Origin of the sequence: Acinetobacter sp. ANC 5600 (assembly GCF_002018395.1) — a bacterium.
In the GTDB taxonomy this organism is placed as follows: Bacteria; Pseudomonadota; Gammaproteobacteria; order Pseudomonadales; family Moraxellaceae; genus Acinetobacter; species Acinetobacter amyesii.
This window is the reverse complement of the sequence record NZ_MVKW01000004.1, coordinates 401,883-459,553: the sequence shown is the minus strand read 5'-3', so window position 1 is coordinate 459,553 and position 57,671 is coordinate 401,883. Positions and strand designations below refer to the sequence as shown.

At 40.4% G+C, this 57,671-nt stretch carries 59 protein-coding genes (2 of these 59 cut by a window edge); 46 read left to right on the top strand and 13 right to left on the bottom strand.

The genetic code is table 11. From position 1 onward, the window contains the following. On the top strand, window positions 1-722 hold the 3' portion of the coding sequence (locus B1201_RS11855) for a sensor domain-containing diguanylate cyclase (RefSeq protein WP_078193686.1). Its footprint begins 289 nt before the window's first position; only the last 722 of its 1,011 coding nucleotides appear in the window; the start codon falls outside the window, past its left edge; its stop codon occupies window positions 720-722. A 309-nt stretch (window positions 723-1,031) separates the two neighbouring features. Continuing rightward, window positions 1,032-2,207 (top strand): CynX/NimT family MFS transporter, encoded by a 1,176-nt coding sequence (locus tag B1201_RS11850; protein ID WP_143221696.1) that lies wholly within the window; start codon window positions 1,032-1,034, stop codon window positions 2,205-2,207. A 26-nt stretch (window positions 2,208-2,233) separates the two neighbouring features. On the opposite strand, the gene B1201_RS11845 is transcribed toward B1201_RS11850, so the two are convergent. Beyond that, window positions 2,234-2,689, bottom strand: coding sequence for a DUF441 domain-containing protein (locus tag B1201_RS11845; protein ID WP_078189017.1), 456 nt, complete (start codon window positions 2,687-2,689; stop codon window positions 2,234-2,236). Between the two features lie 151 nt (window positions 2,690-2,840). Between B1201_RS11845 and B1201_RS11840 the strand changes: the two genes are divergently transcribed. Continuing rightward, the gene (locus B1201_RS11840; RefSeq protein ID WP_078193685.1) at window positions 2,841-3,560 is read left to right on the top strand and encodes a pseudouridine synthase; all 720 of its coding nucleotides are present in this window, start codon (window positions 2,841-2,843) and stop codon (window positions 3,558-3,560) included. Window positions 3,561-3,720: 160 nt separating this feature from the next. On the opposite strand, the gene B1201_RS11835 is transcribed toward B1201_RS11840, so the two are convergent. The 3 genes from B1201_RS11835 to B1201_RS11825 all read right to left on the bottom strand — a co-directional run bounded on the left by B1201_RS11835 (window position 3,721) and on the right by B1201_RS11825 (window position 5,628). Next, a complete protein-coding gene (locus B1201_RS11835; protein WP_078193684.1) occupies window positions 3,721-4,164 on the bottom strand; it encodes a GNAT family N-acetyltransferase in 444 nt (147 codons plus the stop codon). A gap of 98 nt (window positions 4,165-4,262) precedes the next feature. Further along, entirely contained in the window at window positions 4,263-4,610 is a 348-nt protein-coding gene (locus B1201_RS11830; protein WP_078193683.1) for a type II toxin-antitoxin system RelB/DinJ family antitoxin, read from the bottom strand. Window positions 4,611-4,722: 112 nt separating this feature from the next. Next, window positions 4,723-5,628: a pseudouridine synthase gene (locus B1201_RS11825; RefSeq protein ID WP_078193682.1), complete on the bottom strand. Its 906-nt coding sequence runs from the start codon at window positions 5,626-5,628 to the stop codon at window positions 4,723-4,725. 135 nt (window positions 5,629-5,763) lie between these two features. Between B1201_RS11825 and tsaE the strand changes: the two genes are divergently transcribed. From tsaE to hfq, 4 genes are all read left to right on the top strand, one after another. Further along, window positions 5,764-6,243 carry a tRNA (adenosine(37)-N6)-threonylcarbamoyltransferase complex ATPase subunit type 1 TsaE gene (gene tsaE / locus B1201_RS11820; RefSeq protein ID WP_078193681.1) on the top strand — a complete coding sequence of 160 codons (480 nt, stop codon included), beginning with the start codon at window positions 5,764-5,766 and terminating at the stop codon, window positions 6,241-6,243. After that, complete coding sequence (mutL, locus tag B1201_RS11815) at window positions 6,233-8,245, top strand: DNA mismatch repair endonuclease MutL (protein ID WP_078193680.1); 2,013 nt, start codon at window positions 6,233-6,235, stop codon at window positions 8,243-8,245. The genes tsaE and mutL overlap by 11 nt, the downstream gene beginning before the upstream one ends. A gap of 6 nt (window positions 8,246-8,251) precedes the next feature. Then, entirely contained in the window at window positions 8,252-9,196 is a 945-nt protein-coding gene (gene miaA, locus B1201_RS11810) for a tRNA (adenosine(37)-N6)-dimethylallyltransferase MiaA (RefSeq protein ID WP_078193679.1), read from the top strand. 92 nt (window positions 9,197-9,288) lie between these two features. Further along, window positions 9,289-9,798 (top strand): RNA chaperone Hfq, encoded by a 510-nt coding sequence (gene hfq / locus B1201_RS11805; RefSeq protein WP_078193678.1) that lies wholly within the window; start codon window positions 9,289-9,291, stop codon window positions 9,796-9,798. A gap of 154 nt (window positions 9,799-9,952) precedes the next feature. On the opposite strand, the gene B1201_RS11800 is transcribed toward hfq, so the two are convergent. Further along, window positions 9,953-11,260: a peptidylprolyl isomerase gene (locus tag B1201_RS11800; RefSeq protein WP_078193677.1), complete on the bottom strand. Its 1,308-nt coding sequence runs from the start codon at window positions 11,258-11,260 to the stop codon at window positions 9,953-9,955. After that, the gene (locus tag B1201_RS11795) at window positions 11,260-13,731 is read right to left on the bottom strand and encodes an LPS-assembly protein LptD (RefSeq protein WP_078193726.1); all 2,472 of its coding nucleotides are present in this window, start codon (window positions 13,729-13,731) and stop codon (window positions 11,260-11,262) included. Before B1201_RS11795 ends, B1201_RS11800 begins: the two co-directional genes overlap by 1 nt. Window positions 13,732-13,851: 120 nt before the next feature. Here B1201_RS11795 and B1201_RS11790 point away from each other — a divergent pair, with 120 nt between their 5' ends. The 28 genes from B1201_RS11790 (at window position 13,852) to pyrF (ending at window position 35,882) form a co-directional block, all read left to right on the top strand. Further along, the gene (locus B1201_RS11790; RefSeq protein WP_078193676.1) at window positions 13,852-14,865 is read left to right on the top strand and encodes an aminoglycoside phosphotransferase family protein; all 1,014 of its coding nucleotides are present in this window, start codon (window positions 13,852-13,854) and stop codon (window positions 14,863-14,865) included. Next, the gene (gene murU / locus B1201_RS11785; RefSeq protein WP_078193675.1) at window positions 14,865-15,554 is read left to right on the top strand and encodes an N-acetylmuramate alpha-1-phosphate uridylyltransferase MurU; all 690 of its coding nucleotides are present in this window, start codon (window positions 14,865-14,867) and stop codon (window positions 15,552-15,554) included. Before B1201_RS11790 ends, murU begins: the two co-directional genes overlap by 1 nt. 84 nt (window positions 15,555-15,638) lie before the next feature. Continuing rightward, the gene (gene rsmG, locus B1201_RS11780; RefSeq protein ID WP_078193674.1) at window positions 15,639-16,271 is read left to right on the top strand and encodes a 16S rRNA (guanine(527)-N(7))-methyltransferase RsmG; all 633 of its coding nucleotides are present in this window, start codon (window positions 15,639-15,641) and stop codon (window positions 16,269-16,271) included. 24 nt (window positions 16,272-16,295) lie between these two features. Continuing rightward, window positions 16,296-17,078 (top strand): ParA family protein, encoded by a 783-nt coding sequence (locus tag B1201_RS11775; RefSeq protein ID WP_078193673.1) that lies wholly within the window; start codon window positions 16,296-16,298, stop codon window positions 17,076-17,078. Then, entirely contained in the window at window positions 17,075-17,962 is an 888-nt protein-coding gene (locus B1201_RS11770) for a ParB/RepB/Spo0J family partition protein (RefSeq protein ID WP_078193672.1), read from the top strand. Before B1201_RS11775 ends, B1201_RS11770 begins: the two co-directional genes overlap by 4 nt. Before the next feature lie 31 nt (window positions 17,963-17,993). Then, entirely contained in the window at window positions 17,994-18,635 is a 642-nt protein-coding gene (locus tag B1201_RS11765) for a MotA/TolQ/ExbB proton channel family protein (RefSeq protein ID WP_078188956.1), read from the top strand. A 13-nt stretch (window positions 18,636-18,648) separates the two neighbouring features. After that, complete coding sequence (locus tag B1201_RS11760; protein WP_078193671.1) at window positions 18,649-19,071, top strand: ExbD/TolR family protein; 423 nt, start codon at window positions 18,649-18,651, stop codon at window positions 19,069-19,071. Next, a complete protein-coding gene (gene msbA / locus B1201_RS11755; RefSeq protein ID WP_078193670.1) occupies window positions 19,071-20,798 on the top strand; it encodes a lipid A export permease/ATP-binding protein MsbA in 1,728 nt (575 codons plus the stop codon). The genes B1201_RS11760 and msbA overlap by 1 nt, the downstream gene beginning before the upstream one ends. Before the next feature lie 3 nt (window positions 20,799-20,801). Beyond that, entirely contained in the window at window positions 20,802-21,815 is a 1,014-nt protein-coding gene (lpxK, locus tag B1201_RS11750; protein ID WP_078193669.1) for a tetraacyldisaccharide 4'-kinase, read from the top strand. Window positions 21,816-21,818: 3 nt separating this feature from the next. Next, a complete protein-coding gene (gene kdsB, locus B1201_RS11745; protein ID WP_078193668.1) occupies window positions 21,819-22,580 on the top strand; it encodes a 3-deoxy-manno-octulosonate cytidylyltransferase in 762 nt (253 codons plus the stop codon). A 13-nt stretch (window positions 22,581-22,593) separates the two neighbouring features. Further along, window positions 22,594-23,577 carry a DNA polymerase III subunit delta' gene (locus B1201_RS11740; protein ID WP_078193725.1) on the top strand — a complete coding sequence of 328 codons (984 nt, stop codon included), beginning with the start codon at window positions 22,594-22,596 and terminating at the stop codon, window positions 23,575-23,577. Window positions 23,578-23,592: 15 nt separating this feature from the next. Continuing rightward, a complete protein-coding gene (locus B1201_RS11735; protein ID WP_078193667.1) occupies window positions 23,593-23,934 on the top strand; it encodes a PilZ domain-containing protein in 342 nt (113 codons plus the stop codon). A gap of 31 nt (window positions 23,935-23,965) precedes the next feature. Further along, entirely contained in the window at window positions 23,966-24,739 is a 774-nt protein-coding gene (locus B1201_RS11730) for a TatD family hydrolase (RefSeq protein ID WP_078193666.1), read from the top strand. 42 nt (window positions 24,740-24,781) lie between these two features. Continuing rightward, window positions 24,782-25,396, top strand: a complete 615-nt coding sequence (locus B1201_RS11725; RefSeq protein WP_078193665.1) for a TetR/AcrR family transcriptional regulator — start codon at window positions 24,782-24,784, stop codon at window positions 25,394-25,396. A gap of 9 nt (window positions 25,397-25,405) precedes the next feature. Next, entirely contained in the window at window positions 25,406-25,963 is a 558-nt protein-coding gene (locus tag B1201_RS11720) for a type II secretion system protein (RefSeq protein WP_078193664.1), read from the top strand. Next, on the top strand, window positions 25,953-26,345 hold the full coding sequence (gene gspI, locus B1201_RS11715) for a type II secretion system minor pseudopilin GspI (protein ID WP_078193663.1): 393 nt from the start codon (window positions 25,953-25,955) through the stop codon (window positions 26,343-26,345). Before B1201_RS11720 ends, gspI begins: the two co-directional genes overlap by 11 nt. A gap of 46 nt (window positions 26,346-26,391) precedes the next feature. Then, entirely contained in the window at window positions 26,392-27,021 is a 630-nt protein-coding gene (gspJ, locus tag B1201_RS11710; RefSeq protein ID WP_078193724.1) for a type II secretion system minor pseudopilin GspJ, read from the top strand. Window positions 27,022-27,060: 39 nt separating this feature from the next. After that, window positions 27,061-28,008, top strand: a complete 948-nt coding sequence (gene gspK, locus B1201_RS11705; RefSeq protein WP_078193662.1) for a type II secretion system minor pseudopilin GspK — start codon at window positions 27,061-27,063, stop codon at window positions 28,006-28,008. Between the two features lie 130 nt (window positions 28,009-28,138). After that, window positions 28,139-28,735, top strand: coding sequence for a 6-pyruvoyl trahydropterin synthase family protein (locus B1201_RS11700; RefSeq protein ID WP_078193661.1), 597 nt, complete (start codon window positions 28,139-28,141; stop codon window positions 28,733-28,735). A 36-nt stretch (window positions 28,736-28,771) separates the two neighbouring features. Further along, on the top strand, window positions 28,772-29,485 hold the full coding sequence (ung, locus tag B1201_RS11695; protein ID WP_078193660.1) for a uracil-DNA glycosylase: 714 nt from the start codon (window positions 28,772-28,774) through the stop codon (window positions 29,483-29,485). Continuing rightward, on the top strand, window positions 29,482-30,603 hold the full coding sequence (locus tag B1201_RS11690) for an enoyl-CoA hydratase/isomerase family protein (protein ID WP_078193659.1): 1,122 nt from the start codon (window positions 29,482-29,484) through the stop codon (window positions 30,601-30,603). The genes ung and B1201_RS11690 overlap by 4 nt, the downstream gene beginning before the upstream one ends. A gap of 7 nt (window positions 30,604-30,610) precedes the next feature. Then, window positions 30,611-31,162, top strand: a complete 552-nt coding sequence (gene tadA, locus B1201_RS11685) for a tRNA adenosine(34) deaminase TadA (RefSeq protein ID WP_078193658.1) — start codon at window positions 30,611-30,613, stop codon at window positions 31,160-31,162. Between the two features lie 26 nt (window positions 31,163-31,188). Further along, window positions 31,189-31,620 (top strand): SRPBCC family protein, encoded by a 432-nt coding sequence (locus B1201_RS11680; RefSeq protein ID WP_078193657.1) that lies wholly within the window; start codon window positions 31,189-31,191, stop codon window positions 31,618-31,620. A gap of 17 nt (window positions 31,621-31,637) precedes the next feature. Beyond that, a complete protein-coding gene (cmk, locus tag B1201_RS11675; RefSeq protein ID WP_078193656.1) occupies window positions 31,638-32,321 on the top strand; it encodes a (d)CMP kinase in 684 nt (227 codons plus the stop codon). 107 nt (window positions 32,322-32,428) lie between these two features. Next, the gene (gene rpsA / locus B1201_RS11670) at window positions 32,429-34,108 is read left to right on the top strand and encodes a 30S ribosomal protein S1 (RefSeq protein ID WP_078193655.1); all 1,680 of its coding nucleotides are present in this window, start codon (window positions 32,429-32,431) and stop codon (window positions 34,106-34,108) included. 162 nt (window positions 34,109-34,270) lie between these two features. Beyond that, window positions 34,271-34,573, top strand: coding sequence for an integration host factor subunit beta (locus B1201_RS11665; protein ID WP_067767464.1), 303 nt, complete (start codon window positions 34,271-34,273; stop codon window positions 34,571-34,573). A 24-nt stretch (window positions 34,574-34,597) separates the two neighbouring features. Further along, the gene (locus B1201_RS11660; protein ID WP_078193654.1) at window positions 34,598-34,960 is read left to right on the top strand and encodes a lipopolysaccharide assembly protein LapA domain-containing protein; all 363 of its coding nucleotides are present in this window, start codon (window positions 34,598-34,600) and stop codon (window positions 34,958-34,960) included. 241 nt (window positions 34,961-35,201) lie between these two features. Continuing rightward, the gene (gene pyrF, locus B1201_RS11655) at window positions 35,202-35,882 is read left to right on the top strand and encodes an orotidine-5'-phosphate decarboxylase (protein ID WP_078193653.1); all 681 of its coding nucleotides are present in this window, start codon (window positions 35,202-35,204) and stop codon (window positions 35,880-35,882) included. Window positions 35,883-35,960: 78 nt separating this feature from the next. Here pyrF and B1201_RS11650 read toward each other — a convergent pair whose 3' ends face one another. Both B1201_RS11650 and B1201_RS11645 read right to left on the bottom strand, forming a co-directional pair. Then, entirely contained in the window at window positions 35,961-36,869 is a 909-nt protein-coding gene (locus B1201_RS11650; RefSeq protein WP_078193652.1) for a lysine exporter LysO family protein, read from the bottom strand. A gap of 49 nt (window positions 36,870-36,918) precedes the next feature. Then, window positions 36,919-38,448 carry a flavin-containing monooxygenase gene (locus B1201_RS11645; RefSeq protein ID WP_078193723.1) on the bottom strand — a complete coding sequence of 510 codons (1,530 nt, stop codon included), beginning with the start codon at window positions 38,446-38,448 and terminating at the stop codon, window positions 36,919-36,921. 157 nt (window positions 38,449-38,605) lie between these two features. Here B1201_RS11645 and B1201_RS11640 point away from each other — a divergent pair, with 157 nt between their 5' ends. The 5 genes from B1201_RS11640 (at window position 38,606) to B1201_RS11620 (ending at window position 45,657) form a co-directional block, all read left to right on the top strand. Next, window positions 38,606-39,613, top strand: a complete 1,008-nt coding sequence (locus B1201_RS11640) for an AraC family transcriptional regulator (RefSeq protein ID WP_078193651.1) — start codon at window positions 38,606-38,608, stop codon at window positions 39,611-39,613. Between the two features lie 84 nt (window positions 39,614-39,697). Further along, window positions 39,698-40,849 carry a cell division protein ZapE gene (gene zapE / locus B1201_RS11635; RefSeq protein WP_078193650.1) on the top strand — a complete coding sequence of 384 codons (1,152 nt, stop codon included), beginning with the start codon at window positions 39,698-39,700 and terminating at the stop codon, window positions 40,847-40,849. Between the two features lie 526 nt (window positions 40,850-41,375). Continuing rightward, window positions 41,376-43,538 carry a malate synthase G gene (locus B1201_RS11630; protein ID WP_078193649.1) on the top strand — a complete coding sequence of 721 codons (2,163 nt, stop codon included), beginning with the start codon at window positions 41,376-41,378 and terminating at the stop codon, window positions 43,536-43,538. Window positions 43,539-43,626: 88 nt separating this feature from the next. Continuing rightward, on the top strand, window positions 43,627-44,103 hold the full coding sequence (locus B1201_RS11625; protein ID WP_078193648.1) for a hypothetical protein: 477 nt from the start codon (window positions 43,627-43,629) through the stop codon (window positions 44,101-44,103). Window positions 44,104-44,214: 111 nt separating this feature from the next. Then, on the top strand, window positions 44,215-45,657 hold the full coding sequence (locus tag B1201_RS11620; RefSeq protein WP_078193722.1) for an aldehyde dehydrogenase family protein: 1,443 nt from the start codon (window positions 44,215-44,217) through the stop codon (window positions 45,655-45,657). A 76-nt stretch (window positions 45,658-45,733) separates the two neighbouring features. Here B1201_RS11620 and B1201_RS17000 read toward each other — a convergent pair whose 3' ends face one another. Further along, complete coding sequence (locus tag B1201_RS17000) at window positions 45,734-46,720, bottom strand: hypothetical protein (protein WP_078193647.1); 987 nt, start codon at window positions 46,718-46,720, stop codon at window positions 45,734-45,736. 38 nt (window positions 46,721-46,758) lie between these two features. Between B1201_RS17000 and B1201_RS11610 the strand changes: the two genes are divergently transcribed. Next, window positions 46,759-47,418 carry an SOS response-associated peptidase family protein gene (locus B1201_RS11610; RefSeq protein WP_078193721.1) on the top strand — a complete coding sequence of 220 codons (660 nt, stop codon included), beginning with the start codon at window positions 46,759-46,761 and terminating at the stop codon, window positions 47,416-47,418. A gap of 20 nt (window positions 47,419-47,438) precedes the next feature. Here B1201_RS11610 and B1201_RS11605 read toward each other — a convergent pair whose 3' ends face one another. After that, window positions 47,439-47,903, bottom strand: coding sequence for a MarR family winged helix-turn-helix transcriptional regulator (locus tag B1201_RS11605; RefSeq protein WP_078193646.1), 465 nt, complete (start codon window positions 47,901-47,903; stop codon window positions 47,439-47,441). Between the two features lie 615 nt (window positions 47,904-48,518). Between B1201_RS11605 and B1201_RS11600 the strand changes: the two genes are divergently transcribed. From B1201_RS11600 to B1201_RS11590, 3 genes are all read left to right on the top strand, one after another. After that, window positions 48,519-50,039 (top strand): TerC family protein, encoded by a 1,521-nt coding sequence (locus B1201_RS11600; protein WP_078193645.1) that lies wholly within the window; start codon window positions 48,519-48,521, stop codon window positions 50,037-50,039. Between the two features lie 379 nt (window positions 50,040-50,418). After that, window positions 50,419-51,147: a hypothetical protein gene (locus B1201_RS11595; protein ID WP_078193720.1), complete on the top strand. Its 729-nt coding sequence runs from the start codon at window positions 50,419-50,421 to the stop codon at window positions 51,145-51,147. A 19-nt stretch (window positions 51,148-51,166) separates the two neighbouring features. Next, window positions 51,167-51,718 carry a hypothetical protein gene (locus B1201_RS11590; protein WP_078193644.1) on the top strand — a complete coding sequence of 184 codons (552 nt, stop codon included), beginning with the start codon at window positions 51,167-51,169 and terminating at the stop codon, window positions 51,716-51,718. 99 nt (window positions 51,719-51,817) lie between these two features. Here the strand turns inward: B1201_RS11590 and thiM are convergent, their stop codons facing one another. From thiM to B1201_RS11575, 3 genes are all read right to left on the bottom strand, one after another. Beyond that, window positions 51,818-52,687, bottom strand: coding sequence for a hydroxyethylthiazole kinase (gene thiM / locus B1201_RS11585; RefSeq protein WP_078193643.1), 870 nt, complete (start codon window positions 52,685-52,687; stop codon window positions 51,818-51,820). Window positions 52,688-52,698: 11 nt separating this feature from the next. Beyond that, window positions 52,699-53,856: a hypothetical protein gene (locus tag B1201_RS11580; RefSeq protein ID WP_078193642.1), complete on the bottom strand. Its 1,158-nt coding sequence runs from the start codon at window positions 53,854-53,856 to the stop codon at window positions 52,699-52,701. A 149-nt stretch (window positions 53,857-54,005) separates the two neighbouring features. Continuing rightward, window positions 54,006-54,269: a hypothetical protein gene (locus B1201_RS11575; protein ID WP_078193641.1), complete on the bottom strand. Its 264-nt coding sequence runs from the start codon at window positions 54,267-54,269 to the stop codon at window positions 54,006-54,008. 494 nt (window positions 54,270-54,763) lie between these two features. On the opposite strand from B1201_RS11575, the gene B1201_RS11570 reads away from it, so the two are divergent. Next, complete coding sequence (locus tag B1201_RS11570) at window positions 54,764-55,039, top strand: hypothetical protein (RefSeq protein WP_078193640.1); 276 nt, start codon at window positions 54,764-54,766, stop codon at window positions 55,037-55,039. Between the two features lie 351 nt (window positions 55,040-55,390). Next, window positions 55,391-57,671: the 5' portion of an aminopeptidase N gene (gene pepN, locus B1201_RS11565; protein ID WP_078193639.1), read on the top strand. Its footprint extends 329 nt past the window's final position; only the first 2,281 of its 2,610 coding nucleotides appear in the window; its start codon is at window positions 55,391-55,393; its stop codon lies beyond the right edge, outside the window.

Here is a 57,671-nt window from a genome sequence, read left to right as displayed (position 1 = left end):
ATTCGGAAACAGATGCGCGGGTAGATCGCGTGGCATGTCGACGTGTCGGGTTGCGTTCGATGGCTGTGGTGCCATTGATTCATTGTGATGAAGGTGTCGGTGTTTTAAAGATTTACTCTGACCAAGTCGATGCCTTTCAGGAAGCTGATTTACATATATTGAGTTTGATGTCTGAGTTGATCGCTGCGGCGATGTACCATGCGACACGTTTCGGTGCGACAGAGTTATATAAATTGGCGACTCAAGATAGCTTAACAGGCTTAGCCAATCGGGCTTTGTTTGTCGACTTTTTACGCCAAGGGATAGAAAAAGCACGTGCGCAGAAAAAAGTACTGGGTATCTTGATGATTGATATGGATGGTCTGAAACCGATTAATGATCAGTTTGGACATCGCATTGGGGATGCTGCACTGAAAGAAATTGCACAGCGCATTTTGCGTGAAACACGTCAAGATGACTTGGTTGCACGCTTGGGCGGTGATGAATTTGCTGTGATTTTAACCAATATTGCCAACTTAGAGCGTGCGCAAACGGCGATGAATCGAATCGCAGAAAGTTGCGGACTGCCATTTGCATTCGAGCAAATGAGTTTGAAAATTGGTGCCAGTATTGGCATGGCTTTATTTCCAGAGGATGCCCAATCCATCGATCAATTGGTCGAAATGGCTGATTTAAAAATGTACGCCAATAAGCGTGAACGGAAACAAATCAATCCTGAATAAATCACTGCCTAAATATCTCACTGCTTAAATAATTCACTCATAGTTATGCAGGTAAATTCGTTCACTACCTTCATATTATCTAAAGTATCGCAAAACGTTTTGATGAAAACTTGTCCTGTCTCAAACAAATGCAGATGACATGACTAAGTATCGTTGTTTAATTTAAATCAAAGTGCGCTTAGCATGTGACGGTGCAAGATGATTAAATAATTGAAAAATCATCTAAGGTCATTTGTTTTTTGACTGATTTGAATATTTTGAATTGTTAAGCTGTGCACTATTGCATGGCGAAAAGAGCATGACAATTCAATGAAAGGGATGTCAAAAGATTTATTCATTATTGCGGCAGGTTTTATTGCTGCAATGCATATCGGGAAATTACCGCCCGCGATACCTGTATTACAGCAGCAACTTGGTATTAGCTTTATTCAGTCTGGTTTATTGCTTTCATTGGTACAGGGCGCAGGAATGTGCTTTGCATTGTTGATTGGTAGTTATATCCAAAAAATTGGATTTAAACTGTGTATCTTATTGGGCTTAAGTCTATTGACGATAGCAAGTGCATGGGGGAGCTTTGCACAAAGCTTTGATGTCTTGTTGCTACTGCGTGTCATAGAAGGATTTGGCTTCTTATTGGTGACACTCACAGGGCCTGCATTTATCCGTCAGCTTGTACCGCTACAGCACATCAGCGCAAAGATGGGACTGTGGAGTGCTTATATGGGCGGAGGTATGGGTATAGCCTTATTGGTTGCGCCATTTCTAATTGCTCAATATGGTTGGAGTGTGGTTTGGCTCAGTTTCGCTATGATTACTGCAGCATTACTACTCTGTATCGCTATGTTTATTCCTCAGCCTAATGTGGCGCTGAATACAACACCTATTATTGGTCTCATTCGGGATACTCTGAAACATCCTGCAGCATGGCTTTTGGCGCTCATTTTTGGGACATATGCAGGGCAGTGGTTTGCATTGGTGGGCTTCTTACCGATGATTTATGCCCAAAACCAAATTTCAGCAGAGCTGGCGGGTGCTTTAACAGCCAGTGTTGCCGTTGCGAATGCTGTGGGCACATGGGGTTGCGGACTGTTATTACAGCGTGGTTTTCAAGCTAAAACTTTAGTCCAACTGGGTTTTGCTGTTTTGATCATTTGCTCCTTAGGGTTTTATCTTTCTAAAGACGCGTTACCGTTTTTACTGCAATATTTAACGGTGTTTAGTTTTTCGCTTTTTGGGGGCTTGATTGCTGCGACGGTCTTTGCACAAGCACTGCATTTTGTACCTTATCCTGCGGCAATCAGTACGACGGTCGGCATGATTTTACAATGCTCTGCCATATCACAATTTGTTCTGCCTCCGTTGATTGCCACCGTAGTTTCACAGACTGGAGCGTGGTTTTGGGCGGGTATCTTGATGTCAGCGTTGTCATTCGTTGGAATCATGCTTAGTCGACGTTTATTTCAAATGCAGCATGGCTCAATTTAAAATTTTATTTTATGTAAGTAACAGCCTTATTGCTTAATCCCAATCAGTAGCGACAAGATGCCTGCTGCAATGAGTGGGCCGACGGGTACACCACGCAGCATCGCAACACCTGCGACTGTCCCAATCAATAGTCCGGCAACCACATCAGGCTGATTGGACATCAGTTTGACACCGCGACCGCCTAACCATGCGACAAAGACGCCAATGGCGATTGCGACGAGGGATTTCCAACTTAAAAAGGATTTTAAAATCGAATCACCAGGAATTTTTCCGCTAGCGATCGGCGTGAGTACGCCAATGGTTAAAATAATAATGCCAATGTTTAAGCCATATTGTTGCAGATAGGGGAAAAATTCACTTAAAGGAGTGATGCGGAAAACAATCAAGACACCTGCTGCTATGGTGATCGCTGTATTGTGACTAAAGATGCCACAAGCCAATAACACCAATAACACGATCAGATTTAAATCCAACTGAGACATAGGATATTCGTGAGAAACTTCAATAAATAATTAATAGTGTAGCGCAGAAACATTAATAACTGGCGTTCAAGATCATTTCCGCTATTTTTCCTGCAAGTTGAGTCACTGTTCAGTATAAAATAGTAATATATGGTGTTTATTAGGTTGTTCTATGTTTTTGGAAAAAATGCTGCAATCACAAGGTTTTGGTTCGCGTAAATATTGCCAACAGTTGATTAAAAATGGTGCGGTCGAAATACACGGTGAGATTGTAGATAATCCAAAGCAAAAGCTGGACTTGAATGATTTAACTTACAGTGTGCATGGACAGGACTATACCTATCGTGAGCATGTTTATATCGCGTTAAATAAACCTCAAGGTTATGAATGTTCGCATCAGGCAACCCATCATTTCAGTGTTTTTGAATTATTTGATGATGTGCTGTTAAATCGTGGTCTGCAATGCGTCGGGCGACTGGATCAAGACACCACTGGACTGTTGCTGCTCACGGATGATGGTCAATATCTACAAGCGCTTACACACCCTAAAAAGCATGTTGCCAAAGTGTATTCGATGCATACCGCAGATCCTGTGACACCTGAGCAAATACAACAATTAGAACAAGGAGTGGAGCTTCGAAACGAAAAAGGCATCTTCGCTGCAACCGATGTACAGCTATTGGCTTCACATCAATTGCAAATGACTGTCCATCAAGGGGTATATCATCAAGTGAAGCGGATGTTGGCGGCTGTCGGCAATAAAGTTGAAACTTTACATCGTGCTCAAATAGGACAATTAAAGCTTGAAGATCTCGCTGAGGGTGAGTGGATCTATTTGAATGCAGCGCAAATTGAACAATCGAAATTTCGTGAAAATTTTAATCCACAGTAATAGGTACAGGGCTTTGATACTTCATCATTTGAAGGATAAATATGCGATATTAAAGCCCCTTAATATGTCTGCTGTCTGCTGTCTGCTGTCTGCTGTCTGCTGATCTAAAGATGCGTTTTTCAACATGCTTTGTTGATGTATTTTAAAGCTGAGCAATGCATTAGCGAATAAAGTAATGATAGGTTTGAAATTCATCATCTTTAATGAAGCCCATCGATTCATAGAGTTGATGTGAGTGATAGTTATTTTTTTGAGTTTCGAGGCTGATTCGAAGCGCACCTTCATGTTGAGCAAAGAGAACCGCAGTATCGATCAATTGTTTGGCTGAACCTTGACGACGATATACAGGGCTGACATAGACATCATCTAAAATATAGTAGGTTGAACAAGCCACAGATGAAAAGCCTAAATACAGTAAGATAAACCCAGTAATCACTTCATCTTTTAGACAAATAAAAATTACGCTTTCATTATTTTCAAAACGTTGTCTTAGAAATTTATATGAGATATCAAGATTAGAAGAGGTACCATAAAATTGGCGATATTCATCAAATAAAACAGCAAGTGGATGAAGGTCTGCTTCTGTTGCGCGTCGAACGATCATTTTTTTCTATACTCCATGCTATTTTTATCAGTCTTGCATGAAGCATATCGAAATTTCGAAATTGGTTGATTTATAAATTGTTTATAAATGCGACAGTGTTAAGTTTTGTCACCTTCACCCAAAATTGCATTGAGTTCTTCAAACAAGTCGAGATGATCATCATCTAATAATGGATCATTATTTAAAATTTCTAATTCAGCAGGGCTAATTTCAATGGTTGAAATAGCTTGGGCTTCTTGTTGTTTTAATTTGCGTAACTTAATCAATTGTTCAATATTGATATTTTGGTTTTCAATAGAGAAGGGGATCGATTTGGTTAAAACAACTTGTTTAAAGAATAGACGTACAGCCTGTGCAGGTGTAATGCCTAATTGTTTAAAAACGGCAAAGGCCTGTTTCTTTTCCTGTGAATCGAGACGGATTTGGTAGACTTCAGTTTTTCTCATATTCTTAGAAAGCTTTTAAATACTTAACTTTTCGCATTTATTCTAATCAAAACTGTTATAAATTCAAGAAAGTTTGGCAGTATTTTATCAATTTAATGTAATGACAATCGATTTACAGTGTCAATTCATAGGCAGAACTGAATTGAAAAGCCTGCTCTGTCACAGGATCGATAAACTCAAGCTGTTTCGCAAGTAGTTGTAAAGGTTGGCTGAAATCGTCATCTGCCTTATGTTCTACTACTGGATAAAAGGGATCATTTTGAATTGGAATGCCTAAAGCATTTAAATGCACACGAAGTTGGTGTTGCTTGCCGGTATAGGGTTTTAATTCATACTTTGCATGGTTTCCATGCTGCTGGAGGAGCTTAATGTATGTTTCACTATTTGGCTCACCATCTACCAGTTGCATTGTATAAAAAGGCTGACCTTTTTCCATACGATAGCGAGTTGTGATAGGGAAATTTAATTCATCTCGATAAGCTGCAATGGCATGATAGGTTTTTTGAACTTGCCGCTTGGCAAACATCTGTTGATATAGCCCACGGCTTTCGACACATTTGGAGAAGAGCACCACGCCAGCAGTTTCACGATCTAAACGATGAATCGGTGTTAGGTGTTCAAGCTGCGTTTGTTTTTTGAGTCGAACCAACAAGGTTTCTTGTACATACTGACCGGTCGGACTCATGGTGAGAAAATGCGGTTTATCGACCACGATGAAATGATCATTTTCAAATAAAATCTGATGCTCAAAGGGAACATGAATTTCATGCGCCAAGAATCGATAATAATAAACATGACGATTTGCTTCAAAAGGACTGTCTATCGTTAAAGCGTCACCATCTGCAGCATAGACTAGACCATCCTTAAATCGTTGTTGCCACTCTGCTGCTTGGATATGAGGAAATTGCTCACACAAATATGCATAGACCGTTGTGGCTTGTGTGTGTTGACCGTCAAGGAAGACTTTACTGGCACTAACACCATTGATCATTGGGGGAGTAAATTCAAAACTATGCATGAAGAAAGATCTAAAAACTGAGCAAATAAAGCAGAGAACACATCATGAAAAATGCTCAATCTATAGTGTGAACATATCCATTTTAGCCAGTGCGATGCTATCATATTTAATTCTTATGTACATGTTGTGAGTAATATGCAGTATTCATTCAGTCTGGAACTTAATAGTGAAGTCGATACCCAAAACTTAGCTACCGTACTGGCGACGCATTTTACGACGGGTGTAGCGTATTTAATTGGTGACTTGGGTGCAGGAAAGACCACGTTAACACGTTATTTTTTACAACACTTGGGTCATCAAGATGCGGTAAAAAGTCCAACCTATACATTGGTTGAACCTTACAATATTCAAGGACAATATATTTTTCATTTTGATTTATATCGTCTGAATGACCCCTATGAGCTTGAACTTATGGGTATCCGTGATTATTTAGAAACGCCGAACGCCCTATTTTTATTTGAATGGCCATCTAAAGGGGGCGATGAAATCCCTGCGGCTGATTTAATTATTAATATTGAAAAGTCTGCGGATGAAAGTACCCGTACAGCGACTTTAAGCTTTTCTTCAGAAACTTTGCAAAACGCTTTGGAGCAAAAATTTAACCATGCTGAATGAAATCAGTGCCCGCCGCATTCGAACGCTTGATCCTGCCTTAGCCAACCAAATTGCCGCAGGGGAAGTAATTGAACGTCCCGCTTCTGTGGTCAAAGAATTACTGGAAAATGCCATTGATGCAGGGGCGACTGAGCTGATTGTTCGTATTGAACAAGGCGGCAGTACACTGATTGAAATTATAGACAATGGTCGAGGCATCCACCCTGAAGATCTACCTTTGGCGGTCATGCGCCATGCCACAAGTAAAATCCAAACTGCTGAAGATTTGCATGCCATTGTAAGTTTAGGTTTTCGTGGGGAAGCCTTGGCTTCGATCGCTGCGGTGTCTCGTTTGACATTGACCAGTAGCCAAAATGATGACGGTGTAGGCTATCAGGTCGAAGTAAATGGCACCGCATTTGATTCACAAGAAATTCAGCCTGTGGCAGCGACGCAAGGCACCACCATTCGTGTGCAAGATTTATTTTTTAATGTGCCTGCACGGCGTAAGTTTCTCAAAAAACCGGGGACTGAGTTTGGACATATCGAAGAAATTGTCCGTCGTTTGGCACTGACCCATTTTGATATTCGTTTTGTCCTTGAACATAACAATAGTATTAAGCTGAACTTGCCAATTGCAGACAGTGGCGCGCTCCGTTTTCAGCGGGTGCAACAATTATTAGGCCGTCAATTCACTGAAAATGCGTACTGGATAGATGCTGATAGCGTCAATATGCGTCTCAGTGGTTGGTTAGGTCATCCTTCAGATGCACGTGCGCAGGCCGATATGCAATACGTCTATGTGAATGGACGTATCGTAAAAGACAAGACAGTTTCACATGCACTTCGCATGGCTTATGACGGTATTTTGCATGGGCATCAACATGCCGCTTATTTGTTGTTTATGGAAGTCGATCCTGAAAATATAGATGTGAATGTGCATCCGACCAAGCATGAAATTCGGTTTCTAAATCAACGTGAAGTACATGAGTTTGTTCGTCATTTTGCCAAATCGACATTAGCGCAATTTCAAACCGCGACCGCCGAATTGTCATCTGCAATGAAACTTGATGGGCAGGCACACGAAAATATTATTCCGCAGCCGCGTCATCAGGAACAATTTTCATTACATCAACCTCAGCCAGTTGCAGAGCAAGGCACAAATTTTGTCAGTCCAGAGATCGCAGGTGGACTTACTGAGTTTAGTTCGCCAGCAACGGTGCAATATGCGTCAAATCATGCGCCAACAGGTCAGGAAGCTTATACACAGCAATATTCAAATGCGTCGAACAATAGCACTGGATATCAGTCAAATATAGCGGGTTCTAGACAGCTCAATAATGCATTGCAAAGTTATTTAGCGCCTTTACGTCAAACTGAGTCGTTAAATGATCCGGATACCGCTTTAGCTGAACATATTCAAAAGAAAGTTGATGAGCATCCTTTGGGGATTGCCATTGCGCAATTGCATGGTATTTATATTTTGGCCCAAAACACCGAAGGTTTAATCATTGTTGATATGCATGCTGCGCATGAGCGCATTGTTTTACAACAAATGAAAACGGCTTGGGATAAACCTGAGTTTTGGACATCACAGCAATTGCTGATTCCTAAAGTCGTCAGTATCAGTCGGATGCAAGCGATGCGCGTCGATGAGCTCAAAGAACAATTGGCACGCCTAGGTTTAGAAATAGACCAATATGGCGATGAGCAAGTCATTGTTCGTGGTGTTCCTGCCATTTTGCATAAAGCAGACTTTGATGCGTTGATTCCAGATTTATTAAATGATTTAGACCCAAGTGATCAGGTTGCAGGGTTGCTACAAAAGCGGGATCAAATATTGGCAGGCATGGCCTGTCATGGCGCTGTACGCGCACACCGTATTTTAAGTCTATCTGAAATGAATGCATTACTGCGTCAGATGGAACAAACTGAATTTGCCAGCCAATGTAACCATGGACGTCCGACGTGGCGTGCGTTTCCATTGGCACAGCTAGATAAACTTTTTGCTCGGGGAGAGTAGTTTTACATGTCAAATCAATTGCCGGTCATCAACTTAATGGGACCAACTGCAAGCGGTAAAACCGCCTTGGCATGTGAGTTATACGAGCAAGGTGGATTCGAATTAATTTCAGTCGATTCTGCTTTGGTTTTTCAGGATATGGATATTGGTACGGCCAAGCCGAGTAAAGTTGAGCTGGAAAAATATCCACATCATTTGATTGATATTATCAGTCCGCTAGAAGTGTATTCGGCAGCGAACTTTGTGGAAGATGCGTGTGTACTGATTGATGATATGCATGTACGAGGTAAAACACCGATTTTAGTCGGTGGTACAATGTTGTATTACAAGGCTTTATTGGAAGGGTTGTCTTCAAACTTACCAAGTGCAGACTATGCTGTACGTGCTGAAATTGAAGCCAAAGCTGAGTCGCAAGGTTGGGATGCTGTATATGCAGAACTGTGCAATGTAGACCCATTGGCAGGTGAAAAATTTAAACCGAGTGATAAGCAACGAATTATCCGTGCGCTCGAAGTTTTTAAATTAACAGGTAAACCCATTACGCAGTTACAAGCTGAGCAACCTAAAAACGTACCATACCGTTACAATTTTCATAATTACGCATTATTGCCCGACCGATTAGAATTACATGAGCGTATAGCTCAACGTCTAAAAACAATGTGGGAAATTGGATTTTTAAATGAAGTGAAAGCTCTCATTGAAAAATACGATTTAAATGAAAATTTACCCTCTATGCGCTCAGTTGGATATCGTCAAGCTTTAGATTTTTTGAAAAATAGTGATCAAAGTAGCGAAAAACAGCGTGAAATGGAGGATAAGGCACTTTTTGCAACACGACAACTTGCAAAACGTCAATATACTTGGTTAAGATCTTTGCAAGAAACGCATAAATTTACTACATATTTAACTGCGCAGCAGGCTCAAGAAGACTTGCGAAAGTGCTACGGATAAAGCAAAATTTACAGACTACCTTTTTGATAATTTTTAATTGAAAAGTAAAGGTAGCTTTTGCGCTGATTTTTATTATTTTTTGGAGTTATAACATGTCTAAAGGTCAAACTTTACAAGATCCGTTCTTAAATTCTCTCCGTAAAGAACGTATTCCTGTGTCGATCTTCCTTGTCAACGGTATTAAATTACAAGGTCATATTGAATCTTTCGACCAATACGTTGTTTTATTAAAAAATACTGTAAGCCAAATGGTTTACAAACACGCTATTTCAACTGTTGTTCCAGCACGTAACCCACGTCCTGCTGGTGCTCCTGCTGGTGCTCAAGGCGCTGCCGGCTTCGGTGGTCAACAAGGCGGCTTCGGCGGTCAACAAGGTGGCTTCGGTGGCCAAGGTGGCTTTGGTGGTCAAGGTGGCTTCGGTGGTCAAGGTGGCTTCGGTGGTCAAGGTGGCTTCGGTGGTCAAGGTGGCTTTGGCGCTCAAGGTGGCTTTGGTGGTCAAGGTGGCTTTGGCGGTCAAAGTAGCTTCGGCGGTCAAAATGCTGGTTTTGATGGCGAAACTAAATTTGAAGATGCTCAAGACGACGAAAACAACAATCGTTAATTGAGTTAAAAAAACCTCCCAAATGGGAGGTTTTTTTTGCCTATAAAAGAGTAGATTGTTTTCATAACGGGTATGTAATAATTACTAAAGTGCTGAATGATGATAAGAATCGACATAAAAAAACCAGCCGAAGCTGGTTTTTTTATTTATTCACTTATTTCTTTTTACGATCTAGAGTAGGATCTTTAATTTCAACATAAGCATTGTTGCGAATTTCACGTAACCAGCTGTCCAGTTCAGTGTCGAATTGACGCTCACCTAAAATCTGACGGGCCATACGTTCTTGTACTTCATGTGTCATATCTTGTTGACGTGTATCGGTTACTTGAAGGATGTGCCAACCAAACTGTGACTGAAAAGGCTTGCTGATTTCACCTTTCGCTGTTGATTTCATCATTGCTTCAAATTCTGGAACCATAACACCTGGGCTAACCCAACCTAAACTACCACCATTGGCAGCAGAACCAGTGTCATTCGAGAACGTTGAAGCCAAGACCGCAAAATCTTCACCCTTTTGCAGGCGATTATACAAGTTGTCGATCATTTGCTTGGCATTTTCAGGACTCACAACCTCAGATGGTTGAATTAGGATATGGCGAGTTTGGTATTGAGGAACAATGGCTTTTTGTTCTCCACTTTTACGGTCGACCAATTTTAAAACATGAACGCCATCACGTACTGAAATTAGTTCAGTGGTTTGACCAACTTGCAAAGGAGCTACACGTGCAGCAAGTTCATCTGGAATATCAGATAAGTTGCGGAAGCCCATATCGGCACCGTCAACTTTAATGTCTTTGGTACTGTATTTGCTAGTAATCGCTTTTACATCGTTGCTTGCTGCAAGTTCTTTACGAATGTCTTCCGCGATTTTAACGGCATTATCACTGCTAGCTACACGTACATGTAAGACATGAACTTGATTACCTAACGCAGCTTGACCTTGTGGTGAGCTTAAGAAGTTTTTCACATCTTGGTCACTGATTTGAATGCGAGAAGTGACCAACTGTTGGCGTAGACGTTGTAAAGCGATGTCTTCAGCGATGCGTGCACGTAAACCTGCATAAGTATTTGGTGCAACAGCATCTAATTTTTGCTGAAACGCTTCTAAGCTTGGAGAGCCGGCATCTTTCGCAACTTTAAGTACGGCTTCATTGAGTGATTTTTCATCCGCTTTGACGTTATAGCGTTTCACTTGTTCAAGCTGTGCTTGGCGCGAAATCAGCTGTTCTAAAGCTTGTTGCTGCAAGTATTCAGTCGGTGGGACGGTTTGTTTTTTTGCTTGAAATTGGTGAGTGATCTCGGCAATGCTTTGATCAAGATCACTACGTAGAATCACGCTATTGTCAACGACAGCTACAATTTCATCTTTAGGTTGCGCAGCAGCAAATACAGATACAGAAGTTGATAGGCAAAGTGCCAAGGCTGACGCTTTAAAAATTTGTTTTAACTGTTTTGTCTTCATTAACGTTCTGTCCAAGATTGATTAATATTGTTAAAACCCAACACTCGGTTTTCAAGCAAAGAGGTTAATTTATTGTTGAAGCCACCTAAACCTTTTAGAGTGAACTCCGCCATAATGGCACGTTTTGGTTTAACATCTGAAGATGTTACATCATCTAAATCGTTATAGTACGAACGACCATAAACTGAAACACCCCAGCAGCATGACTCGTAGTTCACACCCAGTAAATATTCACGCGCAATACTGTTGTCGAGGTCATATTGTGCATGACCAATAATACGCCAGTTATTGTGTATAGGTTGAATAAACGATGCTACTGCTTGGTCATAGCTGTCTTGGCGATTAGGAATGTCTTTACGATAGAAATAACCGACATTGTATAAATTGCCTTTATTTCCTGTGTAATACATTTGAATATCGCGCTGAGCATTATCACCATTCGCCATCCATGCTGAATTGGCATTCACACTGATGCTGTCAGATAATTGGCTAGAAATACTCACGACAGGGCCGGTATGGCGTTCGGTATCAAATTTATCAGAGACGTTGTTCAGTGTGACACGACGGTCTTCAAAATAGAAACTTTGACCAACGCTAGCTTTTAAACGCTCAAGACCAACATCATCAAATAAACTATAGCTCAAGCCTAGAGATGCGAAGTTGTTGTCTTCTAAACGGTCATTACCATAGAACCGACGCGGACTAAATAACTGGTCATAATTAATTGACGCTGTGGTTGAGTCAAAGTTCGGGTTGGTGTCTTGTTTTTTGTATGGAGAATACGCATAGAAAAAGCGAGGCGTTAAGGTTTGTAGATAACGACCTTCGCGCTCCATCACAAGACCCGCATCTAAAGTGAATTGCGGTACAACGACCGATTTACTTTCATTTGATGAACTAATGTTTTGTGCATTAACAGTGTCTTGATCGTAAATCGTGTTGACGTTACGAATAGACACTTCTGGTATTACAAAAGACCATGGGTTACGATAGTTATAACGTACACTAAAGTCGTTATAAATACGTGCACCACTTGGCTCATACATTGGTGAATCGCCAGTATTGCTTGGAATATTATTACTACGTAAGTTCTTTTTGAAGTAAGCCGTATCATTGTTAAATTCGTACTGTAAGCCGAGCGGATTACCAGTCTTGTAGTTCAGTAGGAATTGCGGCAAGCGCGCATATGGACGGTCTTCATCACTGACAGTTTTATCCAGTGTTTGGAAGTCTTCCACTTTAAGCTGTGCTTTTAGGCCAGGGATACCATTTTTATAATTGAGTTCCCATGCACGGCGTAAGTTCAGGTCAGTTTTTGAGTTTGGATTATTATTGAGATCTGAGAAATAGTCTTTATCAGATGCATAATTGTATTCTAAATTGGTTGTAAATTGATCGTTAATTTTCCAGTTGTGGAGGAAATGTAAGTCTTTACGATCCTGATCATCATACTTTTGGTCGGATGGTAAATAACCACCCCACACCATCCCTGAACCAAAGTTTTCAGTGAGATAGCGGAATTCGCCTTCCATCATTGGACCGCGGTCTGCAATATAACGTGGTGTGACCGTTGCATCATAGTTTGGTGCAAGGTTGAGATAGACGGGAACGGCAAGTTCAACACCACCATCATTGGTAAAACCAAAGCTTGGGGTCAAAATACCTGTGGTACGACGGTCATCAATCGGGAAGTTGAAATAGGGCACAGCCATCACAGGTACGTTTTTTACATATAATGTTGTACCTTTGGTTTCACCACGACCAGTTTCTTGATTCAGCTTAATTTTGTCTGCTTGAATTTTCCACGTTGGTTTTTCATCAGGTGGACAAGTGGTATAAACAGCGTTTTCTAATTCGAGTGTTTCGGTTGAAGTACGTGAAATTTTCTCAGCGCGACCGTGTGCATGCTGCTGTTCAGCAATAAAGAAACTGTTATTTAAATCACCCTGTTGGGTTTTTAAATTGTAATCAATCGAATCACTTTGCGAAATCAGCCCAGACTGTGCCATTTGCACGCGGCCAGAAGCATTGGCATAGGTTTGGGTTTTATCAATTTTGATTTGATCGGCACGAATTTGACGACCTTCTTGGTCAATCAGAACATTACCTTCAAGAATGGAGTCGCCATTCGGGTCAAAATGACCATAGTCTGCGGTAATGGTAGAGGTTGCATCTTCAGGTGCGACTGCTTTCGTTGTTGGAGCAACTGGGGTAATCCAGGTGCCTGTACAAAACGCAGAACTTAATTGATTGGTGTTACGAATCTGTGCTTCAGGTGCAGATTTATCGACATAATATTGTTCGAAGAACTGCTGCCCCGGATAAGCTTCTGAAATGCTTTGTTTGAGTTGTTCTGTATCGTCATCCGTGGACGGGTTTGAAACAGGTGCTGCATAGCTTGGTAACGAGCTACCACATAGAAGGGTTAAGATCGCAGTCGCTAAAGGATTAAATTTAAACTGATGCTTCATTTGTCTCATTAACCAGGTATGCTTAATCGCAATTAATTATTGTCGCATCATAGAGAAAAAGTTGATAAGTAGCTACACTTAGCACTTTAAAAACTCAGCCTGTATTAGAATTTATCGCAAATGAATACACAACGTGAACAATTGATACAAACTTGGATTTCATCTGTACTCGGTTCAGATCAATTTGAAATTAACTTCTTAGCAGGCGATGCAAGCTTCCGTCGTTATGCACGAATCAAATTGAATAATAAAACATTTATGCTCATGGATGCACCACCAGAAAAAGAAGATTGTGGTCCTTTTGTGTCGATTGATGAATTTTTTGATGCACATGGCGTGCGTGTACCACATATCGTGGCCAAAGACCTCGATCAAGGCTTCTTATTGTTAGAAGATTTTGGTGATGTTTTATTGTCTACGTTGTTGAATGATCAAACCGTAGACGCACATTATGCTCAAAGTTTTAAACAGTTGATTCAATTGCAGTCAATTGATGGTACTGCGCATTTTCCTGCATATACCTATGAAAAGCTGATTTCTGAAATGGAGCTGTTAACCGATTGGTTATTGCCATCTCTACAAGTGCAGCCTACTGAAGAAGAATCGGCACTGATTAAACGAACCTTTGCTATCTTAGCCAATGCTGCATTGGCTCAGCCTCAAGTGATTGTGCATCGTGATTTTCATAGCCGTAATTTGATGGTACTTGATGGTGAGCAAGATCAGGGCGTGATTGATTTCCAAGATGCTGTGATTGGTGCAGATACTTATGATTTGATCTCAATCACACGTGATGCCTATGTGCAGTGGAATGCAGATCGTGTTTATGCATGGTTTAAGACGTTCTATGATTTGCTACCTGCATCGGCTAAAGAAGGTCGTAACTTTGAGCAATTCAAACAAGATGCCGACCTGATGGCAATTCAACGCCATATTAAAATCCTAGGTATTTTTGTACGTTTGTTTGAACGTGATGGAAAATCGGGTTACCTCAAAGATTTACCACGCGTGATGTGGTATTTACTTGAAGAAAGTAAACCGTATGCAGAACTACAACCCTTTATGCAATTTATTCACGCTAAAGTATTGCCGAAATTTGAAGCCAAATACGGTACTTATGAGGTTGTTGCATAATGAAAGCCATGATTTTAGCGGCGGGTCTCGGAAATCGGATGCGCCCTTTAACTTTATATAAGCCAAAGCCATTGCTTGAAGTCGGAGGGAAACCTCTGATTGTTTGGCATATTGAAAAGCTAAAAGACATTGGTGTCACTGAAATTATCATCAATTCTGCATGGCTCGCAGATATTCTAATTGGTGCACTAGGTAATGGCTCACAGTTTGGGGTGAATATTCGCTGGACACGCGAAGATGAAGGTTTGGAAACGGCAGGTGGGATTATTAATGCCTTACCACTTTTAGGTACAGAACCCTTTATTTTGGTCAATGGTGATGTTTGGACCACTTTTGATTTTTCATCTTTACTCAATGTTGAATTGAATGACGATCTTGCCCATTTGGTATATGTAACTAATCCGCCGCAACATCCCAAAGGGGACTTTATTCTCGATCAGGGACGGAGTTATATCTTTGAGCAAGAACATGCAGGTGAAGCGCTGACCTATAGTGGTATTGCAGTGATTCATCCAAGAATGTTCGATGGCTTAGAAGCAGGAAAACGTCCTTTAGCACCATTGCTGAAAGCAGCGATGCTCGGTGGGAAAATTTCCGCAGAGAAAATGCAAGCTGCATGGGTTGATGTTGGCACACCTGAGCGATTAAGTGATCTAGATCTAAAGATTCGTCAGGGCATGTACGCTTAAGTGCATATTCGCTAAGCGTTAGCTACTGTTCCACGGCTTAGAAATCGGTATACTTCAGTTAATTTTTATTGAGATGTCTTCTTTATGCATCCTTTTTTTCAAGACTTAAAGCAAGGTAGTCAGAAGCTTGGCTTAGATTTGAGTGAAGAAGCATTAAATCTATTGCTGAAATACCAAGATGCCTTAGTGCTGTGGAACAAAGCGTATAACTTAACCGCAATTCGTGATCCGAAAGAAATGCTGGTCAAGCATTTATTGGATAGCCTAAGTATTCTCAATGATTTGCCTGCAGGTCGATTATTGGATATTGGTACGGGCGGTGGTATGCCGGGCATGATCATTGCCTTGTGTCAGCCAGAACGTGAATGTGTTCTATTGGATGCAAACGGTAAAAAAATTCGATTCTTAAAACAATTTATTGCTGACTTAAAACTAAAAAATGTCATTGCAGTACAAACACGCGTTGAAAATGAAAACAGTATTCATGAGCTCGGTCAGTTCGATGTCATCACCAGTCGTGCATTTGCATCATTAACGGATTTTGTCGATGCATCGAAACCGTATATGCATGAGCAAAGCATCATTGCTTCAATGAAAGGTTTAATTCCTGAAGAAGAAGTCGAGATGCTCAAAACTGAGTTCAAAATTGATATTGTCGCGTTAAAAGTTCCACGTCTGGATGAACAACGCCATTTAATCTTTTTAAAACGTATTTAAAATTTTCAAAGGACTGGGGTTACCATGGCTCAAATTATTGCGATTGCAAACCAAAAGGGTGGCGTAGGTAAAACCACAACTGCTGTAAACTTGGCAGCTTCATTGGCCATTTTAAAAAAACGAGTTTTACTTGTGGATATGGATTCACAAGGGAATGCTACGATGGGGTCGGGCATTCAAAAAAATGATTTGTTGTACTCTGTTACGGATGTGTTGCTTGGCGAAGTGCCGATTGAAACTGCCATTTATAAAGCAGAAGTGGGTTATAAGGTTTTAGGTGCGAACCGAGACTTGGCGGGTGTAGAACTGGCGATTGCGGATCAGGATGGTCGTGAGTTTATTTTGCGTGAAGCTTTGGCACAAGTTGAAAAAGACTTCGATTATATCATTGTCGATTGCGCACCAAGTTTAAGTCTTATTACGGTGAATGCCTTGGCTGCTGTACGCAGTGTATTAATTCCGATGCAGTGCGAATACTATGCCTTGGAAGGCTTGGCAGATTTAACCCAGACCATTGATCGTATCCAACAAGCACTCAACCCAGATTTAGAAATCGTTGGTGTACTACGCACCATGTACGATGCGCGTAATGCCTTAACCCGTGATGTCTCTGCTGAGTTAGAACAATATTTCGGTCAGAAACTTTACGATACGGTGATTCCACGAAATATTCGTTTGGCCGAAGCGCCTGCGCATGGATTGCCGGTAATTTATTTTGAAAAAAGCTCGAAGGGTGCAGTTGCCTACCTTAATCTGGCAGCTGAAGTGTTGAAAAAAACCAAAGTAAAAAAAGGAACTAAAGCATGACCGTCAAAAAACGCGGACTGGCTAAAGGTCGTGGTCTGGATGCCTTACTCGGTTCAATCCAAAAAGAAAAACTACAGCTCGAAGCAAAAGCTTTAGATCATGGTCAGCTTAAGCAGATTGATGTTCATTTATTGAAACGTGGTGAATATCAGCCACGTCGTTTCATTAAAGAACAGGATTTACAAGAGCTTGCAGCATCGATTGAAAAACATGGCGTGATGCAGCCGATTGTGATTCGTCCAGTAGAAGACGAAAAACATCCTTATGAAATTATTGCCGGTGAACGTCGTTGGCGTGCTGCACAATTGGCAGGCTTGACTGAAGTTCCGGCAATTGTTCGTGACTTGAGTGACCAAGTTGCCATTGCCTTGGCTTTGATTGAAAACATTCAACGTCAAGATTTGAATCCAATCGATCAGGCGATGGCTTTACAGCGTTTTCATGATGAATTCGGTTTAAGTCATCAAGAAATTGCCGATACCGTCGGTAAAGCACGGACCACCATCAGTAACTTATTGCGTTTATTGTCTTTGGAAGATCAAGTTAAAGAGTTTATGCAGCAAGGCTTGCTCGATATGGGCCATGCACGTGCAATTTTAACCTTGAAAGCCAAAGATCAGCTTAAAGTGGCTGAAATGGTGATTGAAAAAAGTATGTCTGTACGTCAAACCGAACAATTTGTTCGTGATTTGAATGCACCAAAACAACAAAAAGCTAAACCAATTGTTTCATCAGACATTCAACAACTGACACAACGTCTCTCTGATCGTTTCAGTGCAGACGTGAAAATTGATCATAATAAACAAGGGAAAGGCAAGCTAGTGATTAGCTACCATACTCTTGAAGAGCTAGATGGCATTTTAAATATTTGTCTAGCTGAATAATTTTTAAATTCGATTTATTGGGGAAAATCAAATGTGGGAATTAGTCAAAGCGGGCGGGTGGTTAATGATCCCGCTCGTCATTTGTTCGATCTTTACAGTAGCCATTACCATTGAGCGCTTTATTCGTTTAAAGAAATCAATGGTGTTACCAAAAGACTTGATGATGAATGTAAACACATCGGTGAAAGATGTGGTGCAGCAGCTAAAGCAAAGTCCAACTTTACAACAAAGTACATTGGGTCGTGTATTGGGCGCAGGTTACGCTAGTAAAGATCAAAACGAGCAATATGCACGTGCGCAAATGGAAGTCACAGCGTCACAAGAAATTGGTTATTTAGAAAAAAATATCAACTTTTTGGGCACTTTAAGCGCTGTTGCACCTTTACTAGGTTTGTTGGGTACGGTGATCGGTATTATTGAAGCATTCTTAATGATTGATATAGGCACCAATAGTGATCCAGTGTTGATGATGCCGGGTATTTCTAAAGCCTTGATTACCACTGCTGCCGGTATGTTAATTGCTGTACCTGCATTATTTGCACATCGCTATTTCCAACGTTTGGTTCAGGAATATGTGGCTGAGTTAGAACAGCAGTCGACGTTATTTCATGCCGCTTTGTTTTATAAAAAAACACCTGAAGTAGAAAGTCAGGACATTCAGAAAGCCAGCTGAGTGGAGACTGCGCATGAAATTTAAACGTCGTCAGGTTGAAGATATTCATATCAACCTCACACCGATGATTGACTGTTTGATGTTCATTTTGGTGTTCTTGTTGCTCTCGACCACCTTTAACCAGATGAGTCGAATGAACCTGACTTTGCCAGATGCACAGGGTGTTCCACCTAAAAACTATGATCAAAAGATTGAAGTTGTGGTGGATTCAACAGGACATTATTCTGTCAATGGTCAGTCATTGGCGAGTAAAGAAGTCTCTGATTTGAATACTGCAATTAAACAGACAGCCAATGATCGTCGTGATTTAATGTTTGTGATTGCCGCAGATGCAAAAGCAACACATCAGGATGTGATTCGGGTGATGGATGTTGCAGGTCAACTTGGATTTGTGAATATCAACATCAGTACCAAAGTTCCAACTCGAGGTTATTAGTGAAGCACGATTTTAAGGTCTATTTACGCCTATTAAGTTATTTAAAACCTTTTTGGGGAATCGGCCTGCTGGTTTTGCTTGGTTTCGGTATTAATGCTGCGACAGAAGTTTCTGTCGCAAAATTATTGGAACGCATTATTGAAGCCATTCAAAACAAAGATCAAAGCTTTACAACCTTATTTCCACTCTTGGTGGTTTTATTGATGTTCTTCCGTGGACTCGGTTTGTTCATGGGGGGATATTTTACCGCAGTGATTTCTCGAAACTTAATTTTTAATATTCGTCAGCAAGTGTTCGCAAAACTCATGCGTTTGCCTTCGCAATATTATTTAGATAATTCGAGCGGTCATATCACTGCAAAAATTATGTATAACGTTGAACAGTTGACGGCGGCATCGTCTGAGTCACTGAAAACGATTGTACAACAGGGTCTGATTACCATCGCATTATTGGGTTATTTGCTCTATACCAATTGGCGTTTAACCCTGTGTATTTTGATTTTTGGCCCAATTATTGGTCTGATTATCCGTAAAGCATCCAAGCGCATGCGTAAATTATCCATGCAAGTACAAAGTACCATGGGTGACGTTAACCATGTGGTGCAAGAGACAGTGCAAGGCAACCTAGTGGTGAAGGGCTTTGCAGGGCAAGATTATGAACAAAAACGTTTTTATGAAAGCTCAATGGAGAACTTACGCCGCGGCTTAAAAATGGTTGTGGTGCAGCAACTCAATAGCCCAATTGTTCAGCTGATTATGTCGATCGCGCTCAGTATCGTGATGTATATCGCGCTACGCCCTGAGATTTTACAAGATACAACAGCGGGTGAGTTTGTAGCGTATATCACTGCCGCAGGTATGCTGAGTAAGCCAATTAAAACCTTGACGGATGTCAACGAAAAACTACAACGAGGCATGGCAGCAGCTTATTCAGTTTTTGAATTGCTTGATATGCCTGAAGAAGTAAATAACGGCACGCTGAAGCCTGCTTTGAAAGGTGATGTCGAATTTAAAAATGTCAATTTGATCTATGCTGATGGTCACCATGCGATTCATGACTTCAATTTAAAAGTTAATGCAGGGCAAACCGTTGCATTGGTTGGGCGTTCAGGTGCAGGTAAAACTTCATTGGTCAATCTGTTGGTGCGTTACCAAGAGGTGTCTTCTGGGCAATTGTTGCTTGATCAGCATGATATTCACGACATAGAACTCAATAGCTTGCGTACTCAGATTTCGATGGTCAATCAGCAAGTGGTTTTGTTTAACCGTACTGTGCGTGAAAATATTGCTTATGGACAGCTCGAGCATGCAACAGATGAACAAATTATTGCTGCTGCCAAAGCTGCATTTGCACATGATTTTATTATGGATTTACCGCAAGGATATGACACGCCATTGGGTGCGCAAGGTTTAAATCTATCTGGTGGTCAACGTCAACGGATTGCGATTGCTCGTGCCATTTTGAAAAATGCACCGATCTTAATTTTAGATGAAGCGACAAGTGCGCTAGATAACGAATCTGAATTTTTCATTCAGCAAGCATTTGACGCTGCGATGCAAGATCGTACCACGATCGTGATTGCGCATCGTTTATCGACCATTGAAAATGCAGACTGTATTGTAGTGATGGATAAAGGGCGTATTATTGAACAAGGTTCGCATACAGAATTGATGGCACAACGTGGTGCATATTACCAACTTCATCAGCGTAATTTTGAGGAAAATTAAGTCATGTCTTTTGCACAATTGATTCAGGATGCTTGGAATGAACAGGCAAAGTGGCTCGTTGTGTTTAGACCTTTGTCATGGCTTTATCGTGGTGGCTTTTTACTCAATAAAAAACTCTATCAATCAGGTATTAAGCAAAGTTATAAAGCGCCTATTCCAGTCATGGTCATTGGAAACATCACAGTGGGTGGAAGTGGTAAAACCCCATTGCTCATTCATTTGGTCAGTTATTTAAATAGCTTAAACCTGCGTGTTGGTGTGATCAGTCGTGGCTATGGTGGTCAAGGACCATTTCCGGCCTATGTAGATTTAGACTCGACGGCTGAAATCGTGGGTGATGAACCGAGCTTAATTGTTCAGTCTACAGGTGTGCCGATGGCAGTCGGTCCAAACCGCCAGCAAAGTATTGAGTTGCTACTATCCAAGCATGAATTGGATTTGATTATCTGCGATGATGGTTTGCAGCATTGGGCGCTTCAACGTCAGTTGGAGTGGATCGTACTGGATAATAATCGTGGTTTAGGCAATGAAAAATTATTACCCGAAGGTTATTTGCGTGAACCGAAAAAGCGCCTTGCCAGTGGAACGGTCATTGAGCATTCAGCAGATCCAAGTTCTCCACTGAATATGCACCTAGAAGCGGCGCAGCCTTATTTGCTCAATAAAGATCTTGTGACGACATTTGATGCAAACAAAGATTTCTATGCTGTGGTGGGTATCGGATTTCCGCAACGATTTTATAAAACCTTAGAAAATATAGGGATTCATCAATTTCAATGTCATGAATTCCCAGATCATTATGAATATGAACTGAGTGATTTGCAGTTTGAAGATGCCAATCCCATCATTACCACTGAAAAAGATGCAGTTAAAATTTTAGCGATCCTCAAAAATAATCCAGATTTTAAAAGAGAAATATGGGTTGTTCCTGTTGATGCAGTGTTATCACCTGCGTGTTATGAAACTTTGCATGCACAGTTGAAACAACTGGGTCTGAAACTTCCCGAAGGCATTTAATTTATGAAACATATTGTTATTCCTGCACGTTTTTTAAGTTCACGTTTACCAGGTAAGCCATTGCTTGAAATTCATGGCCGTCCGATGATTTTACGTGTGGTCGATCAAGCCAAAAAAGTTGCAGGATTCGATGATCTTTGTGTTGCTACAGATGATGAACGTATTGCCGCAGTGTGTCGTGCGGAAGGGGTTGATGTGGTATTGACTTCTACAGAGCATCCATCAGGGACAGATCGTTTAAGTGAAGTTGCACGTATCAAAGGTTGGGCAAGTGATGACATTATTGTCAATGTGCAGGGCGATGAACCTTTGCTTCCCGCTCAATTGGTAAAACAGGTTGCACAATTACTCGTTGATCAGCCGAAATGTTCAATGTCGACACTCTGCGAGCCGATTCATAGTCTAGAAGAATTTCAACGTGACAGCATTGTCAAAGTGGTGATGTCAAAGCACAATCAAGCGCTGTATTTCAGCCGTGCGACTATTCCTTATGACCGTGATGGTGCAAAGCAAGCTGAACAAATCTTGCATGATCAAGCCTTTCGTCATTTAGGCCTTTATGCATACCGCGTAAAACTACTACAAGAATATGTCACTTGGGATATGGGTGTACTAGAAAAATTAGAAAGCCTTGAACAATTACGCGTTTTGGAAAATGGTCACCGTATTGCCATTGCTGTGGCAGAAGCGAATCTTCCACCGGGCGTAGACACTCAAGCTGACCTTGATCGTTTGAACCAAATGGATGTTTCAAACTTCGAATAAGGTTAAACGATTTATGCAAAATGACATTGTGGCGCAAGTGTACCCTTGGCAGCAAAATACATGGAATACATTAACCAGCCGTTTTCCACAACTGGGACATGGCGTGCTTTTGTATGGCAAAAAAGGCTGTGGTAAAGAGGCATTTGCAAAACAATTTCTTGCATGGGTGCTGTGTCAAAAACGTGATGAGCGGACTGAGCCATGTGGTGAGTGTGGGAGTTGCCAGTGGTTAAAGTCAGATACACATCCAAATTTTGTCCACATCAGTACAGATGAAGACAATAAAAAGCAAAATGCCAAAATTAAAATCGAAAAAATTCGTGATTTATTGCCCTTTGTACAACAAACCGTAGACGGTTGGCGAGTTGTGTTGATTGAGCCCGCTGAAGCATTAAACATTGCGTCATCGAATGCTTTGCTGAAGACATTGGAAGAGCCTGGCGAACGCATTGTGATTATGTTGTTGGCAGAGCATTATTTGAAATTGCCGGCAACCATTCGCAGTCGAATGCAGCACTATGCATTGGATCGTATTGAACCCGAACAATCACAGCAATATTTACAGCAGCATTTGCCCGATAGTGGTGAAACTCAGCGCAAAGTTCTCATGAACTTAGCCAGTCAAATGCCATTACAAGCAATTTCACTGGCAAGTAGTGAATGGCTAAATATGCGCCAAGAGTTTCTACAAGATTGGCAAAAACTTGTGACACAAAAAAACATGCCGATGGCAATTGCGACCAAGTGGAATAAAGCACTGAGTTTTAGTGATTTTAGTCAAATGTTTGAATACTTGTTGTCCGATATAATTTGTGTCAAGCTAAATCAATCCATAAAAAATATAGATTTGGATTTTGGAGTGTTGGCAGAGCAATATTCGCTCGAAACACTCTTTGGGATTTATACAGAATTACAGCAGTCTAAGCGGTTCATCGAGCAGAACGTACAGGGGAATCTGGTCGTAGATGAACTTTGCATCAAACTGATGAATGTTTAATTAAGGGGAAACATCATGCAACCACGTATGGGCGGGATTGTTCACGCTAATATTCCAGATGTGGAAACACTTTTTGCGAGCTACATGCCTTATGTCGTTGGTGGCGGTTTATTTGTACCATCAAAGCAAGCTGTGAAAATGGGTGATGAGGTTTTCTTATTGGCGACTTTGCCTGAACAAAGTATAAAAATTCCTTTGACAGGAAAAGTGATTTGGATTTCGCAAAAGCAAAATGGCATTAAACCACAAGGCTTTGGAATTCAATTAAGCGGCGAAAAAGGCATTTATTTTAAAACAGAAGCAGAACGTTTACTTGCAGGGCTTAAATCTGAGGGGCGTAGAAGTTACACTATGTAGTTACAACAGTGAAGACTTGTAGGTACATATTGTGTTTGTAGATACCCATTGCCATTTAACCATGCTCGACCTAAGCCCTTATGAGGGTAATTTAGATCTTGCATTGGATCAGGCTCGTCAAGCCGGGGTCTCAAAATTTATGAGTATCTCGGTTGATCTAGATGACCATATCGAACTTTCAAAAATTGCATCACGTCATGCTGATGTGGGTTATTCAGTTGGGGTGCACCCATGTGAAGATCCTGCAACGATGGCTCGGGCAACAGAAGAATATCTCATTGAATTAGCACAACCTGAAAAGGTTTGGGCGATTGGTGAAACAGGGCTGGACTATTTTCATAGTACCGACTTTGTTGCAGAGCAAAAAGAATGTTTTGCCCGCCATATTCACGCATCGCAGGCCGTGAAAAAGCCAGTGGTTGTACACACCCGTTCTGCAAAGCATGATACGGTTGATATTATCCGTGCAGAGAAATCTACTCACGGTATTTTGCATTGTTTTACTGAAGATTGGGAAACGGCAAAAGCTGTCTTAGATTGTGGTTATTACGTGTCATTTTCAGGCATTGTTTCTTTTAAAAATGCACAAGATTTGCGTGATGTGGCCAAGCAAGTGCCACTGGATCGCGTGCTGATTGAAACAGATAGCCCATACCTTGCACCGATGCCTTATAGAGGAAAGTCTAATGAACCAAAATACGTTCCTTATGTAGCCAAAGCCTTAAGTGATGTATATGATAAGTCAATTGAAGAGATGGCTTTCATTACAATGCAAAACTTTGAAAATCTCCTCAATCTTAAGTAAATAATTTGAATTGATATAAGAGTAAGAGAGTATAGGGTGAAGATGGATCGTCAAGCTCAGTTTAGAGCAAGAGAGGCATTAATTTTCCAAGTGGCAGAGCAGCTGCTATTGGAAAATGGCGAAGCAGGGATGACACTAGATGCGCTAGCGGCAGAACTCGACTTGGCAAAAGGGACGTTATATAAACATTTTCAAAGTAAAGATGAACTATATATGTTGCTCATTATTCGTAATGAACGCATGTTATTGGAAATGATTAAAGACACCGATAAAGCTTTTCCTGAACACCTTGCTTTCTTTATGTTGCATCACTTACATCACCCAGAACGTACAGTGTTATTTCATCAAATTGAAGAGCGTTTATCGACAACAGGTGTGGGTATTCAGCACTTGTTTAGTGAACTATATCAAGTGCGCAAACAACGCCTACGATTGATCATTCGTATGACTGAGCATTATTTGGAGTCGATTCAAAGTAGCATGCCAGTACGTGATTATCTTGCTTCAATTTGGTCACTTACACATGGTGCTGCAGCAATTTTGAACTCTAGTTTTTATCAGCGTTATTTGGGTTCAAGAGACACCTTGCGGGTTGCTTATATTGATCAAGCCTTGGCCTTACCAAAACAAGTGCATGCGGTTGCTCAATTCGCTTAAAGGCTGCTTATGAAAAGTGCATCACCATCATCGGTTCGTGGCTTCACCCTCGTAGAATTGATGGTGGTGATTGTGATTATGGGCATCATGGCCTCATTGGTACTTTTAAATATTGGTGGGACAGATCAACGCAAAGCCATGCAGGCACGTGAAGTGTTTGTGATGGATCTGAAACGAATTTTACGTGATGCAAATGATCAAGCTTTGATATTGGCTTTACAGCAAAAAGCTGGAACGGATGTCAACACGCAAAGCTATGCGGTACAAGAATATTTACCAGAACAAAAACGTGTAGAAAATAGTATTTTAAATCAGAATAATAAATGGCAAAACTATAAAGATTTTGAAACCCGAGTATTACCTGAAAATGTCTCTTTTACAATTCAGCCTTTAGATCAGCAGTATGAAAATGCTAATAATGATGATTTGTTAAATACCAATGCACCCAAGTTGATTTGGTTGGGCAATGGTGAGGTAAAGCCTGTGCGTATACAGTTTTATTTTGAAGAACGTCCCATTGGTAATGAAATCGAAATTGATCATTTAGGGAAAGTCAATGCGGGCTAAAGGGTTTACGCTACTTGAAGTCATGGTGGCATTGGCGATTTTTGCGACGGCGGCAATGGCTTTGTCTAATGTTGCGATGCAATATACACAGTCGACAGAACACGCAATTTTAAGAAATAAAGCACAATTCGTCGCGTTGAATGAAATCGCTAAGATGGAAATCAATCGTGAATGGATGACAGGTACTGCATCTAAACAAGTCACTGAACAAGGCGAACAATGGCAAATTGACAAAAAAGCCCAAGCCACCATTAGTCCAAATGTACAACGGATTGATATCCAAGTGAGTTTGATGAATGCTGAAACAGGCGATGTTGAAGCAGGGATTAGTAGTTTAGTGTTCTTTAACTATAAGGCTCCGTTGGATGAAAATAATAACTAGAAAAAAACGTACATCTCAAGATATGCCTGTGCTTGTGCAGCAAGGAATGAAGAATCAAGCAGGATTTACCTTAGTTGAGCTTTTGGTTGCGATTGCTATTTTCGCAGTGCTGTCTGCTTTGGGCTGGAAGGTCTTTGATTATGTCTCGAAAGTGAAGGAACGAAACGCAACCCATGAGGCAAGGCTTAGTCAGTTGCAAGATGCCCATCAGCAAATTCTCAGAGACACAGTACAAGCTGTGCCCTTAACTGCCAATATTAATGGAGATATTCAACCAGCGTTGGTGTTGCAAAATGGCAGATTTAATTTCAGCAAGACAGGTGTCACTGACCCATTAAATCAGGGCATTGCACCTGATGAGCGAGTGGAATATCAATACAAAGCTGATGAAAAAAAATTGTATCGGCTAAAATTTAAAAATCTCAACCAAACGGGGCATGATCAGCCAGATTCGAGTGTATTACTGGATAATGTTGAACAATTTAAAATCACTGTACTCAATCCAAATGAGTTAGAGAATTGGCCAGATGCTGCCGCTGATTTGAATAATGAAAAAACCATACAACTGTTACCGCGGGGTATCAGGATGCAGCTCACAGTTGATGGGACAAACTACGAATGGTTATTCAGTTTGTTAAATACTGATTTTTTATTGGATAAAAATAAGAATGGTTAACGGTCAGGTAGTAGAGGCATTTGAAGTTCGGAGTTGCTTATGAAACAGCAACGTGGCATCGCTTTGTTAACTATCCTGATGATGGTAGCTTTGGCAACCATAGTTGCTGCAGGCATCGCAAAACAACAAGCCAATACTTCTGAAAACACCGCCTACGTGATGCGCCAAAATCAATCGATGTTATATGCGAAAAGTGCCGAAGCATTTTTTGCTGAACTTTTGGTGAATGATGCCGAAAATGCAGGGCAGGTGGATCACCTCCAAGAAAATTGGGCTCAGCCTATGCCAGCCTTTCCTGTGGAAGGTGGAACTGTTGCAGGTGTGCTCCAAGACGAATCTGGAAAATTTAACCTTAATAGTTTGGTTTCAGAAGAGGGTGTGGTAAATGACAAAGCAAAGCTATGGTTTGAAAAAATATTGCAGCGTGTTGGTTTACCCGCAGAATTAAGTCAAGCCGTGATTGACTGGCAAGATGAAGATGATGAGACTTCTGGCCCGATGGGAGCAGAGCTGGCGTACTATCGTGGTTTAAATAATGCGGCACTACCGCCAAATGCAAAATTCCATAGTGTGGAAGAACTGAAATCAGTCCGTGGTTTTGAAGGTGCTCAATATAAACTGATTGCGCCTTATGTGAGTAGCTTGCCCTCGCATGAAACAACGGTAAACATTAATACCGCTCCTGCATTTTTGTTAGCGACTATGGATGATCGTTTAGATGTCAATGCAGTTGAGCAAGCTTTGCAACAAAAAGCTGCCAAATTTGAACATTTCGAAAATATCAATGATTTATGGGCAATGGAGCCATTTGCACAGGTGAGCACAGAAAATAGGGAAGTTTTAAATTCACAATTGGGTGTGCAGTCGAACTATTTTAAAGCACAAATTGAAATTATTTTAAATGAAAGAAAGCGTCAATTTACCAGTGAGTTAGTGCGAAAAGATAAAGATGTATATGTAGCTTTTCGCAGTATGGCACCATTTTAGGTCTTAAAGGTCGCTAAATTTTCATGATGCCTTTTCCCAATTGTGCTGAATAGCAAAATTAATGCTTCTTGTTAGACTTTTGCATTATAATCTCTGAGAACCCATAGATTATTTGATTGCATTACGACACATGTTAATTCGTAAGTTATTTAAGTTTGAAAACGCGCATATCGTGCGTAATTGCACGTCAGACCGTTGCAAACGTTCCATTCATGGACACAGTTATAAAGTCGAACTATTACTTAAAGCGTCGAAACTTGACCATGGACAAATGGTTTACGATTTTGGTTTGCTCAAAGGGGTAATTAAAGACTTATTTGACAGTTTTGATCACGCGATTTGTTTTTGGCAACACGATGATGCTGAGTACATTCGTGCCTGCAAACAGTTCAGTGCACGTTGGGTTGAACTACCCGTATCGCCCTCAGCAGAGCAGTTTTCACGAATCTTCTTTTACTTGGCACAACAAGTTCTAAAATCAACAGAAACTCAAAATGGTGAGGGTGATGTTGAGGTGTATTCTGTGATTGTGCATGAGACAGACACAGGCTATGCGCAAAGCTTCTTAGAAGATATCGACAACGCACAAATGGGGTTGTTGCAGTTAGATCAAATCGTCTTCTCCGAACAGGTTCAGTCGGAATGGAACGATACCCAGATGTATGAAAAATTAAAACAGGGTCAAAAATTTTTAAACCCTGCAGTTGATTTACAAGTTAGAATTTAAGTAAATATTTGGTTTTATTAGGATTGGTTAACAGTGATGTCTTTAACAGAAGAGCAACAAGCAAAACTCGCTAAAGTGCAGCTTGAGCCTAGCTGGAAATATGCCCTAAGTGAGTTTTTGCTTAGCCCTCGCATGGATGAGTTAAAAGACTTTCTGCTACAACAAATCAAACAGGATAAAGTGATTTATCCACCGAATCCGCTGATCTTTAATGCCTTAAACACTACGCCTATGGCGAATGTAAAGGTGGTGATTTTAGGCCAAGACCCGTATCATGGGCCAAATCAGGCACATGGCTTGAGTTTTTCGGTACAAAAGGGGGTTGCATTACCACCTTCTTTACGTAATATTTTCCATGAGTTAAATACCGACCTTGGGGTACCAGTGTCAAAACATGGGGACTTAACACGCTGGGCAGAACAAGGTGTTTTGCTTTTAAATGCGGTACTGACTGTTGAGGCTGGGCAACCAACTTCACATCAAAAACGTGGCTGGGAAGATTTTACAGACCATGTGATTGATGTTTTAAATGAACAACGTGAGCATATCGTCTTTATTCTATGGGGGGCATATGCACAGCGTAAGGGACAACGCATTGACCAAAATAAGCACTTGGTGCTAAAAGCCGCGCATCCATCACCTTTGGCTGCAAACCGCGGTGGTTTTTTTGGTTGTAAGGTGTTCTCAAAAAGTAATAATTATCTTAAACAAAATGGCATTGAGCCAATAGACTGGCAGCTGGACGCATGACTTATTCTCCCGTTTCAAAAAATTATCACCCAGATCTGATTGTTGAAGAAGCGAAAAAGGGCTGGCGCATTGTTCGCTTGAATCGCCCAAAATCGCTTCATGCATTAGATGAATCAATCTGCACAGCGTTGCTTGAAGTCTTTCAGGACTTTCAACACGATGATGCTGTAAAAGCAATTTGGTTAGATTCCACTACGCCGAAAGCATTTTGTGCAGGTGGCGATGTACGCAAATTGCGACAATTGGTGGTCAATGATGAAGTTGAAACGGCGAATAAATTCTTTGAACAAGAATATGCCCTAGATTTGCTGCTGCATAACTATGCAAAGCCGATTTTGGTTTGGGGCGAAGGTTATGTGATGGGTGGTGGCCTAGGTCTATTTATGGCTGCACCTTTCCGTTTGGTGACACCTTATTCACGTTTAGCAATGCCTGAAATTAATATCGGTTTGTATCCAGATGTGGGTGCGACGCGTTTCCTTGCTGACCGTGGTGCCATTGGTTTATTTACGGGACTTACAGGCTCGATTATGACCGCAGCAGGTGCTTATGGTATCGGTTGGGCAACGCATATTTGTGATGCACAGCGTGATAACGTACTTGAAACTGTCATCAATATTGATTGGGATCATTATCCAGCAGGCGATTTTCGTGCCATTGATGACACTTTAAATAGTATGCATCGTCCTGTGGGGCCGGGGCCATTACAAAATTCATTGGATGTGATTCAAAGTGTGTGCCGTGGGCATAATTTTGAACATGACTATGAATCAATTATAGGTTTAAGTGATGCGCGTAGTGATTGGTTACGTCAAGCCAGTGAAAATCTACAAAAAGGTTCACCTGCAACCGCCGCATTAACATGGTTGTTGTGGCAGTGGGGCAAGCAAGTGCATTCTTGGAATGAAGTGTTTGAACTAGAAACCCAAATTTCGGATTGGAAAATTAGTCATGCAGACTTTGTGGAAGGTGTGCGCGCACGTCTAGTTGATAAAGATCTGTCTCCAGAATGGAAAAAAGGTACAGATCTTTCCCTCAAAGGAATTCTGGCTGATGAGCCTCCTGTAACCAATATTGACAGTTGGAATGCACTGTTAAGACAGTATGGTGTAATTTAATTAATTGATGTCTGAACAAAATCTATATAGTGATGAACATTGGATGCAGCTTGCTTTCGAGCAGGCTGCACAAGCTGCCGAATTGCAAGAAATTCCTGTAGGCGCAGTCATTGTGAGTCAAAATCAAGTCATAGGTGCAGGGTTTAATGCGCCGATTTCTCTGAAAGATCCCACCGCACATGCGGAAGTACAAGCTTTGCGTCAAGCTTGTTTAAATATCGATAATTACCGTTTACCTGACGATGCAACCTTATATGTGACTTTGGAACCATGCACAATGTGTGTGGGCGCTTTGGTACATTCGAGAATTAAGCGTGTGGTATTTGCGACGACTGAGCCTAAAGCAGGTTCTTTGGTCAGTTCGCGTCAATTATTAAATTCAGGCTACTATAACCATATCTTTGAGTTTGAACATGGTTGCCTACAAGCGCAATGCTCCCAACAATTAAGTGATTTTTTTAAAATGCGTCGTGAACAAAAACGACTGATGAAGTTACAGGAAAAAGCCACTTTGACTGAACTTAATTTAAAAAATCAAGTAAACTCTACTGACAATTAATATTGTCAAATAAAATAGGGTACACCATGAAATCCATTCAAGTAAAAAAAGAATTTAATGCACCGGTCGAGCAAGTTTTTGACTTACTTTCAAAACATTCGACCTACAACGTGGCTTTTGCGCCGATTCAAGTGGTGCGTGTTAAAGATTCAGCAGATCCTAAACGTCCTGATGGTGTAGGTTCTATACGTCGTATGGGCTTTGGGCCAGTGAAGCCGTTACAAGAGCAAATTACCTTGCTTGAGCCAAACCAACGCATTGAATATAAGATTATTAAAAACCCACTGGTGAAACATCATTTGGGCGTGATTCAATTCGAAGCGATCGATGCCGGGCGTACTTTAGTCACTTATACGATTGAATTACAGACGCGTGCGCCATTCGTTAGTCAATTAATCCTTGCGCAACTGAAGTCAGCGATTAAAATTGGTTTTTCAAAACTTGCAAAAACCGTATAAACAAAAGTGGAAGAGCAATGACAGTTCAAATCATTACAATTGATGGCCCAAGTGGCTCAGGTAAAGGAACATTGGCAGCAAAAATTGCGGCACATTATCAGTTCCACTTACTCGACTCAGGTGCGTTATATCGTCTGTTGGGATTGTCATTGCATAAGCAAGACTTAATTGATGCATTAGACTCAAAGCTTGATGAATGCGTAAAAATTGCAACAAATTTAGACATACAATTTGTGACAAATGAAGCAGGTGTTTCGGTGCTTTTAGATGGTGAAGATGTCTCAAAAGTTATCCGTACTGAGAGAGTCGGAGAGTTTGCCTCAAAAGTTGCTGCAATTCCTGCACTTAGAACTGCGCTTTTAGAACGTCAGCATGCCTTTGCTCAAGCACCTGGTTTGGTTGCAGACGGCCGTGATATGGCAACTACGATTTTTCCAAATGCTCAAGCCAAGATTTATTTAACGGCTTCTGCTCAGTCCCGTGCGGAGCGCCGTGTAAATCAGTTGCAGGCTATGGGCGTGGATGTTAAAATAAACGACATTTTAGCTAATATCGAAGCGCGTGATAAGCGAGATATGGAACGCGCAGTCGCTCCACTCAAGCCTGCGCCAGATGCTTACTTCATTGATAGTTCAACTTTAAGTATTGATGAAGTATTCACGCTGATGACGAATTACATCGATCAGCAATTAGCAAACTAAAGAATTTTCAGCAGAAGCATAGCTTGATCAGTCTTATACGGACTATGTAGACGCTTAATTAAACCGGCCTTGTCTGATCCAAGACCGCTGACTTTACTAGGTATATCATGACCGAATCTTTTGCAGCCCTCTTTGAAGAAAGCGAATTAAACCTCAACGTTGAAAAGGGTGCAGTCATCCAAGGCGTTGTAGTAAGCATCGACTCTGACTGGGTAACAGTTGACACTGGCCTTAAATCAGAAGGTATTGTTGACCGCGCTGAATTCTTAAATGAACAACGTGAACTTGAAGTTCAAGTTGGCGACACTGTTGATGTAGTTGTTGAAGCTCTTGACAACGGTATGGGTCAAACAGTTTTATCACGTGAAAAAGCTAAACGTGCTGAAACTTGGACTAAACTTGAAAAAATCTTTGAAGACGGCGAAATCGTTACTGGTGTTATCTCTGGTAAGGTTAAAGGCGGTTTCACTGTTGACATCGGTCCAGTTCGTGCGTTCCTTCCAGGTTCTTTAGTTGATACTCGTCCTATTCGTGATACTACTCACTTAGAAGGTAAAGAGTTAGAATTTAAAGTAATCAAACTAGATGCTAAACGTAACAACGTTGTTGTATCTCGTCGTGCTGTTATGGAAGCTGAATCTTCAGCTGACCGTGAAGCTCTTCTTGCTCAGCTTGAAGAAGGTCAAACAGTTACTGGTACTATCAAAAATCTTACTGACTACGGCGCGTTCGTTGACCTTGGCGGTATTGATGGTCTTCTTCACATCACTGACATGGCTTGGAAACGTATCAAGCATCCTTCAGAAGTTGTTGAAGTTGGTCAAGAAGTTACTGTTAAAGTACTTAAATTCGACCGCGAACGTAACCGCGTATCTTTAGGCCTTAAACAATTAGGCGAAGATCCATGGTTAGCGATCATGAACCGTTACCCTAAAGGTTCTATCGTTAAAGCTCGTGTAACTAACTTAACTGACTACGGTTGCTTCGCTGAAATCGCTGAAGGCGTTGAAGGCTTAGTACACGTTTCAGAAATGGACCACACTAACAAAAACATCCACCCATCTAAAGTTGTTCAGATCGGTGACGAAGTTGACGTTATGGTTCTTGAAGTTGATGAAGAGCGTCGTCGTATTTCTCTTGGTATCAAACAAACTCGTGCTAACCCATGGGAAGAGTTTGCTAAAGAACACGACAAAGGTGAAAAAGTTTCAGGTACTATCAAGTCAATCACTGACTTCGGTATCTTCATCGGTTTACCAGGCGGTATCGATGGTCTAGTTCACTTGTCTGACATTTCTTGGAACGAACAAGGCGAAGAAGCTATCCGTCGTTACAAGAAAGGTGACACAGTTGAAGCGGTTATCCTTTCAGTAGACGCTGAAGGCAACCGTATCAGCCTTGGCATCAAACAAATGAACAGCGATCCGTTCAACGATTTCTTAGCTGCTAACGAACGCGGTGCGCTTGTTAAAGGTACTGTAACTGCAGTTGACGCTAAAGGCGCTACTGTTAAGTTAGCTGACGAAGTTGAAGCGACTCTTAAAGCATCTGAAATCAACCGCGACCGCGTTGAAGATGCAACTAAGTTCCTTGAAGTTGGTCAAGAAGTTGAAGCTAAAATCATCAACGTAGACCGCAAATCACGTTCTATCAACTTGTCTATCAAAGCGAAAGACGAAGCTGAAGAAAAAGAAGCAGTAGCTAACTTGAACAAGACAGCTACAGCAACTTCAGACAATGGTCCTAAGACTATTGGTGATTTGATCAAAGCTCAAATGAACCACTAAGTAAGTGTTTGAATTGTATTGTTAATGTAAATTAATTAATATATTTTACACAATTACTGTAACGGTAGCGTAGTAAGTGATTATTACGCTACCGTTTTGTATTTAAACAGGTTATTATCGGGAAACTGATCCTAGGTAGCTTGATAATTAAAGAGGTCGCAGATGACTACTGAAGCACTTAATAAGTCTGACTTAATAGAGCGTATTTCTCTTAAAAACCCACACTTAGCTGAACCCTTAGTGGAAGAGGCAGTTAAGATAATGATCGATCAAATGATCGAAGCATTGTCTACAGACAACCGAATTGAAATCCGTGGTTTTGGTAGTTTTGCATTACATCACCGTGAACCACGAGTAGGGCGTAACCCAAAAACAGGTAAATCTGTTGAAGTTGCAGCAAAAGCTGTACCGCACTTTAAACCTGGTAAAGCTTTACGTGATGCGGTAAACGAATCTGCAAACTAATTCAAAACATAGTTAGGGGTGTTTATGCGTTACGTATTGGTCGTAATTCTACTGGTCCTATTTGGATACTCATTGGCTTTGGTTCTGCAAAACGGAACTGAACTTTCAGTCGATTTGTTGTTTACACAAGTGCCTGCAATGCGTTTAGGGCTTTTATTGCTATTAACATTGTCATTAGGTTTGGTTTTAGGTCTTTTATTGGCAGTGCAAGTATTCCGAGTATTTCAAAATAACTGGGAAATTAAACGTCTACGTAAAGATATTGAGCGCCTACGTAAAGAGCAAATTCAAACTGCTCAACTGGCTGCTGCTGAAGCGGCTGCACATACACGTCATGAAAAAACAGTTTTAGATATTGATAATGAGCGTCCTTCTAACCCGTTATAATTGGGTTTATGAAGTAGATTAACTACTTTTATGAGTATAGTTAAATTTTATATTAAACACTCTGGTGGATCATCGGGGTGTTTTTTTTATGGGCTGAAAAAATAAGCCATATATCTTAAATAAAATAATGAGATAGCTAAATTCAAATTAATCATTTCAATTAACATGAGTTTTATGACTTTCTGATCAAGTTGAATCCATCTATAATGCACTAATTTTGTCAAAATGAAGGGTAGGTCTCTTGAGTATCATCGTTGCACTAGATGCTAAAAGCCAATATGACGCACTTACAATTGCAGAGCAGTTAGATCCTGCATTATGTCGAGTTAAGGTTGGTAAAGAGTTATTTACCCACGAGGGTTCAAGTATCGTTAAAGCATTGCACGATAAAGGTTTTGAAGTATTTCTAGATCTTAAATTCCATGATATTCCAAACACCACAGCACAAGCAGTTTGTGCAGCTGCGGATATGGGTGTGTGGATGGTCAATGTCCATGCATCAGGTGGCCGTAAAATGATGGAAACCTGTGTAGAGCGCCTAAAGGCCGGCAATTACAATACTCAGCTAATTGCTGTTACGGTTTTGACATCAATGGGTCGTGAAGATCTTGCGGAATTAGGCTTAGATGTGGAACCTTTTGAACATGTGAAGCGTCTTGCGACTTTAACGAAAGAAAGTGGTTTGGATGGTGTAGTTTGTTCGGCACAAGAAGCGAAAATGTTACGTGAAACTTTGGGTGCTGACTTTGCATTAGTAACACCGGGTATCCGTCCTGAGGGTTCTGCAGCGGATGATCAAAAACGAATTGTGACACCTAAACAAGCTATGCTTGATGGTTCTACACATTTGGTGATTGGCCGTCCAATTACTAAATCGGACAATATGCGTCAAACTTTAAAAGATATTTTGGCGACACTTTAATATTTACCCTCTCTCTAACTCTCTCCCAAAGGGAGAGGGGAAGTCCTCTCCCTCTTTGGGAGAGGACTTAGGTGAGGGTTAGATAGCTGCTAATATACTCACTAATATAGGTGCAAGTACAGAAAGGATAAAGCCGCTGACCATGGCATGTGGAATAAAATCATTACCACAGGCTTGTTTGACCATAGGTAGGGTGACATCCATAGCTGTTGCACCCGCAGATGAAATTGCAGAGCGTGGGTAACGCCAGCCAATAATATACATAAATACAATCGCAAAAATTTCTCTGAATAAATCATTCATCAGCGCGATACTGCCTAGATGCGCATTTTTTAATTCAGTCACGACGATGCCTGTCATCGAATAGAAACCATAACCTTGTGACAGCATGATCAAATCTTTCAGGCTGATTTGTGGCAATAGATAGGCAGCAGCAAAAGCGCCCAAAAGTGAACCGACGATACAGCCGAGTGGAACAAGTAGAATTTTCCAATTTAACCAAGAACGATCGAGCGGTGAGTAGGCGAGATCAAGCCCAATCAGAAACATGAAAACTAAAAGTAGATCCCAAGTACTCATATGTGGCTTAAGATTAAAATGTGCTGCCATTTCGGCAAAAGCATAACCTAAACCTAATGCAATAAAAGCATAGCTAATATTGATGAGTGAGCTTGTTACCAACTGCATGGACACTTTGCCATGACTGGGTTTATAGCCTAAAAGCTTAAACAAAATATAGCAGCAAATAAAAGCACCCATTGAGGTCAATAGTGCAATAAGTACTGATGAAGAGAGGATTTGCAGAGGTGCTGGAATAGTGTGTAATGTTTCAGAAAATTCGATCGCAATCGCAAATAACAAAATATAAGTAAAGTACGGCAGGAGTTTAAAGGCGATTTTTTCAAGCCAAGTGGGTAGGCGACGTGCAAGAATAAAACCAAGCCCTAAACAGGCTAAGAGCTGGAAAATCAACCAGAAAGATTGCATACAAAAATAGGCAGATAATGAATACCTGCCTATTATGACCTGTTATTGCTTAAGCTGCATGACTAGATTTTGTTTTACTGAGGAGTCGAAAATCGGCTGGATTTATTTTTCGAGTAGCCAGCCAATATTTCCATGTATAAGTTGGCCACAGTGCAAAATTTTTACCGCCATTTTGTTGATACCAGCTCACGCAGCCTGATTGCCATACCGTGCCATCAAGCATGTCTTGTACATGAGTGTTAAATTGATCTTGCACCTGATCTTTAACAGCGATGGCTTGAACATTAGATTTTGAAACCAATTGCATCATTTGTAAGATGTAATCGACTTGTGCCTCAATCATAAATACCACTGAATTATGGGCAAGTACGGTATTGGGGCCTAATAATTGGAACAGATTTGGAAAGCCTTTGGTGCAAATGCCATAAAAGCTTTCTGCGCCAGCCTGCCACACTTGTTTGAGTTCTTGAGCATTTTCACCAATACATTCAAATGATTTTAAATAAATTCTTGGATCGGTAATAAAGCCAGTCCCATAGATTAAGCAGTCAATTTCACGGGATTTTCCATCTTTGGTAATAATGGCATTTTCAGTGATTTCTTGTACTGCATCACTGACCAATTCCACATTAGGTCGATTAAAGGTTGGAAAGTATTTATTAGAAATTAAAATGCGTTTACAACCCATGATGTAGTTTGGCGTTAGTTTCTTGGCAAGTTCAGCATCTTTCACTTGATACTTAATATACAGTTCTGCAAGTTTTTGCGCATACTTCATGGTGGTCGGTTTAACAATTGGCACGACACGTGATTCGTTGGTCCAATACAGGCGAGCACGGTGAATTTTTCGAAACCAATCATATTTTTTAAATAATGATTTTTCTAAACCATGATAACTACGTTCATCTCGTGGAATGACCCAAGCTGCGGTACGTTGAAAAACATACAGTTGCTGTGTTTGTGGTGCGATTTCTGGAATGTATTGGATGGCACTGCCGCCTGTACCAATCGATGCGACTTTTTTACCTGCTAATGGATATTGATGATCCCATTGCGAAGAATGGAACACTTTACCCTTAAATTTTTCGATGCCCGGTATATGTGGAATTTGTGGGACATGTAAAGGGCCTGATGCAAAAATCACATATTGAGCGGTAATTTTAACACCATCTTTGAGTTCTAAATGCCAGTCGCAGGTTGATTCATTGTATTGGCTTGAAAGCACTTCACTGTTAAAGCGACAGAATTGTTTTAAATTATATTCACGGGTAACGTGTTGGATATAGTCAAATATTTCTGGCGCTTCAGCATAACGTTTTGACCAATCTGTTTTGGGTGCAAAAGAAAGCGAATACATATGTGATTGCACATCACACGCAGCGCCAGGGTAGCGGTTTTCACGCCAGGTTCCACCAAAATCATTGGCTTTTTCGAGGATCAGAAAATCTTGATTGCCTTGTTGTAAAAGTCGTATCGCCATAGCAATACCACCAAAACCACCGCCGATGATGGCGATTTGTGTATGTATTTCAGAATTGGCGTTTGGGGTTTGCACTGTTTTTGTTTGCGCTTCCTGCATCATTTTTTTAATTCCAAGCGAGATTACAAGCTAAGCATACTTGAGTTCATGATCAGAACAATATGATTGAGGTGACAGAAAAATTGATCGAAACGGCAATGTTCATAATTGCAAATTTGTAGTAAAAAAGAAGAAATTTAATGTCATTTTACGATTTATGAAACGATCCATTCTAAGCCTGATGTATTTAGTACAAGGAATGCGTAAAGCAGGCGTAGATGTCGATCAACGTTTGCAAACTATCGGGCTGCGTGTCGATGCGCTCGATCCTACTTCAGTGATTCATCCGAGTTTAGAGTGGGATGTACTGAAAGTCATTGGTAAAGATGTAGAACCTGAGCAAGGGTTATTTATTGGTCAGCATTATACGTTGGCGGGTTATGGCCCGTTGCTGATGTTATTGGTCACCAGTGATACTTTACGCCAAGCTTTAAATCAGGGGATTCGCTTTCAACAGTTGACACATCTAACTGGGCGTTTGAGTTTGCAAATCAGTCAGCATAAAGTGGCTTTGTGCTATCAACCGCAAGATATGTATGCGCCACTGGGTGCATTATTGGCGCAGTCAGAGATTTCAGGAACTTATAAATTCATCCGCGATCTTTACAAAATGATGGGGTTATCGACACCACAAGTTCAAATTGATTTGCCGTTTGCTGAACCCAAAGATCCTGAAAAATTAAAAATGTTTACTGATTATTATAGCTCTCAAGTTCGATTTGGTGCGCCATTTGCGGCATTTTGGTTCGATGAAGATGTTTTAGATATTCGGATCCCTTCCGCAGATATTATTACTTTTCGATTATATGAGTCGAAATGTATTGCGGAGTTAGAACGTTTAAGCGCCGATGAAGATGCGCCATCATTGGTTCAACGTGTGCAAGATTATTTGGAATTACAAAGTGGTGCGATGCCAAGTATGGCAGCAACTGCTCAAGCGTTGAACTTGCCTGAAAGAACTTTGCGTCATCAACTGCAACAGTTAAATACCAGTTATAAGCAAATTCGTGAAGATATTATTAAAGATAAAGCACTCCGTATGATTGAATATAATGAATATTCAATTGAAATGATTGCAGAATTGCTGGGCTATTCAGAACCTGCGGCGTTTAATCATGCGTTTAAACGTTGGTTTGGGCATAGTCCGAGACAATATAATAAATAGCCAATGCGCTTTACTGCCAAAGTGTTATATCTTCGAGTTTATTCTTCGTTATAATTCATTTAGCCCAAAAAAGTATTTAATGATATGTCAGATTTTCAGTCACCACACAACACCGCATTTACTCCGATTTCACCGGCTGAGCGTTATGCTCAAGCCTTAGCATCTGGTCAGTTTTTACCAGATCAGGAACAGGCGCAAGCGGTGCATGAGTTGGATCGAGTTTGGCAAGAATTAATCCAACGTTTTAAGGCTTCTAAAAAAGCGTTTCGTCGTTTCCGTCGTCAAACTGCACCTAAAGGGGTGTATATGTGGGGCGGTGTAGGACGTGGTAAAACGTGGCTGATGGATCAGTTTTATGATTCTGTGCCATTTCGACGCAAAACACGTATGCATTTCCATCACTTTATGCAGTACGTACACCGTGAATTAAATAAGCTTTCAGGTCAGCGTAATCCACTAGACCTTGTTGCCGACCAAATTTATAAAGAAGCAGTCGTGATCTGCTTTGATGAATTCTTTGTATCCAATGTCACAGATGCGATGATTTTGAGCGATCTGTTCCAAAAATTATTTACGCGTGGCATCACTCTTGTTGCAACATCTAACATCGCACCAGATGGTTTGTATAAAAACGGGATCCACCGTGACCGTTTTATCCCAACCATCGAAATGGTAAAAAAGAACTGTGTGATTTTAAATGTAGACTCAGGCGTAGACTATCGTTTACGTGTATTGAAACAAGCGCAGTTGTTTAAGTCACCTTTAACACATGAACATAAGTTGTGGATGGCACAGCGTTTTACAGCATTAACGCAAACCCAAACGGTTTCACAAGAGCCAATTATTATTAATCAGCGTATTGTAGAAACCATTGGTCATACGGAAGATGTGCTGTGGTGTGAATATTCTGAGCTTTGCCTAAAACCACGTAGTCCAGCGGACTTTATTGAAATTGCCAATATTTATAATACGGTCTTAGTGAGTAATGTGCCGCACATGACGGATTATTTGTCTGAAGGGACTCGTCGTTTTATCTATCTAGTTGATGAGTTTTATGACCGTGGTGTGAAGTTGTTGCTTACTTCAGAAGATACGATTATTGAATTATATCAAGGTGAAAAATTGGCATTTGAAATTGAGCGTACACGTTCGCGCTTATTGGAAATGCAATCTGATGATTATCTACATACCTCTCACCGTCAAATCAATGCACCAGAGTCTGCGGCAGAAAATTAAGCGTTTTTGTTGGAATGAGAAAAGAACGTCTTGATGGCGTTCTTTTTTTTTGATTTTTAGTTTTAGAAAACATGTATAAATTAAGAAAAGCTGTGGAACGAACAATAGAAGTTAAAGCAAAGTCTCATGATAAAAGCATCATTAAATTAGAAGTATGGCTGTTTAATAATTCATCGATAAAAGCGTTAAATTTAAACTGATTGGTTGAAGTTGTAGCATCGACATTGGCAGCATTTCATGGCTTAATCGAGTGAGTTTGTTTGACGCTTGGGTCTATTTGTTCAGTTTTAGAACAAAATTCTGCACTTAAGTCTAATTTCGACATTTCAAAAACTTTATACACTGTAAAAAGGTATTCAGGCTGATGATGACGTCGTATTTCTGATCTTTATTATGTTGAATGATGAGGGTATTTCATTACATAGAAAATGATCATTATTTAGGAATGTGATAGTACTATTCAGCAAAGTATAAATGGGTATACTAGAATCTCTTGTTATAAAAAATAGCAATATCAGGAAAGACAATGACTGCACGTATTCAAAAAGGCAAGTTAGCGATTGCTAAAGAACTTTACGATTTCATCGAAAATGAAGCACTACCGGGTTCAGGTTTAGACAGTGAAACTTACTGGAAAAACTTTGAACAAGTCGTTGTCGATCTTAGCCCAAAGAACAAAGCACTATTGGCTAAGCGTGACGACATTCAAGCTAAAATTGATGAATGGCACCGCAACAACAAATTTGAACTCGAAGCTTACAAAGCTTTCCTTACTGAAATTGGCTACTTATTACCAGAAGTAGAAGATTTCCAAATCAGCACAGAAAATGTAGACGAAGAAATCGCATTATTGGCTGGTGCGCAATTAGTAGTGCCTGTACGTAATGCACGTTACTGCTTAAACGCTGCGAACGCACGTTGGGGTTCACTCTACGATGCTCTTTACGGTTTTGACGTGATCTCTGAAGAAGACGGCGCGGAAAAAGGTAAGGGCTATAACCCAGCTCGTGGCGCAAAAGTTATCGAATTTGCTAAAAACTTCTTAAATGAAACTTTCCCGCTAGCTAGTGGTTCGCATGCAGATGCAACTAAATATGCGGTAGAAGGCAAAAAGTTAGTTGTAAGCCTAAAAGATGGCTCAACTGCAACTTTAGCGAAAGAAGCTCAGTTTGTTGGTTTTAATGGTGACGAAGCTGCGCCAACCGAAATCGTACTTTTAAACAATGGTTTGCATGTAATCATTGAAATTGATGCGACGAGCCCAATTGGTTCAACTGATGCTGCGGGCGTTAAAGACTTAGTTCTTGAAGCTGCGGTAACCACAATTCAAGACTTAGAAGACTCAATTGCAGCAGTTGATGCTGAAGAGAAAGTTGAAGGCTACCGTAACTGGTTAGGCTTAATGAAAGGTACACTTTCTGAGTCAATCGAGAAAAATGGTAAGACCATCACGCGTACATTAAATAAAGATCGTACGCACAAAAATTTAATCGGTGGTGAAACTACGCTTCACGGTCGTTCATTGATGTTGCTTCGTAATGTGGGTCATTTGATGACAAACCCTGCGATCCTTGTCGATGGCGAAGAAATTTATGAAGGTATCATGGATGCCTTGGTTACTCCGCTTCTTACGATTGCTGACATCCGTGGTGAAAACACGATTAAGAACTCGCGTAAAGGTTCAATGTATATCGTGAAGCCAAAAATGCATGGTCCTGAAGAAGTGGCATTTGCAGTTGAATTGTTCGAGCGTGCTGAACAAGCGCTTGGTCTACCTGCGAAGACTTTGAAAATCGGTATCATGGACGAAGAACGTCGTACTTCTGTGAACTTGAAAAACTGTATCGCGCAAGCGAAAGATCGTACGATCTTTATTAATACAGGTTTCATGGACCGTACGGGTGATGAAATCCATACTTTCATGGAAGCAGGTCCATTCGTTCGTAAAGGCGAAGTGAAGTCTCAAATCTGGTTCCCTGCATATGAAAACCGTAACGTGATGATCGGTCTTCAAGCCGGCTTACGTGGTAAAGCGCAAATCGGTAAAGGCATGTGGCCAAAACCAGATATGTTGCTTGATATGTACAAAACTAAGATTGAGCATCCAGAAGCTGGCGCAAGCTGTGCATGGGTTCCGTCTCCATCTGGCGCTGTTATTCACGCGATTCACTACCATCAGTGCAATGTTTCTGAGCGTCAAAAAGAGTTGTTGAATACTCAACCGCTATCTTTAGATGACTTGTTAACGCCGCCTTTAGCGACAGATACAAACTGGTCTGAAGAAGAGAAAACCAAAGAACTCGAAAATAACCTTCAAGGTATCTTGGGTTATGTGGTTCGTTGGGTTGATTTGGGTGTAGGTTGTTCAAAAGTTCTAGACATCAACAACGTTGGTTTGATGGAAGACCGTGCAACTTTACGTATTTCTTCTCAACACGTTGCGAACTGGTTACGTCACGGTATTGTAACTGCTGAACAAGTTGAAGAAGTATTTAAGCGCATGGCGAAAGTTGTGGATGAGCAAAATGCCAACGATCCACTTTACACACCAATGGCACCAGGCTTTGATGGTTATGCATACAAAGCTGCTTATGACTTAGTATTCAAAGGTGGCGAGCAGCCTTCTGGTTATACAGAGCCGCTTCTTCATGCTTACCGTTTAAAATTAAAAGGTTATACAGGTGACTAATCTGTAAATCAAAAAAAGCCTCTTCGGAGGCTTTTTTTATTGCTTGAGAAAGTTAGAATGTCGACATAAAAAATGAAAAGGAAACGCCATGTATTTATGGAATGTAAATCGGTTGGTGGAGGATATACGACTGAATAAAGTCTCAGAAAGCCATTATAAAAACTACTTTATTGCCAGCTCAATATTGATTTTCTTTAGCTACTTAGCACTGACCTTAACCCCAGAATCCAAACCTACAGAAGCTTGGGCTTCGTTTGTTTTACAAGTTGGTCTACTGATTAGCTGGGTGAATGCCATATTTAAAGCCAATGGCGGCGAGCAAGGCAGAGATTTTTTAAAGCGCTTTATTGCATTGTATCTGCCAGTGACGATTCAGAGTTTAGTCCTCTTTATCTTGATCGCTGTTGTTGTCGAAGGGCTGTTACCCATGTTGACTGTAAACATGGAGGAGGCTGCGCTTGAGCAACTCACCACAGTTAAAGATCTAAGTTTTGAAGTCATCATTAGCTGTTATATTTATTGGCGAATCTATAAAGCGATGCGGCAGATTCATCAGCCTGTTTAAAGTATAAGGTTGTAAAAGAAATTAATTATAAAGTTTTATCCTGTTTTTCTCATAGCTTTTCAATGCTGAAGCCTTTACATTGGAATGAATGATAAAAATGGGATGGAAACGATGTCAGCTTATACCGCATTAGATTTGCAATATATTGGTGGGCAATGGCGAGCAGGGACTTCAACGCGTCACATCAAAAATATAAATCCCTTTAGCCAAGCACAGATTTTTGAATTGCAGGCAGCCAGCAGTGTCGATGTAGACAGTGCTTATAGTGCGGCAGAAGCAGCATTTAAATCAGAAAAGACCAAGTCTATTAAAGTACGTCAGCAAGTTATCAACAAATTAGCTCAAACCATTCAGCAGCGCAGAGAAGAAATTATTCAATGGCTGATAGATGAATCTGGGAGTACACGTTTAAAAGCCAATATTGAAGTTGATGCGGCGCTCGGCATTATCCAAGAATCGCTGAGTTTTCCTGAAAAAATGCAAACCACGCAGTTGGAGAGTAAAGATCCGAGTCGAAAGAGTTTTGTCTTGCGCAAACCCTTGGGTGTCATTGCGGTGATTAGCCCGTGGAATTTTCCATTTCATTTGTCGATGCGTTCTGTGGTGACTGCGATTGCTTGCGGCAATAGTGTGGTGCTGAAGCCTGCAAGTGACACACCAGTCACAGGTGGAACGTTACTCGGGAAATTATTTGAAGAAGCGGGTTTGCCACATGGTGTGTTAAATGTTGTTGCAGGCAGCGGCAGTGAAATTGGCGACTATTTTGTAGAGCATCCTGTACCTAAATTGATTTCATTTACAGGTTCAACTGAAGTGGGTCAACAGGTGGGGGTGAAAGCGCTAGGAAGTTCACGGATTAAGCGTTTAGCGCTGGAACTTGGCGGCAATGCGCCTTTGGTCATTTTAGATAATGCAGATTTAAATTTAGCCGTTGAACTGACCGTGATGGGGCGTTTTTTGCATCAAGGACAAATCTGCATGAGTACCAATCGAGTGATTGTGGATGAATCCTTGCACGATGCTTATGTTGAAAAATTAATTAAACGGGTAAAAAGCATCGTGGTCGGTAATCCGAATGCTGCTGAAACCCTCATAGGGCCCATTATCAACAAGGCGCAGGTCGATAAAATAAAAACCATTATTCAAAACGCCATTCAGCAAGATGCAATTTTAGCCTATGCAGGCGGTATTGAAGATCAATTGGTTGCACCGCATATTTTTACTCATGTCGATGCACACGCTGATATTGCATTAGAAGAAAGCTTTGGGCCAATCTTGCCGATTTTAAAAGCGCGAGATGAAGCGCATGCACTTGAATTGGCGAATTCAACCCGATTTGGTTTATCGAGTGCGGTATGTACCTCAAATTTAGCACGCGGCGGAGAGTTTGCGGCCAAACTCGATATAGGCATGACGCATATCAATGGCATCAGTGTGGCGGATCATTCTAATGCACCCTTTGGCGGTGAACGGAATTCAGGCCTTGGTCGCTTTAATGGTGAGTGGATATTTGAGGAATTTACCCGCACCCATTGGCAAACGTTCCCTGCTTAAAATACACAAAGTGAAGTCTATTTTATCTTGTGCAATAGACTTCACCGAAGCTAATGTTACGCAGGACATTTTTAGTTTATTTCCATGAAATATCAGGCAGAATATAGTCCCAAAAACGGCTCCAACGTGTCTTGTAATAGAAAAAAGAGCCAAGATATTGGCTTGAACAATTATCCTGATAGTACATTTTGTGATTCATCAACAGCATAGGTTTACGCTGCAAGGCCGTCATATATAGCTTGACCTGTACCTTATAATTGTAGATTGAATAATTAGAAGAAATACTCTCGGTTTTCATTTTTTGGATATTGTGAATATACACATCAAACTTCAAGCCATTTTTGTAATCTGTTGCCTCATGAATTGTTCGATCTTCGATTGGAATAAGCGGATTGTTATCACTAAACACTAAATATGCGTTATGTATTTTGTTTCCTTGTTGATAATTAAACTGAAGAGCTGAATTTGCAGTAGTGAAATAGGGGAGCGCATCTTGAGGATTGATTTTAAACGTGCCTGTACAATTAGTCCTGACACGCCCTTCATCTGCGTTCACCGTAAACCAGCCAAATTGATCTTCCAATTCCGTCGTATGGGCTTCATCTACGTCAGGAAGAATCACGCCAAACTGATCTCTTTGTCTTTGCTGATTTTGCATTAAGCGATAACTATTTTGAGCACGTTTTGCAAAACGGATTTCAGGAAACATCTCTGGAGATGTAATTTTAAAGTCAGAGACATTGATTACTTCACCATCAGGCAAGATGACCAATGAAAATTGTTGTTCTTGGGTGTTGGGAAGATTTTTGACCGTCACCCAATGATGTGTACTGATCATTTGCTGATTGCGAAAATGCTTATATTGAATGCGGTACTTGCCTGCCGGAATCTCAGTCTCATTGATTAGGTCTTGTTTAAATGGATATTCGTTGAGATAGAGCGCGTCGAGACTAAAAGGTAGAAATGAAACGGTATGTACAGAGACTTTTGCGGCATGTGCGGTTGAATATAGGCTTGAAATTAGAATTAAAACGATAAAGCGACTTCGGTCTAGATTTTTCATTTATTATAAAGATTGATTTTTTGCGGATTATGGCAAATATGTGTGCTAATTTCAAACCGATTACCTTATCGCAATTAAAGTCTCAAAACTTGCCTGAAATCAGCTTTGAATATCCTGAGGAAGTCTATCCAAATTATGATTTGCCGTTACTCTTTAAGTCTGAACAAGGGTTAGAGTGGCGAAAAGTGAATTTTGGCATGGTGCCTAAATGGGCCGCAGACAAATCAATCGCACTTAAAACCTATAATGCTCGAAATGAAACTTTGTATCAAAAGCCTACGTTTATTAATGCGATCTCAAAATGTAAGTTTGGCGTGATACCCGTGTCTGAATTTTATGAGTCAATGTATATCGATAATAAGCCGCAGCGTTGGAGTGTTAAGCGCAAAGATGGAGAAGCGTTTTATATTGCTGCCTTATATGACATTTGTCGGCAAGGTGATGAGATTGTACGTTCAAGTACCATGATTACGATGGACGCTATTCAGCATGAGATGATGAAGCACTTTCATGAGCCGGGCAATGTAAAACGTTCGGTGATTGTAATTCCGCATGCGAGGTTGGAAGAGTGGCTGAGTTGGAAATCACCCAACATCCAAAGTTTTGTACAAGGTTTTCCTGTTGATGAGTTTGAATGTGCGCACGCACCCAAAATAAAAATCGAAAAAATCAGTCCCCAACTGAACTTTTTCGATTGATATTTCGGTGATGCAAATGCTTAGCGAGCTAAGTTTTTAAAGATATGCTTTAAGCTTTCCATGGTTTTTTCAATTTGTAGGGGTGTTAAGCCTTCAAAAGATTGCTCTAGAACGACATTCGTTAGATCGTTAATCTTCTGCGTCATAGCAGTGCCTTTATCGGTTAACACGACGCGGGTAATACGCGCATCATCTTCACAAGAATAGGTATCTACTAAGCCTTCATCTTTTAAACGATAAACGATCTTGGTTGTCGTCGACATTTTAGATACGACCATTTCAGATAAATCCGAAACACTCGCATGAGGTTTAGACTTGAGTGCGAGCAGGATACGACGACGTGAATTATCAACGCCATACTTTTTTAAGGCATGGTCGACGTTTAAAACATATTGTGAATGCACCTGAGTAACCCAGTAGAAAGGAAAATTTTCTAAACTAAAGTCATCGGTGGATGGTAAAAATTTTGAATACTTTTTTGTCATAAAGGAGTCCCCTGAATATTTGTTTTAATTTTATTTAATGTTTTAACATTCTATTGAAAAATAGAGGGTAATAGCAAGAGTTCACAATAAAAAAATAGAAAGTAGAAGATATCTTATTTTTAGATTATCTAAATAGATTATATTGATATTCTGTCTAAATGCTTAACAGAAATTAAAAATAAGGTTAGGTATAGAGATAGTGTAGTGAAAATAAATAAGTTTTTAAATTGAATTGAATATTAATATTTTTTACCAAAAGGTAGAAATAAATAATTCATTAGATTTGTCATACAATCTCATACAACGTATTTAATTACATTTAATTAAAAGTCAGGTGAATTCATACTTTTTTAAAGTGGAAGAGGAGATCTCAAAAAGTAGGTTTTAACATCTAGATGTGTATTTTATATCGCCCATTCGATTTGTAATACATTCAGCGTTTTTAACATTTTGTCATATTGTTGATGCGAAAAAATATGCTTGAATACATTACAAATGCGCAAGATTATGCATAATGGAATGGTCTCTAGTTACACAGGTTAAATTTATGGATCCGTCGCCGTGCGTTGGTCTGCTTGAAGATATTCTTACAATCCAGAATGAGGAAGAGAGCTAATGGAATTTTTGTTAGATCCCGGAATCTGGGTTGGTTTACTTACATTAATTATTTTAGAAATTGTACTAGGGATTGATAACCTAGTCTTTATTGCCATTTTGGCAGAAAAACTCCCTCCAGAACAACGTGATAAAGCCCGCGTACTTGGTCTTTCACTCGCATTATTTATGCGATTAGGATTGTTATTTGCAATCTCTTGGTTGGTCACATTAACAAAGCCCCTGATTACCGTTTTTGATTGGACATTCTCTGGTCGAGATCTCATATTATTGTTCGGTGGATTGTTCTTAGTCTATAAGGCGGTCACAGAGCTACATGAGAAATTAGAAGGAAAACCAGAAGTTCAAGTGACAACAAAAGTGGCATATGCCAGCTTTACAGCAGTTGTTGCGCAAATTGTTGTCTTAGATGCGGTTTTCTCTTTAGACTCTGTCATTACAGCGATCGGTATGGTCGACAACATTTATGTCATGATGGCAGCAATGATTGTGGCAATGGCAGTGATGTTACTTGCATCTAAACCGCTAACGGCTTTTGTAAACCGACATCCGACCGTCGTGATCCTATGTTTAAGCTTCTTATTACTGATCGGTATTAGTTTGATAGCAGAAGGTTTTGGTTTCCATATTCCGAAAGGCTATATCTACTCAGGTATTGGTGTTGCGATTGTCATCGAAGCCTTTAACCAGTTTAGTCAACGCAATGCTCAAAAACACGAAGCGAAAATTCCATTACGCCATCGTACTGCAGACAGTATTTTAAAACTGATGGGTGGGCGCTTAGAAGCTGATCAAGTCGGTAATCAGGCGCAAGAAACCTTTGCAGACGAAGAGCGTTACATGATTGGGGGGGTGTTGACGCTTGCAGAGCGTTCAGTTGCGTCGATCATGACTCCCCGTAATCAAATTTCTTGGGTGGATTTAAATGACACACCTGAGCAAATTCGTGAGCAAGTCCTTTCAGTGCCGCACAGTTTATTCCCTGTGTGTCGTGGTAGCTTGGATAAAGTGATTAGTATTGTCCGAGCGAAAGAACTTATTGATGTTCTAGACAGTGAAGATGATCTAAAAGCATTGATTAAACGTCATCGTCCGATCTTTATTTTCCAAAAAATGAAGGTGATTGATGCGATTAATACCTTGCGGACTTCTAAAGGCTCTTTGGTATTGGTTACGGATGAGTTTGGGGCGGTACAAGGTCTGATTTCACCACTCGATGTGTTTGAAGCAATTGCTGGTGAGTTCCCTGATGCGGATGAACAACTTGATTTGATTAAAATCGATGATGAACATTGGAAAGCTTCAGGCATGCTCGATCTGTATCAGTTAGAACTTGAATTGGAAATGCTGGATTTGATCGAAGAAGATGATGGTTATATCAGTGTTTCAGGCCTCATTTTAGATCAGACTCACGGCAATGTTGAAGTCGGGACTGTGGTTGATTTTAAAGGCATTCAATTTAAAGTCACGGCAATGGATGAAAACCGCATTAAAACGGTTGATATCTATTACCAGGCCTAATGCTCAAATATTAAAAATAACCCTAAGACAGCTTTTCGAAGCTGTCTTTTTTATGACTAGAAAGTATAAGAAATCCTATATAACGAGGGCTGCAATTCACGATGTTAAAACGTATTATATTTACATGATGTAACAGTCAAAAAACGCTGCAACTTTTGAGCTTTTAGAGGGTTAAAGCGGTTCAAAAGTAAAAAATATTGATAGGGTTGATTTTAAAAAAGCATGAGGTTAAATAGCGATTCATTTTTAACTTGGGGTTTTAATCATCATTGATGATCTATGAATAATTTTATTTCATTTAAATACCGCTTCGGAAAACTTTATAACTAGGTACTTTGAAGAAATTCAAAGTTAATCCATTAAAAAAATGGGTGTTGGTATGGCGATCACTGAGAATATCATTGATTTTTGCAAACTCACGACTGAAGAAAAACATGAGTTGTTTCAACGGCTCTGGGAGTTTGATCAATGTATTTTCCCAACTTCTAAGATTGAGCAACTTTATCAATACATGCATGACCCAGATATTGTTGCATTACCAATCATTCAGTATTTTGAGCACGATAAACTGATCGGGCAAAATATTGTGCGTATATTAAAAATTATGCATAACAATCGGCCGATTTTTATTTTTAATTCACGGGCAGGGGTATTGGTTGATTATCGTCGGAAAAACCTGACCTTAAACTCGGCGATTAAAGTGGCGATGCAGCATCAGATTCGATTTCCAGCGATTCCGATGTGGTTTGTGGCTACATTGGCACAACCAAAGGTATATACATTATTTGCCTCGCGCTCTGTTAAGTTTTATCCAAGGCATGCTGTCCCGATGCCCACTGAGTATGCGGATGTTTTAAATAGTTATAAAATCCGTCAGCATGATGTGCAGCATCGGGCTGAGGATATTTTTGTTCATCGTTGTGATTTACCGAAGGTGACGCCTGAGCAATTGGTTCGGCTACGGAAAAAATCTGATGAACATGTTCAATTTTTTATGCAGCACGTGCCAGATTATTTTGATGGCATGGGGTTAATGTGTATTTGTAAATTAAATGTATCAACCATTTTTGAAGCAAGTATGAATCTGGCAGTTGGGCGGGCAGTTTAATGATGGACATGGATGTATTATGCGACAAATGACAATATATCGATTATTCGGTTTCGGTGCGGCAATCTTTTTAACGGCTTGTCAGCCTGCAGAGCAAAAAGTACAAGAGCAATCGCAGAAATGTGTTGCACCGGAAAAACTGGTCAAACAAATTTATGACCAAGAGTTGAAATTACATGCTTTGAGTAAAGATCAACTTGCTGCCTATTTTGAGCCATCGTTAGCGGAACGTATGCAAGCAGAAATTAACTGTAAGCAGTCGCAACAAGTGTGTAATGTGGATTTTGATATATTCACGGATAGCCAAGATCCGCAGCAAGATTCGAAAAAAGGCGTTCAGCCTAAACTGAGTTTTGATGAAAATAAAAACGTCGTTCGTGCTGAGTTTAAAATTGGTGATGAAGCCAAAGTCTTAAATTATGAAATGAGTGATGGCGACTGTTCAAAAATCAAAAATATTGTCTATGCGGGGGACTATGACCTCGACATGATTTTGAGTAATCCAACAGAAACGATCGAAGATTCAGAAATGTTTGATGCCAATGCTGCAATTGGCAGTACGGCACAGTAAATTTTTTGTCGCATATTAATTAGTACAAAACAGTAAGAATCCCTGAACAGCTTGAGTCTTTACTCAAGCTGTTTTTGTTTTTCTCAAGCTATCATAGCTTCATAGTGCATAAATTTGCATGTTGGCAAGTTGATTGAAATCATCTTCATTGAGATTATAAATTTCATCTAAAAATGCAACATTAAAACTGCCGACACTTGAGCTAATTTCATAGGCTTTTTGACCCGCAATCGCAAAGTGCAAATGTGCTGCGACCGTGCCAGCAGTTAGCGTTTCACTCACGGCGCAATAAGCCGCTGTTAACGCACCTAAAGCGCAGCCAGAAGCCGTCACTTTGGGTTGTAAGTAAGATCCACCATTAATCTGTATCACCGCATTCATTTCTTTCGATAAGATGAAATCCGATTCGCCTGAAATTGCCACACATTCACAGTGTTCTAATAAGGGTGCAGCATTTAAGTAAATTTCTGCACTATTGAGCGTGCTATCGACACCGCGTGACTCACCTTGATTACCTGCAAGACCGCTGATTTCTGATGCATTGCCGCGAATAATACTTGGCTTGTATTGGAGTAATTGGTCAACCATTTCAGATCGCCACGGCAAAACGGGGCCATAACCGACAGGGTCAAGCACCCAAGGTTTATTTAAATTTTGTGCTGTTTGTGCAGCAATTTGCATGGCCTGCATTTGTTCAGACGTTGGCGTACCTAAATTGATATTCAATGCACTGGCAATCGAGGCAAAGCTTTCGGCTTCAAAGGGATTATCAATCATTGCAGGAGAAGCACCCGCAGCTAAAAGGATATTGGCGACATAATTGCTCGCAACTGCATTGGTGATGATGTGCACCAAAGGTTGTTTGGATTGAAGTTCAATCCACGCATTAATGACGCTTTGTAAAAGCGGGCTATTTAAGTCAGTTAATTCACTGTTCATGGTCGTTTCAAAATTTTCAGATTGATTCATCGTTTTCTCCCTTAGCGGGTGAAGTAATGGTCTTGATGTTTACAATTACGGCAGAACAGGGTCACATAATCTGCGGCATCATAATCGACAGAGAGTTCTTGTGAACCACAGTACATGCAACGCTTTGTGGAATAAAAATTTAAGCGAGGTTCGATTTTTTTCCAAGCATGGCGTATTGGTTGCACAAAGATACTTTCATCGAGTCCTAAAAAGTTAAAGAGCAAAATTTCACTCATTTTACTAAACGGTAATTGTGGGGGACGAGGGAGAGTAAAGGTTTCCCATTTTTCCTGTAAGCCACGTTCACGGTATTGCTGTAAGGTCTTTTTTAACAGGTTGGTATTAATGAAATTTTCATTCCGAACTTGCAGGGCTTTTTGTTTATGTAGGTATTCGAGTGCTGACTGAATCATATAATAAATCTGCCCAACCGCAAGATGGTCGAGTAAGCGATAACAGAACACTTGAAAGCTTTTATTCCCTGCAATTTGAATGCCCCATGTCTTACAGTAAAACTGCATGAATTGGACAATTTCTTGAAAAAGTAGGAGATACAAGCATTCTTTCACTTCGTCAGCACTTTTAAAAGGAACACCCAGAGCTAAATTTTCATAAAACCAATGGCGCAGTTGCTGTGCTACGCTAAAAAGGCTGGGCTCTGAATATCCATCCAGACGGACATTGATATAATACTGTTCAGCTTGTAGCGCATCATCTTTCACAATCAAAATTTGCTCATGCACGAGATGCTTTTTGAGCGACTGTTGAAAGAGATAATTCGGGCTGATGTTATGATACTTAATAGCGTCCCAGTCGATAAATTCTTGATGTGCCGTATGTTCTTGGACATGATTATCCAATAAAGCCAGCAAAAAGAGTTTCTGTAAAAAACTCAGTTCACTTAATTCACGTTCAACGATATCCTTATTTTTGAGTTTACGCTGTTCTTGTAAACGGGTTTCTTTCAGTAGTTTTTTTCGCGCAGCCTGACAGTTTTCACAATGACAGTTGTATTGCTGTTCTGGAAATATTTGATGATGACAATGGCTACACTGATAAAAATTAAATTCTTGCTCATCTAATTTTTCAGCATCTACCCAATACATAGATGCACGACACAACGGGCATTGCGTACTTTCATCGATTTGTTTGCGTAGAATATTGAACATGTTGCCAGCGTTTCTTGAAAGGTTAAATTGATTATACACATCTCTGTTTGAAGACGGGTTTGCAATTTCAGTTGCGGCAGCTCAGGCGATATGTCGGCAAATAAAAAAAGCTGCATAGCGATGATGCAGCTTTTAGTCAGAATGGATTATTAATAGGCGGCTGGGCATGGGATCGATTCGTCCTCCTCTCCAAGTTGTTTGGCTTGTATTAAAGCTTGCACTTTTTTAGACGCGACTTTTTTAGTGCCTAATGCACTATATGAATTAAGTAATGAACTGACCTCAAAGGCTTTGAGTGGGATCCCTTCGCAGGTCATAAACATTGCAATTACCTGATGATCGATATTTGCAGCATCAAGCGCTTGCAAGGTCTTCATATTTTCAATACGGATGATGTGTTCTTTAATAAACATAATGCACCTCTTTTTGTTTTAGCCTGAATATTTTGCTTTTGGCAATTAAGTAGATGCAAAACGCATGCTCAAATGTTTTGAGTAGAGATTTTAAAGCAGATAAACTTTATAATTATTTACTAAGATATTGAAAATAGAATATTAATCTAAAGGTAACAAAATAATAATGATGCGTATGGCTATGTCTAATGAATTCTCAAAATGCTTAAACTGTTGAAAAAGAAACATCTTGGTGCATCGTTTAAACAGAAGTATGCAATCAAATCTAAATCAGAATATTGATATGATTCGAGAGTTAAGGTGCTTTTTGGAGGGAATCGTCTAAGAGATTGGATTTTAAAAGTATATTTGTATATGTTGAGCTTATAATTCTAATGATCTGGGCTTCTAGGATTGAAACCAGGCGGCATCTACTGAAATTGATACATAGTATGATTCAGCTGGATTTCTAAAGGTTTTGATCTTTTTTTATCCTTTCTTTATATGGAATACATATGTCAGACGCACTTAAAAACAGCAATATCACCCGTATGCAATTATATAAGCAGCCACAGGGTACGGTTGGTGCGCTGATTATTGGGCATGATCAAACACTGGAAAAGACGATCGAGTTATTGGGCCTGGCGCAGCAACATCAAGTATCTAAAATTTATGTGGCGGGTGCGACGGAAGAAATTCAGCAATTCCTCACCTCAAAAGTCACGGCATTTCAATTTTACTTTGCTGCAGACTATGACAGCGCACTCGATTTAATTTTTGCAAATCAATAATCGTATAAGTCTTAAGCAGGTAAGTTTGAGCGCAATAATTTGAACGTACAGATGGATTAAGCACCTGTACTTTCTCTTTCTAGTATATAGGCGCTTTATTTATTTTAGGTAGATAAAAAATTTGCACATTGTTATAGCTGTACTCAACTCAGGCATTTATTTTGCTTAAACATGGCGAAAATATGTGCCAGCCTTTAAATTATTCTATAAAGATGATTGAAAACAACATGCGCTGAGCCCATATAAATCATTGTAAATGCGAAGACAGCTTATGCATCTTGTCGTATGATCAAGTCATTCACAATGTGTTCAAAAAGCTGATGAAGCAATAACTAAGGAATAGGACGAGATATGAATATTGCGGCAAATCCAGTGGTCGAAGCAGACCAAACTGTTTATTTAAAAGATTATCAAAAACCATCATTTGTCGTAGATAGTATCGATCTTGATATTCAAGTCTTTGATAAGCATACGAATGTAAATGCAAAATTAGTGATGCAGCGTCAAACGGCTGGAGATTTGGTGTTATTGGGTCGTGATTTGGAACTCAAATCAATTCGCTTAAATCGTCAAGTTTTGCCAGCAGATGCCTATGTTGTAGATGCAGAACAACTGGTGATTTCAAATGCACCTGACCAAGCTGTCATTGAAACCGAAGTCGTGATTCATCCTGAAAGCAATACTCAACTCGAAGGTTTATACCAAGCGGCAGGCGATTTATTCGTTACTCAAAACGAGCCTGAAGGCTTCCGTAAAATTACCTATTATCCTGACCGTCCTGATGTGCTATCGGTATTTACCACACGTGTCGAAGCGGATAAAAAATTCCCTGTATTACTTGCCAATGGTAATTTGATTGAAGCGGGTGAAACCGGTGAAGGTCGTCATTATACCGTTTGGCAAGATCCAACCAAAAAACCATCGTATCTATTTGCTTGTGTGATTGGTGATTTGGCAGTACTTAAAGACACTTATGTGACGTCTGAAGGTCGTAATGTTGCTTTAGAAATCTATGCAGAAGAAAAAGACATTCCAAAATGTCATATTGCCATGGAAGCTTTAAAACATTCGATGCGTTGGGACGAAGAACATTATGGTCGTCCTTATGATTTAGACAATTATATGATCGTGGCAACCAGTGCATTTAACATGGGTGCAATGGAAAACAAAGGTTTGAATATTTTCAACACCTCTTGTGTGCTTGCTGATGAAGAATACACGACTGATGCTGCGATCATGCGCGTTCAGTCTGTGATTGCACATGAATACTTCCATAACTGGACAGGTAACCGTATTACCTGTCGTGATTGGTTCCAACTCTGCTTAAAAGAAGGTTTGACGGTATTCCGTGATCAGTCGTTCTCAGAAGATTTACAATCTGCTGCGGTACAACGAATCGATGATGTTGCTGTGTTAAAAGCACATCAGTTCCCAGAAGATTCAGGCCCGCTTTCACATCCACCGCGTCCAGATCATTTTGTTGAAATTAATAACTTTTATACCGCAACAGTGTACGAAAAAGGTGCGGAAATTAACCGCATGATGGCAACACTCTTGGGCAAAGAAAAATTCCGTGCAGGTACAGACGAATATTTCAAACGCCATGATGGTCAAGCCGTGACTGTTGAAGATTGGGTAGCAGCACTAACAGCGGGATCAGGTGTAGATTTATCGAGTTTCTTGATTTGGTATAACCAACCCGGTACACCAAAACTTGAAGCAAAAGGTGAGTACGATGCTGCAAATCAAACCTATACTTTAAGCTTGAAACAAAGCTTAAAAGCGCATCCGAAATATCCAAATTTAAAAGCTGTGCCTATTCCTGTGGCTTTGGCATTGTTTGATGCGACGAGTGGTGAACAGTTAGTTCTCAGCTCAGATGCATTGGTTGAAAATGGCATCAAAGATGGCGTGTATTTATTTGATACCGATACTGCAACCATTACATTTAGTGGTGTAAAAACCCAGCCTGTTGTGTCTTTACTGCGTAATTTCTCTGCACCTGTTAATCTTGAATTTAACTATTCAGATGAAGAGCTTGCTTTCCTGATGCAGTACGAGCCGAATGGTTTTAACCAATGGCAAGCCAGCCAAACCTTGTTAGAACGTATTTTGTTAAATGGCCATGATGCCGACATCTATGTTCAAGCTATTCAAAATACATTACCAGCATTGGTTGAGCGTGATCCACTACTTGCTTCACGTTTATTCGATGTACCGACAGAGGGTTATTTAGGTAGTCGTATTGATACCGACTACAGTCCTGCCCAAGTGCAAGAACAGCGTGAAGCACTGTTAAGTCGTGTGGCACGTGAGCTAGGTTCATTCTTTAAAGAGACTTATGCAACTTTAGACCCAGATGCGCAGAAAGAGTTTTCACAAGCTATGGGTGTTCGTGCATTGAAAAACATCATGTTGAGTATGATGGCACGTCAAGGCGATGCATCCGTATTTGAATTGGCCTATGAACAACTCAGCTCTACAGGCAATATGTCTGAACGTCTTGGTGCTTTAAAAGTATTGGTTTGGAATGATGCACCACAAGCACAGCAAGCTTTAGAAACCTTCTATACACGCTATAAAAATGAAGCTTTGTCGATGGACCAATGGTTTATGTTGCAAGCGGCACATC

Bases quoted from the DNA above. Each gene is read 5' to 3' on its own strand.
- gspJ (WP_078193724.1), top strand. From the start codon at position 26,392: ATGAAGAATCAAGCAGGATTTACCTTAGTTGAGCTTTTGGTTGCGATT.
- mutL (WP_078193680.1), top strand. From the start codon at position 6,233: ATGCTGAATGAAATCAGTGCCCGCCGCATTCGAACGCTTGATCCTGCC.
- B1201_RS11660 (WP_078193654.1), top strand. From the start codon at position 34,598: ATGCGTTACGTATTGGTCGTAATTCTACTGGTCCTATTTGGATACTCA.
- B1201_RS11665 (WP_067767464.1), top strand. From the start codon at position 34,271: ATGACTACTGAAGCACTTAATAAGTCTGACTTAATAGAGCGTATTTCT.
- B1201_RS17000 (WP_078193647.1), bottom strand. From the start codon at position 46,720: ATGAAAAATCTAGACCGAAGTCGCTTTATCGTTTTAATTCTAATTTCA.
- gspK (WP_078193662.1), top strand. From the start codon at position 27,061: ATGAAACAGCAACGTGGCATCGCTTTGTTAACTATCCTGATGATGGTA.
- B1201_RS11740 (WP_078193725.1), top strand. From the start codon at position 22,594: ATGCAAAATGACATTGTGGCGCAAGTGTACCCTTGGCAGCAAAATACA.
- cmk (WP_078193656.1), top strand. From the start codon at position 31,638: ATGACAGTTCAAATCATTACAATTGATGGCCCAAGTGGCTCAGGTAAA.
- tsaE (WP_078193681.1), top strand. From the start codon at position 5,764: ATGCAGTATTCATTCAGTCTGGAACTTAATAGTGAAGTCGATACCCAA.
- B1201_RS11590 (WP_078193644.1), top strand. From the start codon at position 51,167: ATGCGACAAATGACAATATATCGATTATTCGGTTTCGGTGCGGCAATC.
- B1201_RS11570 (WP_078193640.1), top strand. From the start codon at position 54,764: ATGTCAGACGCACTTAAAAACAGCAATATCACCCGTATGCAATTATAT.
- zapE (WP_078193650.1), top strand. From the start codon at position 39,698: ATGTCAGATTTTCAGTCACCACACAACACCGCATTTACTCCGATTTCA.
- B1201_RS11765 (WP_078188956.1), top strand. From the start codon at position 17,994: ATGTGGGAATTAGTCAAAGCGGGCGGGTGGTTAATGATCCCGCTCGTC.
- B1201_RS11610 (WP_078193721.1), top strand. From the start codon at position 46,759: ATGTGTGCTAATTTCAAACCGATTACCTTATCGCAATTAAAGTCTCAA.
- B1201_RS11835 (WP_078193684.1), bottom strand. From the start codon at position 4,164: ATGATCGTTCGACGCGCAACAGAAGCAGACCTTCATCCACTTGCTGTT.
- miaA (WP_078193679.1), top strand. From the start codon at position 8,252: ATGTCAAATCAATTGCCGGTCATCAACTTAATGGGACCAACTGCAAGC.
- B1201_RS11700 (WP_078193661.1), top strand. From the start codon at position 28,139: ATGTTAATTCGTAAGTTATTTAAGTTTGAAAACGCGCATATCGTGCGT.
- B1201_RS11645 (WP_078193723.1), bottom strand. From the start codon at position 38,448: ATGCAGGAAGCGCAAACAAAAACAGTGCAAACCCCAAACGCCAATTCT.
- thiM (WP_078193643.1), bottom strand. From the start codon at position 52,687: ATGAATCAATCTGAAAATTTTGAAACGACCATGAACAGTGAATTAACT.
- B1201_RS11760 (WP_078193671.1), top strand. From the start codon at position 18,649: ATGAAATTTAAACGTCGTCAGGTTGAAGATATTCATATCAACCTCACA.
- B1201_RS11690 (WP_078193659.1), top strand. From the start codon at position 29,482: ATGACTTATTCTCCCGTTTCAAAAAATTATCACCCAGATCTGATTGTT.
- tadA (WP_078193658.1), top strand. From the start codon at position 30,611: ATGTCTGAACAAAATCTATATAGTGATGAACATTGGATGCAGCTTGCT.
- rsmG (WP_078193674.1), top strand. From the start codon at position 15,639: ATGCATCCTTTTTTTCAAGACTTAAAGCAAGGTAGTCAGAAGCTTGGC.
- B1201_RS11640 (WP_078193651.1), top strand. From the start codon at position 38,606: ATGAAACGATCCATTCTAAGCCTGATGTATTTAGTACAAGGAATGCGT.
- B1201_RS11800 (WP_078193677.1), bottom strand. From the start codon at position 11,260: ATGAAGACAAAACAGTTAAAACAAATTTTTAAAGCGTCAGCCTTGGCA.
- B1201_RS11650 (WP_078193652.1), bottom strand. From the start codon at position 36,869: ATGCAATCTTTCTGGTTGATTTTCCAGCTCTTAGCCTGTTTAGGGCTT.
- B1201_RS11580 (WP_078193642.1), bottom strand. From the start codon at position 53,856: ATGTTCAATATTCTACGCAAACAAATCGATGAAAGTACGCAATGCCCG.
- lpxK (WP_078193669.1), top strand. From the start codon at position 20,802: ATGTCTTTTGCACAATTGATTCAGGATGCTTGGAATGAACAGGCAAAG.
- B1201_RS11790 (WP_078193676.1), top strand. From the start codon at position 13,852: ATGAATACACAACGTGAACAATTGATACAAACTTGGATTTCATCTGTA.
- murU (WP_078193675.1), top strand. From the start codon at position 14,865: ATGAAAGCCATGATTTTAGCGGCGGGTCTCGGAAATCGGATGCGCCCT.
- B1201_RS11735 (WP_078193667.1), top strand. From the start codon at position 23,593: ATGCAACCACGTATGGGCGGGATTGTTCACGCTAATATTCCAGATGTG.
- B1201_RS11630 (WP_078193649.1), top strand. From the start codon at position 41,376: ATGACTGCACGTATTCAAAAAGGCAAGTTAGCGATTGCTAAAGAACTT.
- B1201_RS11775 (WP_078193673.1), top strand. From the start codon at position 16,296: ATGGCTCAAATTATTGCGATTGCAAACCAAAAGGGTGGCGTAGGTAAA.
- gspI (WP_078193663.1), top strand. From the start codon at position 25,953: ATGCGGGCTAAAGGGTTTACGCTACTTGAAGTCATGGTGGCATTGGCG.
- hfq (WP_078193678.1), top strand. From the start codon at position 9,289: ATGTCTAAAGGTCAAACTTTACAAGATCCGTTCTTAAATTCTCTCCGT.
- B1201_RS11605 (WP_078193646.1), bottom strand. From the start codon at position 47,903: ATGACAAAAAAGTATTCAAAATTTTTACCATCCACCGATGACTTTAGT.
- B1201_RS11575 (WP_078193641.1), bottom strand. From the start codon at position 54,269: ATGTTTATTAAAGAACACATCATCCGTATTGAAAATATGAAGACCTTG.
- ung (WP_078193660.1), top strand. From the start codon at position 28,772: ATGTCTTTAACAGAAGAGCAACAAGCAAAACTCGCTAAAGTGCAGCTT.
- B1201_RS11850 (WP_143221696.1), top strand. From the start codon at position 1,032: ATGAAAGGGATGTCAAAAGATTTATTCATTATTGCGGCAGGTTTTATT.
- B1201_RS11720 (WP_078193664.1), top strand. From the start codon at position 25,406: ATGAAAAGTGCATCACCATCATCGGTTCGTGGCTTCACCCTCGTAGAA.
- B1201_RS11795 (WP_078193726.1), bottom strand. From the start codon at position 13,731: ATGAAGCATCAGTTTAAATTTAATCCTTTAGCGACTGCGATCTTAACC.
- B1201_RS11680 (WP_078193657.1), top strand. From the start codon at position 31,189: ATGAAATCCATTCAAGTAAAAAAAGAATTTAATGCACCGGTCGAGCAA.
- B1201_RS11625 (WP_078193648.1), top strand. From the start codon at position 43,627: ATGTATTTATGGAATGTAAATCGGTTGGTGGAGGATATACGACTGAAT.
- B1201_RS11840 (WP_078193685.1), top strand. From the start codon at position 2,841: ATGTTTTTGGAAAAAATGCTGCAATCACAAGGTTTTGGTTCGCGTAAA.
- B1201_RS11830 (WP_078193683.1), bottom strand. From the start codon at position 4,610: ATGAGAAAAACTGAAGTCTACCAAATCCGTCTCGATTCACAGGAAAAG.
- B1201_RS11845 (WP_078189017.1), bottom strand. From the start codon at position 2,689: ATGTCTCAGTTGGATTTAAATCTGATCGTGTTATTGGTGTTATTGGCT.
- B1201_RS11600 (WP_078193645.1), top strand. From the start codon at position 48,519: ATGGAATTTTTGTTAGATCCCGGAATCTGGGTTGGTTTACTTACATTA.
- B1201_RS11770 (WP_078193672.1), top strand. From the start codon at position 17,075: ATGACCGTCAAAAAACGCGGACTGGCTAAAGGTCGTGGTCTGGATGCC.
- kdsB (WP_078193668.1), top strand. From the start codon at position 21,819: ATGAAACATATTGTTATTCCTGCACGTTTTTTAAGTTCACGTTTACCA.
- B1201_RS11825 (WP_078193682.1), bottom strand. From the start codon at position 5,628: ATGCATAGTTTTGAATTTACTCCCCCAATGATCAATGGTGTTAGTGCC.
- B1201_RS11725 (WP_078193665.1), top strand. From the start codon at position 24,782: ATGGATCGTCAAGCTCAGTTTAGAGCAAGAGAGGCATTAATTTTCCAA.
- B1201_RS11595 (WP_078193720.1), top strand. From the start codon at position 50,419: ATGGCGATCACTGAGAATATCATTGATTTTTGCAAACTCACGACTGAA.
- B1201_RS11620 (WP_078193722.1), top strand. From the start codon at position 44,215: ATGTCAGCTTATACCGCATTAGATTTGCAATATATTGGTGGGCAATGG.
- rpsA (WP_078193655.1), top strand. From the start codon at position 32,429: ATGACCGAATCTTTTGCAGCCCTCTTTGAAGAAAGCGAATTAAACCTC.